At 66.7% G+C, this 56,889-nt stretch carries 56 protein-coding genes and 1 riboswitch (2 of these 57 cut by a window edge); of the genes, 19 read left to right on the top strand and 37 right to left on the bottom strand.

Annotation, left to right across the window (positions count from 1 at the left end):
* Both JQT59_RS27630 and JQT59_RS27625 read left to right on the top strand, forming a co-directional pair.
* Positions 1–290 carry the 3' end of a hypothetical protein gene (locus JQT59_RS27630; protein ID WP_213572765.1) on the top strand. Its footprint begins 628 nt before the window's first position, so only the last 290 of its 918 coding nucleotides appear in the window; its start codon lies off the left edge, out of view; it ends in the stop codon at positions 288–290.
* Positions 291–299: 9 nt separating this feature from the next.
* Positions 300–1,151: an aminotransferase class IV gene (locus JQT59_RS27625; RefSeq protein WP_213572764.1), complete on the top strand. Its 852-nt coding sequence runs from the start codon at positions 300–302 to the stop codon at positions 1,149–1,151.
* Between the two features lie 17 nt (positions 1,152–1,168).
* Here the strand turns inward: JQT59_RS27625 and JQT59_RS27620 are convergent, their stop codons facing one another.
* The 8 genes from JQT59_RS27620 to JQT59_RS27585 form a co-directional block, all read right to left on the bottom strand.
* Positions 1,169–1,900 carry a dienelactone hydrolase family protein gene (locus JQT59_RS27620; protein ID WP_213572763.1) on the bottom strand — a complete coding sequence of 244 codons (732 nt, stop codon included), beginning with the start codon at positions 1,898–1,900 and terminating at the stop codon, positions 1,169–1,171.
* Positions 1,901–2,203: 303 nt separating this feature from the next.
* Positions 2,204–3,715, bottom strand: coding sequence for an ATP-dependent DNA ligase (locus JQT59_RS27615; protein ID WP_213572762.1), 1,512 nt, complete (start codon positions 3,713–3,715; stop codon positions 2,204–2,206).
* Positions 3,716–3,827: 112 nt separating this feature from the next.
* A complete protein-coding gene (locus JQT59_RS27610) occupies positions 3,828–5,243 on the bottom strand; it encodes a phytoene desaturase family protein (RefSeq protein ID WP_213572761.1) in 1,416 nt (471 codons plus the stop codon).
* Between the two features lie 182 nt (positions 5,244–5,425).
* Positions 5,426–6,682, bottom strand: coding sequence for an APC family permease (locus JQT59_RS27605; protein ID WP_213572760.1), 1,257 nt, complete (start codon positions 6,680–6,682; stop codon positions 5,426–5,428).
* 81 nt (positions 6,683–6,763) lie between these two features.
* Positions 6,764–7,048, bottom strand: coding sequence for a YciI family protein (locus JQT59_RS27600; RefSeq protein ID WP_213572759.1), 285 nt, complete (start codon positions 7,046–7,048; stop codon positions 6,764–6,766).
* Between the two features lie 49 nt (positions 7,049–7,097).
* A complete protein-coding gene (locus JQT59_RS27595) occupies positions 7,098–7,883 on the bottom strand; it encodes a DUF427 domain-containing protein (protein ID WP_213572758.1) in 786 nt (261 codons plus the stop codon).
* 80 nt (positions 7,884–7,963) lie between these two features.
* The gene (locus JQT59_RS27590) at positions 7,964–8,197 is read right to left on the bottom strand and encodes a hypothetical protein (RefSeq protein ID WP_249353861.1); all 234 of its coding nucleotides are present in this window, start codon (positions 8,195–8,197) and stop codon (positions 7,964–7,966) included.
* A 143-nt stretch (positions 8,198–8,340) separates the two neighbouring features.
* Positions 8,341–9,018: a DUF998 domain-containing protein gene (locus JQT59_RS27585; protein WP_249353859.1), complete on the bottom strand. Its 678-nt coding sequence runs from the start codon at positions 9,016–9,018 to the stop codon at positions 8,341–8,343.
* Positions 9,019–9,182: 164 nt separating this feature from the next.
* Here JQT59_RS27585 and JQT59_RS27580 point away from each other — a divergent pair, with 164 nt between their 5' ends.
* The 4 genes from JQT59_RS27580 (at position 9,183) to JQT59_RS27565 (ending at position 14,646) form a co-directional block, all read left to right on the top strand.
* A complete protein-coding gene (locus JQT59_RS27580) occupies positions 9,183–12,062 on the top strand; it encodes an FAD-binding and (Fe-S)-binding domain-containing protein (RefSeq protein WP_213572756.1) in 2,880 nt (959 codons plus the stop codon).
* A 99-nt stretch (positions 12,063–12,161) separates the two neighbouring features.
* Positions 12,162–13,757 (top strand): FAD-dependent oxidoreductase, encoded by a 1,596-nt coding sequence (locus JQT59_RS27575; protein WP_213572755.1) that lies wholly within the window; start codon positions 12,162–12,164, stop codon positions 13,755–13,757.
* Positions 13,754–14,092, top strand: a complete 339-nt coding sequence (locus JQT59_RS27570) for a 4Fe-4S dicluster domain-containing protein (RefSeq protein WP_213572754.1) — start codon at positions 13,754–13,756, stop codon at positions 14,090–14,092. Before JQT59_RS27575 ends, JQT59_RS27570 begins: the two co-directional genes overlap by 4 nt.
* Before the next feature lie 137 nt (positions 14,093–14,229).
* Positions 14,230–14,646: a pyridoxamine 5'-phosphate oxidase family protein gene (locus JQT59_RS27565; protein WP_397517765.1), complete on the top strand. Its 417-nt coding sequence runs from the start codon at positions 14,230–14,232 to the stop codon at positions 14,644–14,646.
* Between the two features lie 23 nt (positions 14,647–14,669).
* Here JQT59_RS27565 and JQT59_RS27560 read toward each other — a convergent pair whose 3' ends face one another.
* Entirely contained in the window at positions 14,670–14,822 is a 153-nt protein-coding gene (locus JQT59_RS27560) for a hypothetical protein (RefSeq protein ID WP_162603204.1), read from the bottom strand.
* Positions 14,823–15,157: 335 nt separating this feature from the next.
* Here JQT59_RS27560 and JQT59_RS27555 point away from each other — a divergent pair, with 335 nt between their 5' ends.
* Complete coding sequence (locus JQT59_RS27555; protein ID WP_213572752.1) at positions 15,158–15,805, top strand: restriction endonuclease; 648 nt, start codon at positions 15,158–15,160, stop codon at positions 15,803–15,805.
* Between the two features lie 5 nt (positions 15,806–15,810).
* On the opposite strand, the gene JQT59_RS27550 is transcribed toward JQT59_RS27555, so the two are convergent.
* Together JQT59_RS27550 and JQT59_RS27545 are read right to left on the bottom strand one after the other, a co-directional pair.
* Positions 15,811–16,269 carry a 6,7-dimethyl-8-ribityllumazine synthase gene (locus JQT59_RS27550; protein WP_159921032.1) on the bottom strand — a complete coding sequence of 153 codons (459 nt, stop codon included), beginning with the start codon at positions 16,267–16,269 and terminating at the stop codon, positions 15,811–15,813.
* Positions 16,270–16,292: 23 nt separating this feature from the next.
* The gene (locus JQT59_RS27545) at positions 16,293–16,805 is read right to left on the bottom strand and encodes an Lrp/AsnC family transcriptional regulator (protein WP_109328528.1); all 513 of its coding nucleotides are present in this window, start codon (positions 16,803–16,805) and stop codon (positions 16,293–16,295) included.
* Positions 16,806–16,943: 138 nt separating this feature from the next.
* On the opposite strand from JQT59_RS27545, the gene JQT59_RS27540 reads away from it, so the two are divergent.
* From JQT59_RS27540 to JQT59_RS27525, 4 genes are all read left to right on the top strand, one after another.
* Positions 16,944–20,453: an indolepyruvate ferredoxin oxidoreductase family protein gene (locus tag JQT59_RS27540; RefSeq protein WP_349306987.1), complete on the top strand. Its 3,510-nt coding sequence runs from the start codon at positions 16,944–16,946 to the stop codon at positions 20,451–20,453.
* A gap of 6 nt (positions 20,454–20,459) precedes the next feature.
* Positions 20,460–21,554: a Glu/Leu/Phe/Val family dehydrogenase gene (locus JQT59_RS27535; RefSeq protein ID WP_213572750.1), complete on the top strand. Its 1,095-nt coding sequence runs from the start codon at positions 20,460–20,462 to the stop codon at positions 21,552–21,554.
* 82 nt (positions 21,555–21,636) lie between these two features.
* The gene (locus tag JQT59_RS27530; protein WP_213572749.1) at positions 21,637–22,761 is read left to right on the top strand and encodes a methyltransferase; all 1,125 of its coding nucleotides are present in this window, start codon (positions 21,637–21,639) and stop codon (positions 22,759–22,761) included.
* 93 nt (positions 22,762–22,854) lie between these two features.
* The gene (locus tag JQT59_RS27525; RefSeq protein ID WP_249353857.1) at positions 22,855–24,123 is read left to right on the top strand and encodes an MFS transporter; all 1,269 of its coding nucleotides are present in this window, start codon (positions 22,855–22,857) and stop codon (positions 24,121–24,123) included.
* Here JQT59_RS27525 and JQT59_RS27520 read toward each other — a convergent pair.
* The 6 genes from JQT59_RS27520 to JQT59_RS27500 form a co-directional block, all read right to left on the bottom strand.
* Positions 24,098–25,123 carry an ABC transporter substrate-binding protein gene (locus tag JQT59_RS27520; protein ID WP_213572748.1) on the bottom strand — a complete coding sequence of 342 codons (1,026 nt, stop codon included), beginning with the start codon at positions 25,121–25,123 and terminating at the stop codon, positions 24,098–24,100. The two genes, JQT59_RS27525 and JQT59_RS27520, sit on opposite strands and share 26 nt — an antisense overlap.
* A 163-nt stretch (positions 25,124–25,286) precedes the next feature.
* On the bottom strand, positions 25,287–25,421 hold the full coding sequence (locus tag JQT59_RS37780; protein ID WP_257792473.1) for a hypothetical protein: 135 nt from the start codon (positions 25,419–25,421) through the stop codon (positions 25,287–25,289).
* Between the two features lie 95 nt (positions 25,422–25,516).
* Positions 25,517–26,908 carry a T3SS (YopN, CesT) and YbjN peptide-binding chaperone 1 gene (locus tag JQT59_RS27515; RefSeq protein ID WP_213572747.1) on the bottom strand — a complete coding sequence of 464 codons (1,392 nt, stop codon included), beginning with the start codon at positions 26,906–26,908 and terminating at the stop codon, positions 25,517–25,519.
* 70 nt (positions 26,909–26,978) lie between these two features.
* Positions 26,979–27,665, bottom strand: coding sequence for an ESX secretion-associated protein EspG (locus tag JQT59_RS27510; RefSeq protein ID WP_249353855.1), 687 nt, complete (start codon positions 27,663–27,665; stop codon positions 26,979–26,981).
* Positions 27,666–27,682: 17 nt separating this feature from the next.
* On the bottom strand, positions 27,683–28,678 hold the full coding sequence (locus JQT59_RS27505; RefSeq protein ID WP_213572745.1) for a hypothetical protein: 996 nt from the start codon (positions 28,676–28,678) through the stop codon (positions 27,683–27,685).
* A 125-nt stretch (positions 28,679–28,803) separates the two neighbouring features.
* Complete coding sequence (locus JQT59_RS27500; RefSeq protein ID WP_213572744.1) at positions 28,804–29,367, bottom strand: hypothetical protein; 564 nt, start codon at positions 29,365–29,367, stop codon at positions 28,804–28,806.
* 172 nt (positions 29,368–29,539) lie between these two features.
* On the opposite strand from JQT59_RS27500, the gene JQT59_RS37775 reads away from it, so the two are divergent.
* On the top strand, positions 29,540–29,662 hold the full coding sequence (locus JQT59_RS37775; RefSeq protein ID WP_283254021.1) for a hypothetical protein: 123 nt from the start codon (positions 29,540–29,542) through the stop codon (positions 29,660–29,662).
* A gap of 3 nt (positions 29,663–29,665) precedes the next feature.
* Here JQT59_RS37775 and JQT59_RS27495 read toward each other — a convergent pair whose 3' ends face one another.
* Entirely contained in the window at positions 29,666–30,691 is a 1,026-nt protein-coding gene (locus tag JQT59_RS27495) for an alpha/beta hydrolase (protein WP_213572743.1), read from the bottom strand.
* A gap of 166 nt (positions 30,692–30,857) precedes the next feature.
* Between JQT59_RS27495 and JQT59_RS27490 the strand changes: the two genes are divergently transcribed.
* On the top strand, positions 30,858–32,231 hold the full coding sequence (locus tag JQT59_RS27490) for a WS/DGAT/MGAT family O-acyltransferase (protein WP_249354670.1): 1,374 nt from the start codon (positions 30,858–30,860) through the stop codon (positions 32,229–32,231).
* 33 nt (positions 32,232–32,264) lie between these two features.
* Here the strand turns inward: JQT59_RS27490 and JQT59_RS27485 are convergent, their stop codons facing one another.
* From JQT59_RS27485 to JQT59_RS27470, 4 genes are all read right to left on the bottom strand, one after another.
* Positions 32,265–33,077 carry an ABC transporter ATP-binding protein gene (locus JQT59_RS27485; protein WP_159921050.1) on the bottom strand — a complete coding sequence of 271 codons (813 nt, stop codon included), beginning with the start codon at positions 33,075–33,077 and terminating at the stop codon, positions 32,265–32,267.
* Complete coding sequence (locus JQT59_RS27480; protein ID WP_213572741.1) at positions 33,070–33,891, bottom strand: ABC transporter permease; 822 nt, start codon at positions 33,889–33,891, stop codon at positions 33,070–33,072. Before JQT59_RS27480 ends, JQT59_RS27485 begins: the two co-directional genes overlap by 8 nt.
* Positions 33,869–34,897: an ABC transporter substrate-binding protein gene (locus JQT59_RS27475; protein WP_213578130.1), complete on the bottom strand. Its 1,029-nt coding sequence runs from the start codon at positions 34,895–34,897 to the stop codon at positions 33,869–33,871. The genes JQT59_RS27480 and JQT59_RS27475 overlap by 23 nt, the downstream gene beginning before the upstream one ends.
* Positions 34,894–35,616, bottom strand: coding sequence for a TenA family protein (locus JQT59_RS27470; protein WP_159921054.1), 723 nt, complete (start codon positions 35,614–35,616; stop codon positions 34,894–34,896). Before JQT59_RS27470 ends, JQT59_RS27475 begins: the two co-directional genes overlap by 4 nt.
* Positions 35,610–35,705: riboswitch (TPP riboswitch) on the bottom strand. Its footprint overlaps the gene before it by 7 nt.
* A 110-nt stretch (positions 35,706–35,815) precedes the next feature.
* Here JQT59_RS27470 and JQT59_RS27465 point away from each other — a divergent pair.
* Positions 35,816–37,369, top strand: coding sequence for a carboxylesterase/lipase family protein (locus JQT59_RS27465; RefSeq protein ID WP_213578129.1), 1,554 nt, complete (start codon positions 35,816–35,818; stop codon positions 37,367–37,369).
* Here JQT59_RS27465 and JQT59_RS27460 read toward each other — a convergent pair.
* The 6 genes from JQT59_RS27460 to JQT59_RS27435 form a co-directional block, all read right to left on the bottom strand.
* On the bottom strand, positions 37,362–38,603 hold the full coding sequence (locus JQT59_RS27460) for an MFS transporter (protein WP_213572740.1): 1,242 nt from the start codon (positions 38,601–38,603) through the stop codon (positions 37,362–37,364). The two genes, JQT59_RS27465 and JQT59_RS27460, sit on opposite strands and share 8 nt — an antisense overlap.
* Positions 38,604–38,687: 84 nt before the next feature.
* Complete coding sequence (locus JQT59_RS27455) at positions 38,688–39,212, bottom strand: DUF3558 domain-containing protein (RefSeq protein ID WP_213572739.1); 525 nt, start codon at positions 39,210–39,212, stop codon at positions 38,688–38,690.
* On the bottom strand, positions 39,209–39,751 hold the full coding sequence (locus JQT59_RS27450) for a DUF3558 domain-containing protein (RefSeq protein ID WP_213572738.1): 543 nt from the start codon (positions 39,749–39,751) through the stop codon (positions 39,209–39,211). The genes JQT59_RS27455 and JQT59_RS27450 overlap by 4 nt, the downstream gene beginning before the upstream one ends.
* Positions 39,735–40,010: a GNAT family N-acetyltransferase gene (locus JQT59_RS27445; RefSeq protein ID WP_213572737.1), complete on the bottom strand. Its 276-nt coding sequence runs from the start codon at positions 40,008–40,010 to the stop codon at positions 39,735–39,737. Before JQT59_RS27445 ends, JQT59_RS27450 begins: the two co-directional genes overlap by 17 nt.
* Before the next feature lie 56 nt (positions 40,011–40,066).
* Entirely contained in the window at positions 40,067–41,239 is a 1,173-nt protein-coding gene (locus JQT59_RS27440; RefSeq protein ID WP_249353851.1) for a glycoside hydrolase family 183 protein, read from the bottom strand.
* Positions 41,240–41,349: 110 nt separating this feature from the next.
* Positions 41,350–42,723: an FAD-binding oxidoreductase gene (locus JQT59_RS27435; protein ID WP_213572736.1), complete on the bottom strand. Its 1,374-nt coding sequence runs from the start codon at positions 42,721–42,723 to the stop codon at positions 41,350–41,352.
* Between the two features lie 512 nt (positions 42,724–43,235).
* Here JQT59_RS27435 and JQT59_RS27430 point away from each other — a divergent pair.
* On the top strand, positions 43,236–43,565 hold the full coding sequence (locus JQT59_RS27430; RefSeq protein WP_109328568.1) for a hypothetical protein: 330 nt from the start codon (positions 43,236–43,238) through the stop codon (positions 43,563–43,565).
* A gap of 41 nt (positions 43,566–43,606) precedes the next feature.
* Here the strand turns inward: JQT59_RS27430 and JQT59_RS27425 are convergent, their stop codons facing one another.
* Both JQT59_RS27425 and JQT59_RS27420 read right to left on the bottom strand, forming a co-directional pair.
* Entirely contained in the window at positions 43,607–44,287 is a 681-nt protein-coding gene (locus JQT59_RS27425; protein ID WP_213572735.1) for a Type 1 glutamine amidotransferase-like domain-containing protein, read from the bottom strand.
* A 5-nt stretch (positions 44,288–44,292) separates the two neighbouring features.
* Positions 44,293–45,111: a maleylpyruvate isomerase family mycothiol-dependent enzyme gene (locus JQT59_RS27420; RefSeq protein WP_213572734.1), complete on the bottom strand. Its 819-nt coding sequence runs from the start codon at positions 45,109–45,111 to the stop codon at positions 44,293–44,295.
* Between the two features lie 161 nt (positions 45,112–45,272).
* Between JQT59_RS27420 and JQT59_RS27415 the strand changes: the two genes are divergently transcribed.
* Positions 45,273–46,826 carry an AMP-binding protein gene (locus tag JQT59_RS27415; protein WP_213572733.1) on the top strand — a complete coding sequence of 518 codons (1,554 nt, stop codon included), beginning with the start codon at positions 45,273–45,275 and terminating at the stop codon, positions 46,824–46,826.
* A gap of 16 nt (positions 46,827–46,842) precedes the next feature.
* On the opposite strand, the gene JQT59_RS27410 is transcribed toward JQT59_RS27415, so the two are convergent.
* Positions 46,843–48,216 (bottom strand): APC family permease, encoded by a 1,374-nt coding sequence (locus tag JQT59_RS27410; protein ID WP_249353849.1) that lies wholly within the window; start codon positions 48,214–48,216, stop codon positions 46,843–46,845.
* A 236-nt stretch (positions 48,217–48,452) separates the two neighbouring features.
* On the bottom strand, positions 48,453–48,848 hold the full coding sequence (locus tag JQT59_RS27405; protein ID WP_159921074.1) for a DUF488 domain-containing protein: 396 nt from the start codon (positions 48,846–48,848) through the stop codon (positions 48,453–48,455).
* A 269-nt stretch (positions 48,849–49,117) separates the two neighbouring features.
* On the opposite strand from JQT59_RS27405, the gene JQT59_RS27400 reads away from it, so the two are divergent.
* The 3 genes from JQT59_RS27400 to JQT59_RS27390 are packed head-to-tail and all read left to right on the top strand — an operon-like array spanning position 49,118 to position 51,987.
* Positions 49,118–50,230, top strand: a complete 1,113-nt coding sequence (locus JQT59_RS27400) for a Re/Si-specific NAD(P)(+) transhydrogenase subunit alpha (RefSeq protein WP_213572732.1) — start codon at positions 49,118–49,120, stop codon at positions 50,228–50,230.
* Entirely contained in the window at positions 50,231–50,563 is a 333-nt protein-coding gene (locus JQT59_RS27395; protein WP_109328582.1) for an NAD(P) transhydrogenase subunit alpha part 2, read from the top strand.
* The gene (locus tag JQT59_RS27390) at positions 50,563–51,987 is read left to right on the top strand and encodes an NAD(P)(+) transhydrogenase (Re/Si-specific) subunit beta (protein ID WP_213572731.1); all 1,425 of its coding nucleotides are present in this window, start codon (positions 50,563–50,565) and stop codon (positions 51,985–51,987) included. The genes JQT59_RS27395 and JQT59_RS27390 overlap by 1 nt, the downstream gene beginning before the upstream one ends.
* A 68-nt stretch (positions 51,988–52,055) precedes the next feature.
* Here JQT59_RS27390 and JQT59_RS27385 read toward each other — a convergent pair whose 3' ends face one another.
* The 5 genes in view from JQT59_RS27385 to pdhA are tightly spaced (at most 56 nt apart) and all read right to left on the bottom strand, a layout consistent with a single transcriptional unit that may run on beyond the window.
* Positions 52,056–52,673 (bottom strand): hypothetical protein, encoded by a 618-nt coding sequence (locus tag JQT59_RS27385; RefSeq protein WP_213572730.1) that lies wholly within the window; start codon positions 52,671–52,673, stop codon positions 52,056–52,058.
* 32 nt (positions 52,674–52,705) lie between these two features.
* Positions 52,706–53,932 (bottom strand): MFS transporter, encoded by a 1,227-nt coding sequence (locus JQT59_RS27380; RefSeq protein ID WP_213572729.1) that lies wholly within the window; start codon positions 53,930–53,932, stop codon positions 52,706–52,708.
* 19 nt (positions 53,933–53,951) lie between these two features.
* Positions 53,952–55,178 carry a dihydrolipoamide acetyltransferase family protein gene (locus JQT59_RS27375; protein ID WP_213572728.1) on the bottom strand — a complete coding sequence of 409 codons (1,227 nt, stop codon included), beginning with the start codon at positions 55,176–55,178 and terminating at the stop codon, positions 53,952–53,954.
* 56 nt (positions 55,179–55,234) lie between these two features.
* Positions 55,235–56,218: an alpha-ketoacid dehydrogenase subunit beta gene (locus JQT59_RS27370; RefSeq protein ID WP_213572727.1), complete on the bottom strand. Its 984-nt coding sequence runs from the start codon at positions 56,216–56,218 to the stop codon at positions 55,235–55,237.
* Positions 56,215–56,889: the 3' portion of a pyruvate dehydrogenase (acetyl-transferring) E1 component subunit alpha gene (pdhA, locus tag JQT59_RS27365; RefSeq protein WP_213572726.1), read on the bottom strand. 423 nt of this gene lie beyond the right edge of the window; only the last 675 of its 1,098 coding nucleotides appear in the window; the start codon falls outside the window, past its right edge; it ends in the stop codon at positions 56,215–56,217. The genes JQT59_RS27370 and pdhA overlap by 4 nt, the downstream gene beginning before the upstream one ends.

The following is a 56,889-nucleotide window of genomic DNA, read 5'->3' as shown; positions in this document are numbered from 1 at the left end:
TGAACGGATCGCTGAGTTATGCCGACGACGAACGCGGTGTGTTCACGATGCTCGTTCAGGGGCTAGACCGTGATCGAATTCCGCGTGGGCTCAATCTGTATATCACCGACTATTACCAGTTGTACCAGTTCGCCGATCGGCTGGGTTTCGAGGACATCTGCCTGGGCCGCGGCGCAATCGAGAGCAAGGTTCGGGTGGGCGCAAATCATATTGTCGACCTGGACAACTGGCTGATTCCGGTCAACACACGCCAGAGACAAGCGATGCACGACTATGCGATATCGGGGTAGGGAAACCAGATGATCAGCGACATGTCCTGGGCGGACGGTAACTTCGTCCGATACGACGATATGACTCTGTCACCCGCGACTCATTCATTGTCCTATGGGTCCTCGGTGTTCGAAGGTATCCGTAGCTACGGCGGGAACATCTTCAAGCTCGACGATCACTTGGACCGGCTGCGGCGGTCTGCTGACGTGTTCGGGCATACGGTGCCGTATTCGAATGCAGATCTGGCCGATGCGTGCTACGAGTTGCTGAGAGTGAACGAGCTGAGCGACGCATACCTGAAGTGCCTGGTTTTCTACGACGATTCGGATGTCAGCTTCAGGGCGCAAGGATGCTCCAGTCGGGTAGTCGTTTTTGCGCTACCCTTTTCTGCGAATTCTGCACCAGCGAATTATCGGCTTGCGACGGCAACGTGGAGGCGTGCGCCGGCATCGTGCCACCCCTATCAGGCGAAGACATCGTCGACTTACGCGTTGAGCTACTTGAGCTACCATCAAAAGGCCGATGGTTATGACGACGTCATCTTCCTCTCGACCACCGACACGGTGTGTGAGTCGAGTGGTTCGAATGTGTTCTTCATCAAAGGAGGCGCTTTGCTCACACCCACCACGGAATTGGCGCTCGCCGGAATTACCAGAAAGGTGATCATCGACGAGCTGTCTCCGCGGTTGGGCGTATCTGTCACGGAGCGCAATATTTCCTACGCCGAGCTCGCATCGTTCGACGGAGCATTTTTGTGCGGAACCGCGATGGAGATCACGAAGATTACCTGCATCGACGAGATCCATTACGAGACGGCTCCATTGGCGGATGCGCTCGCAACCGAGTATCAGCGCCTGACGAACAAGAAGTCGGCGCTGTGAAACCCGGGCTCCCGACCTCAGGTCAGGTGCCGGGCGAAGAACCGGTTGCCGGCGTCTCCCTCGAACTGTGGGACGCCGGTGTGCCCGCCCATATTGGCGTGCAGCGTCTTCTCGTTGGAGCCGAAGGCGTCGAACAGGTCCAAGGCCTGCTGCCGGTCGTTTCCTTCGTCGTCCCACTGCAGCAGGACCTGCAGCGGAATGGTGACCTGCCGCGCCTCCTCGAACATGGCGTGGGGCACGAAACTCCCGGCGAACAGGAGGGCGGCCGAGATGCGTGGTTCCACCACCGCCAACCGGATGCCGATGGCGATCACCCCTCCCGAGTACCCGACCGGGCCGCTGATCTCGGGCAGCTCGAGGAGAGCGTCCAGGGCGGCCCGCCATTCCGGGACCGCCTTGTCGACCAGCGGGAGGACGAGCCGGTCGACGATCTCGTCACTGACCGGATCACCGGCCTCGAGCGCCCGGCGCAGGTCGACGCGGGCCTGCTCGGCCACGGCGGAGCGGTTCCGGTCACCGCTCCCGGGCAGCTCGATGGTGGCCGCGGCGTATCCCGCCGCCGCGGCGTGCCGGGCCCGGCCCACCAGTCTCGGGTACATCATGTGCAATCCGCCGGGATGACCGACCAGGATCAGCGGCGCCGGTGCGGATACGGATCCGGGCGTCCACAAGATGCCAGGGATCTCGCCGAGGGAAAATGCGCGTTCGAGGACGCCGTCGTCGAGGCGCTGTTCGGAGGTGAAGTGCATGGTGGTGCCCTTTCGGGAGTGCTCGTGAATGGCGCTCCCGGACGACCTATCGTCCGACCGTGACCCCGGAGGGGAGCACCCATGTCGATACTGCGTTCACGGGTACCACCTCCTCGTTCTCTAGCACGGCCTCCGAAAGGTAGCAGTGGCCGCCGTGGTCCGCCAACCGGTTTTTGCTGCCGCGCGCTGTTCCTCCCGACCACCGGGACGACGTCTACCCGCACCGATCGGAGTCCCGAGCGCGCACTCGCACGTCGCCCTGCTGATCGGCACCACACTCGACGAAGTCAGCCTCGGTCTCGTTCAGCCCGGGAGTAGTGCGCGCACGGCGTCGATGGTGTCGGCGTCGGCGGGGTCCTTGTCGGGCCGGTACCGCAGAACCCGGGCGAATCGGAGCGCGACGCCGCCGCGGTAGCGGGAGCTGACCTGCACGCCGTCGAGTTCGATCTCGACGACGATCCTCGGATGCAGGAACACGGTATGGGAGTCGCGGGCGCGTTCATGTCGCGGGAATTCGTCCGTCTGCCACTGCAACAACGCGTCGGTGAGGCCTTTGAACGTTTTCCCCACCATGATCGGATCACCGCCGTCGGGGTCGCGGGCCCCGAGATGCAGATTGGAGAGGTAGCCGGTACGCCGGCCGTAACCCCATTCGGCGCCCAGGACCACCAGGTCCAGGGTGTGCTCTGGTTTGACCTTCTGCCACGCCCGACCGCGGCGCCCCGCCGCGTAGGGGGCCGACAGTGACTTCACCATGACGCCTTCGTGCCCCGCGGCGAGGGCCTCGTCGAAATGTGTTGCCGCTGCGTTGGCGTCGGGCCGGCGCAGTCCTGGGATGCGATGCTGCGGGGCGACGGTTTCGAGGGCGTCGAGGCGCTGCTCGAGTGGGGCGTCGAGCAGGTCGATTCCGTCGAGATGCAGGCAGTCGAAGAAGTACGGGTGCAGCAGTAGCTCGCGGGCACTTTCGGCGCCGAAGCGGCTCATCGTTTCCTGGAAGGGGCGGGGACGACCGGAGTCGGTCAACGCCAGTGTCTCACCGTCGAACACCGCGGACTCGCAGGGGAGGCCGGCGACGAGTTCCACCAGTTCGGGGACACTGCCGGTGATCTCACGCAGCGTGCGGGTGAAGATGTGGACTTCATCGAGGTTGCGGTGCACCTGAATTCGCGCACCGTCGAGCTTGAACTCGACGCTGACGTCACCGCCGAGTTCCGTCCAGGCGTCCGCGAGGGATTCGGCGGGAGAGGCCAGCATCGGCCGGATCGGTCGACCCACCTCGAGGCGGAACGCGCCGAGCGCCTCCACTCCGCCGGCGAGCGCCGCGGTCGCAGTGGCCGGCAGCCGCCCCGACAGCATGAAGGCGCGGCGAACCGGCTCGACGGGCAGAGCGGCCGCGGCGGCGATGGCGTCGGTCATGATTCCTTCGAGTGCGCCCTGTCGAAGATCTCCTGTCAGCAGCCGAACGAGGAAGTCGCGTTCGCCCGGCGTCGTTCGGGTAAATAGGTCGGTGAGCAGAGTGCGTCGTCGTTCCGTCGAGCCCGATCCGGAAGTCCCGGCCAGCTCGGTGAGCAGTCCGTCGACATCGGCGACGGTCACGGTGGAGTGATCCGCGGGCGTGGCGGGGAGGTCGGCGAGCATCCGCCAGCCGATGCCGATCCGGCCCTGCCGCAGTTCCCCGGAGAGCCAGGCCACCACGGGCTCGACCTCTTCGGGTTCGAGGTCGGCGAGCAGTGTGCGCAGCGCCTCGATCTTCACCTTGCGGGACCGGGTGGCCCCCACAGCACGCGACGTGTCCACGATCCGCGAAACCAGCATTCCCCGACGGTAGCTGGATCGATGCTGCGGTGCACGGTCAGCAGTTGGGCCGTCCGGACGTAATTCTCGCAGTTGAGGAAAAGCCGCGGAGGGTCTCCCTCGGTCACCACCATCAGCTCTCGAGATACTTCAGCGCCGACTGGGCGGCGTTGAAGCCGCACATGCCGTGGACTCCTGCCCCCGGCGCGGTCGCGGAGGAGCACAGGTACACCCCCGGGATTCCGGTGGAATACGGGTCGAGGCCGATGCGGGGCCGCATCGCGATCTGCAGTGCGGTGTTGGCGCCCACTCCGATGTCGCCGCCGATGTAGTTGGCGTTGTGCTGTTCCATCTGCGCCACCGAGCGCACGTGCTGCCCCACGATGCGGTCTCGGAATCCTGGTGCGAACCGCTCGATCTGGTCGATGATCGCCTGCGTGGCGTCGCCCGAATAGCCATGGGGCACATGTCCATACGCCCAGACCGGGTTGATATTCCCAGCGGAGCGGGACGGGTCCGCCAGGTACTGCTGCCCAAGGAGCACCGTCGGCCTCGCGGGCATGACACCACGCGCGATCTGTCCTTCGGCCTCAGCGACCTCTTCGAACGTTCCGCCGAGATGCAGCGTCCCCGCGGCGCGGCAGTGCTCGTTGGTCCACGGAACATGGCCGTCGACGGCGAAATCGACCTTGAAGGCCGCCGGCCCGTATTTGTACCGGCGGTAGGCGCGGGCGACCCTGCCCGGCAACCGATCACCCGCTATTCGCAGCACGGCACGCGGCGCCACGTCGAGCATCACGAGGTCCGGTGAGCCCAGCGAATCGAGGGAGTCGACGTACACCCCGGTCTCGATGGTGCCGCCGAGCCGGCCGAGCAGCGACGCCATCGCGTCGGTGATCGACCGGGAACCGCCCTCCGCGACCGGCCACCCGTACGCATGGCCGGCGGCGGTGAGCATCAGACCCACGGAACTGCTCATCGGGGTGTGCAGAGAACTGAACGCGTGGGCCGCCACCCCGCCGAACAGGGCCCGTGTCTCCGGTCGCTTCCACCGGCGGGCCGTCAGTGCCGCCGGGGCGAGCGCGTTGACGCCGAACTTGGCGAGCTGCAGAGGATGCGCGGGCCAGTGCGCGATCGGACGGAACACGTCGCCGGTCAGCTCGTCGAACGACGTCGACAGCCGGCCGAACATCCGCTGCCAGGCCTTGCCGTCCTCGCCCATGTTCGCGGCGGTGCGGTCGATGTCGCGCCAGAGCACCCCAGCCGATCCGGAGTCGAGGGGGTGGACCAGGTCGATCTCCGGCCACAGCCACCGAAGTCCGTAGTCGCCCAGCCCGAGCGACTGCAGAAAGGGCGAAGCCACCCCGGTGGGGTGGAACGCCGAGCAGTCGTCGTGGATGAGGCCGGGGAGGGTGAGTTCGGAGGAGCGGGTGCCGCCACCGATCGTGTCCTTGGCCTCGAGCACCCGCACCGACACGCCCTGCCTGGCCAGGTGGATGGCGGCAGCGAGCCCGTTGGGCCCGCTGCCGACCACTACCGCAGTTGTCACGAGGTAGTCCTCACTTCAGTGCCATCGCCATCGGCGCCTCGGTCACCACTTCGTGTGCGCGTTGCGAGGCATCCCGTAACGACCATTCAACCTCGAGGGGGATAGGCCCGTCAGGCAACCAGGGCTGCGCGTCCACGGCATCCTTGACCAGGTACGACCCCGTTGAAGGGACAACGTTCCGTTCAGCGTCGAGATCGGGACACGACGGCGCGCACCCAGTACACGGCAACGCCGACACCGAGGACGACGATGCCCCACACCACCGAGGGAAGGGGAAGGAACGCGGCGAGGATCAGACATCCGGCCGCACCCGTCGCCGCGACGAGCCGGGACCGTAGCTGCGCAGACAACGTCCACGCAGAGGCGTTCGCGATCAGGTAGTAGACCAGCACGGCGAACGACGAGAACCCGATGACTCCCCGCAGATCCGCTGTCGCGGCGAGGACAGCCACGACGGTTCCCACGGCCAGCTCGGCGCGGTGCGGTACCGAGTAGCGAGGGTGGACGGCGTCGAGGACCCGGGGGAGGTTTCCGTCGCGGGCCATCGCGAACGTGGTGCGGGACACGCCGAGGATCAGCGAGAGCAAGGAACCGAGTGCGGCGACGACGGCGGCCACCCGCACGACAGGTTCGGCACCAGCGAATCCGGCGGCAGCGACCGCCTCGGCCAGCGGGTCGGTCGCGGCGGCCAGCCGGTCCGGACCGAGGACGGTCAACACCGCGACCGCGACCAGGAGATACACGAGCAGGGTGACTGCGAGCGCAAGGGGGATGGCCCGGGAGATGGTCCGGCGCGGGTCCCGAACCTCCTCACCCAGGGTGGCAATACGTGCGTACCCGGCGAAGGCGAAGAATAACAAGCCGGCCGCTTGCAGAACGCCGGTGACGCCGTAACCCCGGGTCAGTACCGGGCCGTCGAAACCCGTGTCGGTTGCGTTGAGGCACAGCAACACGACCAAGGCCAGGACGGCGAGGACGAAGAACACGATTCCGCGGGTGGCCCACGCCGATTTCTGAACACCCAGATAGTTGACCGCGGTGATCACCGCGACGGCGACGACCGCGATGACGTGCTCGTAACCCGGCCAGGCGTAGGCGCCGACGGTCAGGGCCATGGCCGCACAGGAAGCAGTCTTCCCGACGACGAAACCCCAGCCGGCCAGGTATCCGAAGAAGGGGCCGAGCCGTTCGCGGCCGTAGACGTACGTCCCCCCGGACTGGGGGTAGAGCGCTGCCAGGCGCGCCGAGGAGTTGGCGTTGCAGTAGGCGATCACCGCTGCGACCGCCAACCCGAAGAGCAACGCGCCGCCCGCCGCGGCAGCAGCCGGAGCGAGCGCCGCGAAGATGCCGGCCCCGATCATCGACCCGAGGCCGATCATCACCGAGTCGAATACACCCAGTCGGCGTTTGAGCTGCGGCGCCGATAGCGGCTCGGTCATGCGGTCCCTTCCGGCGGTCGACGATGGTCGGTCGCCGACGCTACCGCGCCCCGTCCGAAACCGCCGACCACGCCGATCGGGTCACTCGCTGAATTCGCCCATCACCGGATGCCATTCGCTGACTCGCATGTTCTCCACGAGTTTCGCCTGAACGAAAGGATCCTGCTGGAACAGTCGAGTGACCGTTTCTTCGTCGGGCCCATCGGCGATGATGAAGGCGCCCGTGCCGTCGGCGAGGGGACCGGTCGAACGCACCACCTTCCGCCGGATCATTTCCGCGATCCAGCCGCGATGATCGCCCCGGTGATCGTCACGCCGCGACGACGTCTCCGGGTTGTAGGTGTATTCCACGACGAACAGAGACATGCTGTTCTCACTTCCTCGGGAGACTCCCGGTGTCTTCAGTCTGCAACACTCACTCGTCGAGCGGGACCCCGTCGACGACGATTCGGGTGGCATCGCCCGGGAGAAACGACACATGGTCGTCGATGCCCGACGCCTCGGCCGTCGTGAACGGGTAGTACCAGGCAGCGTCGTCGACAGGCTCGTCGGTGCCCGACCCCGCGAACGACAGGTACGACGCGGTGCCCTTGTACGGGCAGGACGTGCGGGTGGGGGAGTCGGTGAAAAACTCGCCGCGCACGTCGATCCGGGGAACGTAGTAGCGGACGGGTAGTGAAGTCTCGAACAGAAGTTGCGGCCGGACACTGTCGGCGACCAGAGTGTCGCCGATGTAAACCTCGACATGCCGGGACGAGGGTAGGACGTCGACCCGCACATACGGGTCGCGGGCGTGCACGAACACCTGCTGGTCCTCCTCGTACCAGGCGTCCATCTTGTTCCAGTAGAACGAGACGTACGTGCTCAGATCCAGCGAGTCGTCGAGGGGCGCGTCGTATCCCCACAGCGCCTGCTCGGCGCGGCGGTCGCTCACCACCAGGTCCCAATACCGGGCCGTTCCCTTCCACGGGCATTGAGTCGTCGTGGCCACGGGCTCGAGGAACTCGGTCCGCACATCGTCTCGGGGAATGTAGTAGACGGGCGGCAGCCCCTTCTCGAACAGGTACACCGCGCGCGTCGTGTCGGCGATCGGCTGTCCGGCGAAAAACACCCGAATGCGCCTGTGGCTCTGTTCGATCGAAATTCGGCCGTTCGCTGCGGACTGCTGGACCGCGGCGGCATGAGTGAGAGCGGTAGACATCGGCGCCTCCATGGAAGGCCCCGCGGCCGTGCGCCTTTGTGGTAACCGGAGCTACCAAAAATTCGCACGGACAAGGAGCGTCAGCGGGTGATCGTGTTGATTACGTCGAACACGGCGGGCGGCGGGATCTCCTGCGGCAACTTCGGGCGGATCACCTCGTCGAAGAACTTGTCGTGGTCGGCCTGGGACTCCCAGATCTCGGACACCGTCATGCCGTCACCCTCAGCGAATGCGTAGTGGGCGATGAAACCGCTGGCATTCCGGAGCGCATCGGTGGTGGGCGTGGCAACCGCGGAGTACTGATCGGCCGTCATCCCTGAAGCGTGGTGTCGTACTACAACAGACATTGGTTTGTCCTCTCGATGACTGAAGCCGTACCTGCCGGTCACACGGGACGGGAGAGCACGGTAGATACAACCCTTCTCGGTCGAAAACGGGCGGTCAAGGCTCGACACGCCTAGGGTCGAGGGCACGGGTGTCGACGCCCCGGGCTCACCATTAGCGCTGCGACTCCGGCGCTGACCACCCAGAGGGTGAAGGGGTACAACGCAAGCCGTTCGGTGGCGCCGAACGACGTGCCGGGGACGGCGATGGCGATGGTGCCGAGCATTCCCGCGAGGCAGCACGACCCCGTCCAGACGGCGAATCCGCGCCACCGCTCGAACAGCGCCACAGCGAGGAAGGCGAGGGCTGCGTTGCGGGCCACGAATGTGGGGGTGGCGACGATCTGGTGCAGGCCGGCGTCCACGTTGATGGGCACCAGTCCGGTCAGTGCCGCGCTCAGTGCGGCCAGCACGAGTAGGGCCAGGGCGGTCACCCGCAGCCGCCCAGCGGGGAGGAATCCGCGCAATCCGACGGCACCGACGACGATCAGCACACCGGTCATGACGAAAGCACCGTTCATCAGCGCGTGAAGGGGCGAGCAAATTCGGGCGACCGCCAGTTGGGATGCGGATCCGTCGCATCCCGTGGCGCCGAGCTTGCTGATCGAGTCGGTAGTCGCCTCGTACCGTCTCGGCCACGCTGCTGCGGTGACCACCTCCGCGACGAAGTACAGCGACATCAGTACCCACGCTGCGCCGCCTACGCGCACGGCACGGGCATCGTGTGCTGAGCTGATGTTCAGAACGCTCACCTCTTGTGAACCGTCGCGTTGTGCGCGGCCTCGACCCACGCTACAGACGCTTGCCCAGTATCGTGTGATTGTTGACAATCCCAGGGCGTGACTCGACCATGTAGCCATGGCCTTGCCGACTACGCTTCCCGGACGGGACTTCGAGACGGAGGGGCAGGACGCGCGTGGCTGAGCTGACCCGTCTTGCCACCAGCCTCCGCGCTGACCTGGCGGCGCGGGGCATCGACCTCGACACCGGGTCCCGACGGCGGGCCGAGTACTCCTTCGATGCCTCGAACTACCGCGTGCCGCCGCTGGCCGTGGCGTTTCCACGCACCGTGGACGATGTGGTGTCGATCGTCCGGGCATGCACCGACCGTGCGATACCCATCACCAGTCGCGGCGGCGGTACCTCGCTCGCCGGCAACGCCATCGGCAGGGGAGTGGTCCTCGACTTCTCCCGGCACATGGCCGCCGTCCACTCTGTGGATGCCGTCGCGCGGACCGCCGTCGTCGAACCCGGGATCGTTCTCACGGACCTGCAGAAGGAGGTCCAGCTGGCGACGGACGGGGCTTTCACCTTCGCCCCCGACCCGTCGAGTAAGTCCCGCGCCACCGTCGGTGGTGCGATCGGGAACGACGCCTGCGGCAACCACTCCGTGCGGTACGGGCGCACATCGGATCACGTGATCGCGCTCGACCTCGTCACCGCCGGGGGACATCGGTTGACCGCGACCCGGAACGGTGTCCGCGCCACCGACCCCGACGACGCGTCCGCCGTGGCCGAAGCAGAACGGATCGGGACCGGGCTGCGGGACCTGGCCGACAGTCACCTCGCCGAGTTCCGGCTCGAGCTCGGTCGGATCCCGCGGCAGGTGTCCGGATTTCATCTCGCGAACCTGTTGCCGGAGAACGGATTCGACGTCGCTCGCGCCCTGGTCGGGAGCGAGGGGACGTGTGCGGTGATCGTGGCCGCCACCGTGGCGCTGGTGCCGGTGCCCCCGGCGGCGATGCTGTTGTGCCTCGGCTACCGCGACCTGGTGGACGCGGCGCGAGACAATGCGATGCTCCTCGCGTACGCACCGGCGGCGATCGAGGGCATCGACTCGGCGATCGTCGACACCATGCGACACCTCCGCGGCGCCGACTCCGTCGTGGGACTTCCCGAAGGCTCGGCGTGGCTGTACGTCGATCTCGACGGGGACGATTCCGCCGAGGTCGAGCGGCGCGGCGCCGAACTGGTGTCCAAGCTGCGGGCGGCGGGACGGCTCGTCGAAGCCCGAGTGGTCGCGGATCCCGCCGAACGCGCGTCGCTGTGGCGAGTGCGTGAGGACGGCGCCGGACTGTCTGCGCGGCTCGTCGAGGGCGGTGAGTCGTGGACCGGATGGGAAGATTCCGCAGTCGCTCCCGAGCAACTCGCCGACTACCTGGTGGACATCAAGGCGCTTCTCGCCGAGTTCCACCTCACCGGAGTGATGTACGGCCACTTCGGTGCCGGATGCATGCATATTCGCATCAACTTCGATCAGCGCACCGAGGAAGGCCGGGACGTCATGTCGCGGTTCATCCACCGGGCGGCGGAACTGTGTGTCCGGTTCGGCGGTTCGATGTCGGGCGAGCACGGCGACGGACGCGCACGCTCGTCGCTGCTACCGCTCATGTACTCGCCGACCGTGATGTCGGCGTTCGCCCAGTTCAAACAGCTCTGGGATCCGGCCGCGCTGCTCAATCCGGGCAGCATCGTCGATCCGGAACCGTTGCTCGGAAGTCTCGCGCTCGACGGCGTCGACCCGCGACCCTGGCAGACCAGCTTCGACCTCACACCCACCAGTGAGGTGCCCGTCGCCCCATTCGTCCATGCGGTGCAGGGCTGTATCGGCGTGGGCCGCTGCCGCGCGTCGACGGGCGGCGTGATGTGCCCCAGCTTCCGGGCGACCGGCGACGAGAAGGACTCCACCCGCGGCCGGGCGCGTGCCCTCCAGGAGATGGTGCGCAACTCGCCGACGATCGCAGACGGCTGGGCCTCCGAGGACGTCAAGGAATCCCTGGACCTGTGCCTGTCCTGTAAGGCGTGCTCCACCGACTGCCCGGTGGGTGTCGACATGGCCACCTACAAAGCCGAATTCCTCGACCACCACTACCGCGGCCGGCTCCGTCCCCTCTCGCACTACTCGCTCGGCTGGTTGCCGGTGTGGCTTCGGGCCGCGGAACGGTCGGCTCCCGTCGTCAACACACTCACCACCGGACGGCTCGCGAAGATCGCTGCCCGCCTGGGCGGTATCACCCCCCACCGAGAATTACCGGAGTTCGCTTCGCGCAAGCAGATTCGACGTGAGGTCGGGAGCACGTCGGGAAATTCGACCGCGGATGTCGTGCTGCTCGCCGACACCTTCACGCGGGGTTTCCGGCCGCAGGTAGTCGGCGCGGCCGCGCGGGTGCTCGAGCAGGCGGGGCTCAGCTCCCAGTGTCGCAGCGACGCATGCTGCGGCCTGACCTGGATTTCGACCGGCCAACTCGATCGTGCCAAGAAGACCCTGACCAAGGCGGCGAAGCTGCTCGACGACGGCACAGACCGTCCCATCGTCGTCCTCGAACCCAGTTGTGCTGCGGCACTGCGCAAAGATCTGCCCGAACTCGTCCACACCGACGCCGCACGACGGGTCGCGGCCAGAGTGCAGAGCTTCGCCGGTGCGGTGCTCGACCGCGTCGTGGCGGGGTGGCAACCGAGCGCCGTGCTTCCGGAAGACGTCACCGTGCAGACCCATTGCCATGAGTACGCGGTGTTCGGTGCGGCCACCCAGCGCAAAGCTCTGCAAGCAGTAGGCGTGGCGCGGGTGCGGGAAGCGACCGGATGTTGCGGCGTGGCGGGGAACTTCGGATTCGAGGACGAGCACTACGACGTCAGCATGCAGGTGGCCGAACAAGCCCTCGCCCCGGCCCTACGCGCGACCCCCGACGAGGCCGCAGTCCTCACCGACGGATTCAGCTGCCACATGCAGGTGCGCCAACTCGAACCGTCGAGATCGTCGATGCACCTCGCTGAACTCCTCGACCCGGGGCGCTAGGCGGCCCTGTTCGGTTCACGCTGATTCTGACGATGGCGGCGGCCGCGGTCGTGGTGAAGCGTGGAGGGGCAGATGTCCGCGCCGACAGGAGTGTCCTTCATGACCGAACTTCTCGACCTGAGTACCGACGTTCTCGTCATCGGCGGTGGGCCCGCCGGTGCGTGGGCGGCTCTGCGCGCCGCCCAGTCCGGCGCCGACGTCGTCCTCGTCGACAAGGGGTACTGCGGGACGAGCGGTGCGACGGCACCCTCGGGAACCGGGGTCTGGTACGTGCAGCCCGACCCGGCCGAGCGCGCCAAGGCGAAGGCCAGCCGCGAGACGCTCGGCGGTCACCTCGCCGACCATCAGTGGATGGACCGTGTCCTGCACCAGACGTACGTCAACATGCACCTTCTCGGCGAGGAGGGAAGGTACCCGTTCCCCGTCGACCCCGACACGGGACAGCAGATCCGCACCGGACTGCAGGGACCCGAGTACATGCGCCGGATGCGGGCGTGGATCAAGAGGGCAGGCGTCCGGATCCTCGACCACTCACCGGCGCTCGAACTCCTTGTCGACGCCGACGGCGTGGTACGCGGCGCGGCGGGATACCAGCGTCAGGATCACCGCGACTATCGCGTCGCTGCCGGCGCGGTCGTGATCGCCAGCGGGGGGTGCGCATTCCTGTCCCGCGCGCTCGGCACCAACGTCGACACCGGGGACGGTGCGCTGATGGCGGCGGAGGTGGGGGCCACGTTCTCCGGGATGGAATTCTCCAATGCCTACGCCATCGTGCCCGCCAACTCGACCATCACCAAGACCGCCTACTACGGCTACGCCACCTTCTTCCGCGCCGACGGAAGCGTCCTCGAGGGTGCCGGCTCGACCAAGGGTCGCTCGGTGATAGCGCGCACGTTGCTGTCCGAGCCGGTCTACGCGCAGCTCGACCGCGCCGACGACGTGGTGCAGCGACAGATGCGACTGGGTCAGCCCAACTTCTTCTTGCAGTTCGATCGTCGCGGCATCAACCCGTTCGCCGACCGCTTCGAGGTGAGCATGCTCGCCGAAGGCACCGTGCGAGGAACCGGCGGCATCGAGGTGGTCGACAACAGCTGCGCCACCACGGTTCCCGGATTGTTCGCGGCCGGCGACGCCGCCACCCGTGAACGCATCTGCGGAGGATTCACCGGTGGCGGCAGCCACAACTCGGCATGGGCGATGTCGTCGGGCAGTTGGGCCGGGACGGGTGCCGCCGGCTTCGCTCGTTCGGTGGGCCGGATTCGCGCGTCCGAGCTCCGCGCGGTGGGCCGAGCCGGGCTGCGGCCGACGTCGCGATCCGAAGTGGACGCCCCGGCCGTCGTGGCGGCCGCGCAAGCGGAACTGCTCCCGTACGAGAAGAATTTGCTGCGTGACGGAGGACGCGTTCAGGGTGCCCTCGACGAACTGGAGTCGTTGTGGACGGTGGTGTCTTCGGGCCTCGGCGCCGACTCCGGTGACCAACGGGTCCGGGCCAGGCAGGCGGCGGCGATCACTGCAGTCGGCCGCTGGATGTACCACTCGGCGCTGGCACGCACCGAAACGCGGGGCATGAGCAAGCGAGCCGATTTCCCCGACCTCGACCTGTCCCAGCACCATCACATCCTCACCGGCGGCCTGGACGAAGTGTGGACCGCGGCCGGAGCGCTCAAAGGTGCAGAATTGCAGGTGGCTTCGTGATCGAGGTGGTGCTGGCCGAGGCGTGCATCGGCTGCGACAAGTGCGTCGACGCATGCCCCACCAACGTCTTCGACCGCACCGAGTCGGGGGTTCCGGTGATCGCCCGCCAATCCGACTGCCAGACGTGCTTCATGTGCGAGGCGTACTGCCCCGTCGACGCCCTCTACGTCGATCCTCGGTCCACGCCGCTGCCGGACGGTCAGCACATCGCCGACGAGCACATCGGCCGCTACCGGGAAAAGCTCGGATGGGGAAAGGGGCGAATCGCCGGATCGCTCACGGCGATCGGCCCCGCCCTGCCGCACGGCGCGCCGCCGCCGAGGCTCCGCCCGTGAGTGGTTGAGGAGTCCAGGGACTCGTTTACCGCTCACAGCGAGGAATACCGTCGTATCGTCGCGAGTTGGTGTTGTTGCCTGCACCGGCGAATCCGAGCGAATCGAGTAGATCGGAGCACGACGTGTCCGAGATGACCATGAGCAAAGCCGATCGTGAAAAGTTCCTCGCGGCACTCCATGTGGGCGTGATCGCGGTCGATAGGGAAGGTCGTGCGCCTCTCGCCGTTCCCATCTGGTATGGCTACGAACCCGGCGGTGAGGTCTATGTGTGGACCGGGCGGGGATCGCTGAAAGAACGCCTGATCCGGGCGGCGGGTCGATACAGTCTCGTCGCCCAGGACGAGGCGCCGCCGTATCGGTATGTCAGCGTGGAAGGTCCCGCGAGATTCGACGAGTCACCGACTGCCGATGACATCCGTGGCCTCGCCACCCGGTACCTCCCCGCCGACGAGGTCGACGCCTTCGTGGAGCAGTCCTTCGACGCAGCCAGTGCCGTCCTCATTCGCATGCGGCCCGAACACTGGCTGAGTGTCGACTACGGCAAGGGTTCCTGACACCCGAACGCGCAGAGCAGCGCTCAGAAATCGACATTATCGTCGGGGCCCTCGCCCGTGAGCGCGTCGACGACGGCAGCAAGGTCGGTGGTCGAGACCGCGCCGGCCGGTTCGCTGCGTCGGTCCTCGAGGCGGACCGGGCGCGACTGCTCGACGTGTGGTCGTGCATCCGTCATGGGAAACAACTCCTTCTGCGAGTGCCCGAGCGGCCCGGGAGGAACCGTCTCGACCCCCATCCTCCACCTGCCGTATTGCTCAGTAGTTACCAGCTAATTACTGGACGCTGCGTCCTGGGTGACGGAACACCGCCGGTCATGCCACCAGCTCATTCTCACCACTCCTGGTTCTCACGCTGTCTACCTCCACGATCCGCGACTTCGGTGGAAACCGCTGCACCGCCCACCAACTCGTAGGTCTGGCTGTGACGTTCGCCCGCAGATAGCTGATTTGGGCGAACGTCCGGGTACCGTCGACAGGAAGGACTGTTTTCGAGTTGTGGGGGAGGAATGGCATGGCACGCATACGCACGGCGGCAGAAGCAGAGGTCAACGCAGCCGAGCAGATGCAGCGACTCGGATACCACGACGCCACCGCGCTGCTCGGTGGTGTGGACGGCGGTATCGACGTGTATTCGGCGCGGGCCTATGCGCAGGTGAAATGGCGCGGCGGACGCGCAGACCGGGCGGATCTGCAGAATCTGTACGGCGCTCGCGGCACGAGCTCCGGCCGCGACCTTCTGTACTTTGCGGCCGCCGGATACACCGACGACGCCGTCGAGTACGCCGAGGCACTAGGTATCGCCCTGTTTCGCTGCGAGGCCGACGGCGAGACACCGCCGGTGGGCAGCCACGCTCCGAAGTTGATTACCGCCGCGCGTCACTCGGCGGTTGCGGTGGCGTCGGCACCATCGCAGGCGCCGGCACCTGGCAAGGCGTCGCCCGTGCTCTCCGTCGCCCGCACTGTCTGGGCGCGGGTCGCGGCATTCCTCGGTACACACTGGCGCCTGATCGGCGCGATCGTGTGCACGCTGGTCCTGCTGATCGCCCCCTTCGGCGAGGGAGACGTCGGACTGCGCGTCTTCGCCACAATCGCGAGTGTGGTCGGCGCCCCGGTGTTCTGGTTGCTCTACCTTCAGCACCGACAGGTGCCGGGCAGGTAGCAGGGCTATTCGGTGGGCAGTGCCTTCAGAGACCTGACGGTGGCGACGCAGGCGCGCGCGGCCTCGGCGCCCTTCTTGACGAAGTGCTCCCCGAAGAAGGTGAGGTGCTCCTCGTGCTCGTGGAAGTGGTGCGGGGTGAGCACCACCGAGAACACCGGCACATCGGTGTCGAGCTGCACCCGCATGAGGCCGTCGATCACGGCGGTGGCGACGAATTCGTGCCGGTAGATTCCGCCGTCGACCACGAGCGCAGCCGCCACGACGGCGTCGTATCGTCCGATGAGCGCGAGGCGGCGAGCGTGGAGCGGAATCTCGAAGGCGCCCGGCACCTCGAAGAAGTCCAGCTGGTCCTTCGAGTACCCGAGCGTGGCCACCTCGTCGGTGAAGCCGTCGCGGGCGCGATCGACGATGTTGCGGTGCCACGTGGCCTGGATGAACGCGATCCGTCCCTGACTCTCACTCATGGTCTGAAACTACTGCACCGGTCCTAGCGTTGCGAACGCGGCAGGGCCGTGGATCGACCCCAACCGGACTCACCGGTGAGGTGCTCGAGCAACGGCTGGATCCGATACGGCAGCGGGCTGGTCAGGGCAATCGTGGTGGTGGAGTGGGTGATCCCGGGGAGATTGGCGATCTTCTCGAGCAGCTTCTGCAGTTCGGCGTGCGTCGACGTGGCCACGCGCACCAGCAGGTCCTCGCGGCCGGTGGTCGCATGAATCTCGATGACTTCCGGCAGGTCGACGAGCCGGTTGCCGACCGCGGTGAGTTTGCCCTGCTCGAGTTCGAGTCCGACGAAGGCCTGGATCGGAATGCCCACCTGAGCCAGGTCGAGGTTGGGGCGGAATCCGGTGAGCAGTCCGCTGGTCTCCATCCGCTTCATCCGGGACTGGACGGTGTTGCGGGCGACGCCCAGCGAATTGGCGAGTTCGGCCACGCTCATGCGTGAGTCCTTGCCGAGCAGTCCGAGCAACTGCACGTCGAGCTTGTCGATGCTGAGCACTTTGGGCACCTCCGGGAAGTGACGACCGTCACCGGTTGCGTGAACTGATCAGTTGAACCGATTTGCGTTGACCAAATCTTAGACCAGATACAGGATCAAGCTCACGAAATGCTCAACGCGACGGATCGGGAATCGCAGATGACTCAGCTAGACGACGCTCGTACCAGTGCAGCATCCTTTGATCTCGCCGACCGATACCGGGCCGACTCGGGCCCGGTGTTGATGACCGGTGTCCAGGCCATCGCCCGCCAGTTGGTGGAGCAGCACGAACGCGACCGCCGCGCGGGACTGAACGTCGCAACGTTCGTCTCCGGCTACCAGGGCAGCCCCCTCGCCGGCCTCGACCGCACCATCGCTGCGATCCCCACGTTGAGCACCGATCACGACGTCAAGTTCGTGCCCGGGATGAACGAGGAACTGGCCGCGACGTCGGTCTGGGGCAGCCAGGTGGACCTTCCCGCCGGCGAGCGAACCCACGACGGTGTCGTCGGCGTCTGGTACGGCAAGGGCCCCGGTCTCGACCGCGCCAGCGACTCCATCCGGCACGCCGCCATGTACGGCGCCAACGCCCGCGGCGGTGTCCTCGTCCTGGTCGGCGACGACCCCAACGCCAAGTCCTCCACCATCCCCTGCGCCAGCGAGCGGTCGATGGCCGCGATGGGAATGCCGGTGTTCTTCCCGCGCAACGCCGAGGAGGTCATCGCCTTCGGCCTCTACGGGGTGGCGCTGTCGCGGATCTCCGGCTGCTGGTCGGGCATGAAGATCGTCGCCGACGTGGCCGACGGACTCTGGACCCTCGACCGCAACTTCGCCGACCTCGACATCGTGCTCCCCGAGATCGAGTGGAACGGCAGGCCGTGGTCGTATCAGCAGCGTGTGCTGGCGTCCCCGCCCGACAGTGTCTACGCCGAGGCCGACCTCTACGGGCCGCGCTGGGCGATGGTCGAGGCGTTCAACGCCGCCAACGACATCGACCGGATCGAGGTGAACCCGCGCAGCGCGTGGCTAGGCATCGCCGCCGTCGGCACCGCCTACGACTCGCTGCGCCAGGCCCTGCTCGACCTCGGGCTCGGCGACTCCCAGCTCGAGGACGCCGGCATCCGCATCCTCCGCGTCGGCATGCCCTACCCGCTCGGCGCCGACAAGGTTCGCGAACTCGCCGACGGCGTCGAGCAGGTCCTCGTGGTCGAGGAGAAGATGCCGTTCGTCGAGTCGCAGCTCAAGGACATCCTCTACGGCGCCGCGAGCGCTCCTGCCGTGCTGGGCAAGAAGAACGCGCAGGGCAAGAACCTGATCCCCGTCGACGGTGAACTCACCGCCGCCCGCCTCACCGGGCCGCTGCGCCGCGTCCTGAAAGATCGGGTCGCGCTGACGCCGGCCCCGCCGCCGCGTCTCGAGCTGACCGTTCTCCCGACGTCGCGCACCCCGTACTTCTGCTCCGGCTGCCCGCACAACCGGTCCACCGCGGTGCCCGAGGGTTCGATCGCGGGCGGCGGCATCGGCTGTCACACCCTGGTCACCATGTCGGGTCGCACCGACAGCTCCGTCACGATGCTCACGCAGATGGGCGGCGAGGGCGCGCAGTGGATCGGGCAGGCCCCGTTCACCGATGTCCCGCACATGTTCCAGAACGTCGGCGACGGCACGTACTTCCACTCCGGTCAGCTCGCCGTGCAGGCGTGCGTCGCCGCCGGCGTCAACATCACCTACAAGGTGCTCTACAACTCCGCCGTCGCGATGACCGGCGCGCAGGACGCCGAGGCCGGGCTGACCGTCCCGCAGCTGACCCACAAGCTGGCGTCCGAGGGCGTCAAGCAGATCATCGTGTGCGCCGAGGACCCCAAACGGCACAAGGGAGCCCGCTTCGCGGCCAACACACTGCTGTGGGACCGCACCCGTCTCGACGAGGCGCAGCGCGTCCTGCGGGACATCGAGGGCGTCACCGTGCTGATCTTCGATCAGCAGTGCGCCGCCGAGGCCCGCCGCAAGCGCAAGCGCGGCAAGCTGCCCACCCGCCGTACCCGCGTCGTCATCAACGAGGCGGTCTGCGAGGGCTGCGGTGACTGCGGCGTGAAGTCCAACTGCCTGTCCGTGCAGCCCGTCGACACCGAATTCGGTCGCAAGACAAAGATCGACCAGACCAGCTGCAACACTGACTACTCCTGCCTCGAGGGCGACTGCCCGTCGTTCGTGACGGTCGAGCTGCCCGAGGAAGACGCGCCGAAGACCTTGCGCGAGATCCCGGTTCCGCCGGAGGTCGGCGATCCCGATCCCGCCGTGTGGACCGGAACGCACAATCTGTTCATGGCCGGTGTCGGTGGTACGGGCATCGTCACCGTCAACCAGGTGCTGGGCATGGCCGCGTTGCGTGCCGGGCTGCACGTCGAGGGACTGGACCAGACCGGTCTCAGCCAGAAGGCCGGACCCGTCACGTCGCACCTGCGGCTCAGTGATCAGAAGACGCGTTCGGGGAGCTCGGCGCCGTCCAACCGGATCAGCCCCGCGACCGCCGACTGCGTCCTCGCGTTCGACCTGCTGACCGCGGCCGACGCCAAGTACGCCGGATACGGCAGCTCCGAGCGCACCATCACCGTCGCATCGACCAGCCAGACCCCGACCGGCGACATGGTCTACGACCCCGCTGTCCGCTACCCGGACGAGGACAAGCTGCTCGAGCGTCTCGACGTCTCGGCCCGCGAGCTCACCGCGATCGACGGGCTCGCCGCCGCCACCGCATTGTTCGGCAGCACCGCCGCCGCCAACTTCCTGCTGGTCGGCGCGGCCTACCAGGCCGGCGGACTTCCCGTTCCGGCCCGCTTCATCGAGGAAGCCCTCGAAATCAACGGGGTGGCCGTCGAGTCCAACAAGGCCGCCTTCCACTGGGGACGCGTCGCCGTCGCCGACCGGGAAGCCTTCCTCGCCGCCACGAGCTCGGCCGCCGTGCCGCAGCGAAGCGACACCGCCGTTCCGACGCACCTGTTCGCCGGGTCCACCCTCGGCGGTACGACGCGCGAGCTCACCGAACGTCGCGCAGCCAATCTTGTTGCCTTCCAGGGTGACCGGGTCGCCGCCCGCTACATCGCCCTGGTGCAACAGGCGTGGGACGCCGAGCGCGAGCTGGGCGACCGCACGGAGTTCAGCGAGTCCGTCGCCGCCGGGTTGCACAAGCTCACCGCCTACAAGGACGAGTACGAAGTGGCCCGGATGCTCACCGACCAGGCCTTCCTCGACGCCGCAGCGGGTGAGGTGCCCGGTGCCGGCAAGCTGACCTACAAGCTGCATCCGCCCGTCCTCAAGGCGATGGGCCGCAAGAACAAGATCGGACTCGGGCCACGCTCCCACGTCGCCCTCAAAGCCCTCGCCAAGGCGAAGTTCCTGCGCGGCACCGCCTTCGACCCGTTCGGCTACGCCAAGGTTCGCCGGCTCGAGCGTCAACTGCTCGCGCATTTCGAGTCGACGGTCAGCGAACTGATCGCCGATCTCACCGCCGAGAACTACGACACCGCCGCTCAGATCGCCGCAGCACCCGACCTGGTGCGGGGCTACGAAGACGTGAAACTCCGCAATGTCGCCGTCTACCTCCAGCGTCTCGCCGAACTCGGCGTCGACACCTCGACCATCACGATCACCACTCCGGAAAGGTCCTGAGAAAAGATGACTCTCACCGTCGAACGTACAGATACTGCGCTGCCCGAGAAGGCTGGTGTCTTCGGACGCACCGACTTTCCCGCCGACTCGGCGCACGAGCAGGTCACGTTCTTCCAGGATCCCGCCACCGGCCTGAAGGCGATTGTCGCGATTCACGACACCACACTCGGACCTGCCCTCGGGGGCACCCGCTTCTACCCGTACGCCGACGAGGCCGCCGCGCTCGAGGACGTGCTGCGGCTGTCGCGGGGCATGACCTACAAGTCGGCGATCGCCGGAGTGGACCTCGGCGGCGGCAAGGCCGTCATCATCGGCGACCCGGCCACCGGCAAGTCGGAGGCGCTGCTCGAGGCGTACGCCCGCTTCGTGCAGACGCTCGGCGGCCGGTACATCACCGCCGGTGACGTGGGTACCAACTCCGACGACCTCGACGTCATGGGCCGCGCCACCGACTACGTCGTCGGACGCAACACATCCGCCGGCGGGTCCGGCGACAGCGCGCCGATGACCGCGCTCGGTGTCTTCCAGGCCATGAAGGCCGGCGCCCAGGCCACGTGGGGGACCCCCAGCCTTGCCGGGCGCACCGTCGGCGTCGAGGGCACCGGCAAGGTCGGCTACCAGCTGATCAAGTTGCTGCTCGCCGACGGCGCCTCGGTGGTCGCCACCGACGTCAACGCCGCCGCCCTCGACCGGGTGGTCCGCGACTTCTCCGAGGTGAAGGTGGCGTCGAGCGTCATCGATCAGAACCTCGACGTGTACGCGCCGTGCGCGATGGGCGCCACCCTGACCGACACCTCCGTCGCCGCGATCACGGCCGAGGTGATCTGCGGTGCCGCCAACAACCAGCTCGCCCACCCCCCGGTCGAGCACGACCTCGGCGAACGCGGCATCACCTGGGTGCCCGACTACGTCGCCAACGGCGGCGGCATCATCCAGGTGGCCGGCGAACGCATCGGCACCCCGGCAACCGACGTCCGCGCGCAGGTCGAGAAGATCTTCGACACCGTCGTAGAGATCCTCGACACGGCCCGACGGAACGGCATCCTCGCCGGCGCCGCAGCCGACGCCGTCGCTGAGGCCCGGATCGCTGCAGCCAGGTAGGCGGCTCCGCCGCCCGTGAGTGGTTAACGAGTCCCTGCACTCGTTAACCACTCACGGGCGCGAAGCGCCTACGCTCTCCCTCATGGAAAACGAGTTCGTCCGCTGGACCGAGGACGGCACCGAGCATTCGGCGGTGTGGCGGTCTACCAGCGGTGCGAGGCCGCCGAAGAAGATCCGGGTGGCAGACGACACCATGACAGCCGACGAGGCCTACCGTCTCGCTTGCGAGGGGACCGCGCTGTTGTGGCGCGGCGACTTTCACAACGCCCGGCAACTGTCCGTCGCAGTCGCGAAGCGTACCGACCGCAAACCGCGCAAGGCCTCGGACGACCCCGCGACCGCATTTCACTTGCACCGGCAGACGCAGTCGAGGCGGGCGGGAATTCTCGGCATGCTGCTGGTCCCGTTCGACGCCGATCAGTCCGTTCCGTTGCGACGGGCTCCCGACGTGCGGCAGGCCGTGCTGGAGGCCTACGGGCCGAGCGATCAGCCCACGGTCACCACTCTGCGCGACCTGCTCGGCGCGATCGGTGCACACGAATGGCAGAAGAAGGGCGTCGACATTCCGGCCCTGGGTGCCAGAATTCATCCCGGATACGGCGTGTTTTCCCCGATCCGCGGCGAATATGTCGACCTGGTAGCGGACACCCCGCTGCCGTCGCTCGAGAAGGCATTCGACATCGGCACCGGAACGGGTGTGCTCGCGGCCGTTCTCGCCCACCGCGGCGTGAAGAAAATACTTGCCACAGAGGTTGATTCGAAGGCCCTCGCCTCCGCCCGGGCCAATCTGGAGCGACTCGGATACTCGGACCGCGTGCAGCTGGTGGAGACGGACTTGTTCCCTGAAGGTCGGGCACCCCTGGTGGTGTGCAATCCGCCGTGGATCCCCGCCAAACCCACCTCGCCCATCGAGTACGCAATCTACGACCCCGACAGCGCGATGCTCCGCGGCTTCCTCGGGGGTCTGACCGAGCACCTCGAACCCGGGGGAGAGGGCTGGCTCGTGCTCTCCGACATCGCCGAGCATCTGGGACTGCGCAGCCGGGACCAACTTCTGGCCCTCTTCGACGAAGCCGGACTTACCGTCGCCGGACGCCGCGACGTGACACCGCGGCACGGAAAGGTTGCCGACCGCACCGACCCACTGCACGCCGCGCGCGCTCGGGAAGTGACGTCGCTGTGGCGGCTGGTGCCCTCGACGCGATAGGCCGGGACGTGGCGCACCGAGAAATACCCGTGCGCCATAGGGTGGTGAGTTGTGCCGCCGCCTTCTCCTTCTTCGCCTACCCGCTTCCAGGGTGTGTTTCCTCGGGCACGGGCGTTGCCGCCGCCGGTGAAACTGCTGTTGTCGTCGATGGTCCTGTTCAACGTCGGCTTCTACCTGGTGGTCCCGTTTCTCGCCGTCCATCTGTCCGACGATCTCGGCTTCGCGGGCTGGGCCGTCGGGCTCGTCCTCGGTCTGCGGATGTTCAGCCAGCAGGGCATGTTCTTTCTGGGCGGCAGCGTGGCCGATCGGTTCGGCGTCCGCCCGGCCGTGCTCGTGGGGATCGCGATTCGGGTGGTCGGCTTCCTGGTGCTCGGGTTCTCGGACACGATGATCGCGGTGGTTGTGGGCGTGCTGCTGATCGGTGTCGCCGCCGCCCTGTTCGCCCCGGCCGTCGAGTCGGCCAATGCCGTGTACGGCAGAAAGCTGCAAGAGCAGGGCGTCATGCGGCGCACGGATCTCTTCGCGATGGAACAGATGTGCAGCCGCACGGGGACGGTGATCGGGCCCGCCCTGGGGGCCGTGCTATTGGCATTCCCGTTCTCGTGGACCGCGGTCACGGCGGCGATGCTGTTTGCGGCGATGTGGGTGGGTTTCTACCGTTGGCTGCCCGCCGACGACGACGCCGCCGTGGCAGTGCGGGAGGCAACCACGCTGCGGTTCGTGTGGCGAAGTGTGCTGACCAACAAGAGCTTTCTGGTGTTCGCCGGGCTGTGCAGCTTCCAGTTGCTGGCCTACAGCCAGCTGTATTTGATGCTGCCGGACCAACTCGAGCGGGGGCTCGGCTCGCAGGCCGCCCTCGGCTGGTTCTACGTCGGAGCCGCCGTGTTCGTGATCGTCGGTCAGACTCCGACGGTGGCCTGTGCCCACCGCATCGGGCACCGGGCGGCAATCCTCGGCGGGCTGACCCTGATCGCCGTGTCATTCCTCGCTCCGGTCGCCGGTGCCGGACAGGCGGCTGCGCCGCTGATCCAGATCGTCCTGTTGGCAGTGTGGGTGGTCGTACTGCACCTGGGACAGATGCTGATGATTCCTCCGATGCGCGACACGATCGGCGCCCTCGCCGGCGAGACCAACCTGGGTGCACACTTCGGGATGCTCAACACGATCGGCGGGGTGCTCTGCCTGCTCGGGTCGCTGGCGGTGGGGGCGATCTTCGACCTCGTCGATCTCGGTCGTGTCCCAGCGGCCACCTCCTGGGTGGCGGTGTCCGCTGCCGTGTTCGCCGCCACCGCCGCCCTCGCCGTGTGGACGGCCCGCGCCGGAGCCGTGCGCGCGATTATGCCCCGACGGGTGTCCGGTTGATCTTGTCGACGAACTGGTCGAGAACGAACGGGATGGTCAACGGGTTCGGCATCGACACGGCATCGCTCACGACGGGATCGAGTCCGACGAGCCCACCGGATCGCACGACCTCGAGATTGGTGAACGCCGGCAGGGACGTGAGCCGCTCGCGAGCCGCGTCGTAGTTGTCGACGAGCAGCACGTCGCCGTCCAAGAGGTCGAGGTTTTCGGGGGAGACGTCGAAATAGAGCGCGTTGTCGAAGCGGGTGCTCAATGCGGCGGGCAGCACGAAGCCGAGCTGGGTGAGCAACTGGCTGCGAGCAGCGGAGGGGCTGAAGGCACGCAGCGACCCGTCACCACGGACCGTCACCAGGACGGCCGACTTGCCGGCGAAGTGAGGGTTGGCGGCGCGCGCGCGAACGACGGCTTCCTCCACCTCACGGACCTGCTCGGCGGCGCGTTCGGGCAGCCCGACCGCGGCACCGATCCGCTGGGTCACCTCCTGCCACGGCAGCACCCAGTCGGTCTGATCGGCCGCGTGGAGCACGGTCGGGGCGATAGCGCTGAGCTGCTGATACGTGCTCTCGTTGATCGCGTTGTTCACCGCCACGATGAGGTCGGGAGCCGATGCGGCAATCGTTTCGACGTCGAATGAGCTGGTGGCGTTGGCCAGCGCTATCGGGTCGGCCCCGCCCAGGCTCGCGTCGGCCCACTGGCCGATACCGTCGTCGACAGAACCCTTCCAGACCGGGACGAGGACGGGAATCACGCCGAGGGACAGCAGAACGTCGGCGTCACCGATGCCGACAGCAGCGACCCGCGTCGGTGCCTGGGTGAGGGTCGTGGATCCGTGCACGTGGTCGATGGTGACCGGAAAGGCCCCCGGCTCTGCGCCAGAGGCGTTTTCACCGGCTGCGGCGGGCGACGAATCGCTGTCCGAGCCGCATGCTGACACGGCAAGACCTGCGACGGTCGCGAACGTCAGGGACAACACGGCACGTCGACTGAGGGTGGAAGGCATGAGGCAGGGTCCTTTCGAGCACTTTGGGTACCCTAATATAGGCGACGGGCCGGGCGGCCGGTTGGGCGAGCACTCGGGCCCCAATGGCGACTAGTGCGGGCTGGGGACAGCACAGTGCGCCGTCACGGTAGTCGGAACTACCACAACGGCGCACTAATAAGGTTCAGCGCTTCTTGACGTGCGAGACGATCTCGGGATCGACCTGCCCGTTCGACTTCGACTTCTTGTCGGCGCGCTTTTCTTTCAACGACTTGCCGGACTTCTTGGACATGGAATTGCGGGGCGATTTGTCGGCCATGGACTCATCCCTGAACAGCGGAACCTGGACGGTGCCGATAGTGCCGACACTACGCCACATTTCGCGTAGACCGGACCAATCACAGAAGAGGGCCGTCAGGACGACGGGTCGTCGAACAGAGTCTGCTCTTCCGGGTTGTTGAACAGACCCATCTGCTCGGGCCGCGGCTTCGTTTCGGAAGCTGGATGAGGGGGCGGAAGGACGATCGTGCGCAGAGCGTCACGCAGATCCCCGACTACCCGCTCCCAGCCGTCGGCATGCGAATCGGACGTCTCGGCCATCGCCGTCTCGGCGTGCTGACGGAATTCGTCGGCGTCCCGGCGGAGCTGCGCGACCCACTCGGTACCGGTGTTGAGCAGCGACACGATGAGGTCGCGGTCGTGACCACAGACGTCGGCGACGACCGCGGCATCGGTACCGCCGTCGCCCTCGGGGTCGAGGTGGAACAACGTGAGCAGTTCGTTGGGCAGTTCGGCGGCCGTCATGCGGCTTTCGACGATGATGGCCGGCTCCTCATCGGGGTCGTCGTCCCGGCGGAAGAACAGCTGTCCGCCGAACCGCGCCGCGAAGTCACCGTCGACGGTCCTCAGGAAGTCGGAGAACACCTTGCAGCTGTCGGTGAGGTGCTGCGGGACGAACGGATTGCCCGACACCTCGAGGAACGCCGACAACCGATCGTCCACCAGTACGAACTTGATCCGCGACCACGTCCGGTTGAGGTCCGCGGTGACCTCGGCTGCCCGGGTGCGGTCGCTGATGTCGTGGATGAGCGGCGCGAAGAGCTGAACATCCACCGAGTCGGCGAGCGGGCCGATGAAGAGGATGGTGTTGCCGACCCGAATCGGAACGTCACCGTCGGGGTCCCGCTCGGGTAACAGGCCGAGCATCGGGACCAGGGACAGCGTGATCAGCTCGTGGAGATGCTCCGCGTCGCGTGGAACGACTGCTGCGGCGGGATCGAGCTGGGTGACCAGGGGCGGACGCACCGCGACGGGATCGAATGCTGCGGCCGGGTCGGTGCTGGACGTTTCGGTGCTCAGGAACGCCGGATGCGTCACTCCCCACACGTCCCGGAACGCGGCGACGGTCATCGCGGCGAGCTGATCGGACCACGACTGCTTCTTGTCGACGAAGAACGCGGGCGACCCGTCGTCCGCCTCGTCGTCCGGACCGCGGGTCGGTCGATTCCAGCCCAACTCGGTGAGGTAGGACTGTTCGGCGTCCGACAACATGCGGTCGGGGTGCAGATAGTGGTTGGACGGCACCTCGCAGCGCACCGTGTCGCCGTCCCAGACGACGAATTGGATGCAGGGCATCAGTCCACGAGATTCGTCGAGCTCCTCGAAGCCCGATTCGAGTACCAGAAGGTCCTCGTCGCGCATCGCTGCCAGGTAGTCGGCGAGGCGACGCTGGAACTCGGCCCAATCGCGATTTACGCTGACGTCCAGATCGAAGTCCTGCATGTCTGCTCCGTCCGGCTCGGCCACGGGTCACCTACTTTCGCCCTACACGGTAGTCGCGAACGCCGACACCGCAGCGCGGGAGGGGACGAAACGCTCAGACGGGGTGCCCGGCGTCGATACGTCCCGTCAGCCGGTCGACTGCGGCGAGGAGGTCCCAGGACGTGCCCGGCTCCACCGCCACCGTCGTATCACCCCACACCAGGTAGCGACCGTCGCCGTCGATGTCGCGCCAGGCGAGACCGCCCACCGGTTGCGAGGAGCGCCGCCCACCCCGGATCACCACGATGGTGCCCTGGCTCGTCGATGACTGCTCGAGGAGCTTCGTGACCGCACGGGCCCGCAGGGACCGCTCTGCTGGTCCGGTCATCTCCGCGCGGGTGACCACGGTGCCGGGGGCGTGCCCGGCGTCGACGTCCGGAAGCTGGGCAATCAGCTGGCGGGCGAGGTCGTAGGGCTCGCAGCGGCGGAGCACCACTTCGGCGCCGGCATGCTGATGGGCGGCGATCGCATGCCCCCGGGCCGTGGCCCCGAGCAGTCGGATCGGGGTGTTGCTGCACTCGCCCAGAGAACCCGAAATCTCGATCCGCAGTTCCGGCTCGGCGAGCACCACGAGCGCGGCCGTGAGGTGGTCGTGTTCGGGACCGGACAATTCGTCCCTGACTCTGCTCTGCTCGGCTGCATACTCCGCGGCGTCGGCTTGTCGGCTCCCACCACGGAAGGGAAACGGGAGACGATCCTGTCCGGTCTTCGCCCACAGCGCCGGGAATTGCCCGGCGCTCAACGTCCACTGCGTCACGCTCAGCGGCCGATCACAGCCGGGGATACGTGGGGCAGTGTGCCGATGACCGGACTCCCAGGATCGATGTTCTCGAGATACGTGTGCTCCTCTGCGGGCGCCTGCTCACCGGTGCCCCTCGACTGGGACTTCGCAGCCGGCTTCTGGGCAGGCGCGGCTGCCGACGCCTGGTGGGCAGCGACCACCCGGTTGGCGTACTGAGCGACCCCGCCACCGACGGCGCCGGCCAGGGCCGCACCCGCCACGGACCCCGAGCCCGAGCCCGTTCCGGCGGGCACATCGTGCTGTCGGGGTGCGTCGGTGAAATCGTCGTGAGGGCTTTCACCTCGTCGGTGCTCATTAGGAGAGTCCTCCGGGCGAGTATCTTCTGCCACCTGCGGATCGCTGGGGATCCCGTGTATTCCGTTGGGGCCGTAGTCGAATCCGACGGGCTGGCCAGTGGCGGCGGCGTGCGTCGAAGTAATCTCGCCTGCGTCGGGCGTTCGAGCATCCAGGGTGGGGAGCTGTCCGCCCGCAGTCTGGTTTGCCGACGAGTAGACAGAGCCCATCGCCGCTTTCGCCGCGTCCTCCGCAGCCACGGATTCGGCTTCACCGCTCCAATTCCACGGCATCACCCGCGTCCAGTCTGTGGCGTACCCGACCGGTTCGCCGACAGCTGCCCGGACCGCCTCGGCCCCGGCAATCGCCTCCCGCAGCGCCGCCCCGACGTCGCGGAAGCCTTCACTCGCCGGGTGCGCGCCAACGACGTAGGAGTCGATCGCGGAGGCGGCAGCCCCGGCAGCGGGTCCCCGCCACCCACTCGCGAGCGCACTACGGGTGGCGTCATGAAAAGCGGTGATCGAGTCCTGGAATCGGCGGCCGATCTCGTCCCAGGCGGCCGCCACCGCCTCGGACGTCGCCGGCGACATCGCCTCGACGGCGCCTCTGATCGCGCGGTGGTCCCACTGCTCCGACTGGAAGTTCTCGCCACTCGCCCGGTGGTCGTACTCGTCACTCATGTGAAGCCCTCCCATGCCGGCCACTCTCGGTCCCCGAATGGATCCCCCCGATCCGGCGGGAAGCAACCTTACAGGCGGCTCGACGCGTCACACCATCACGAATCTTCGCGACGGTCCGGCGACATTCAGCGCTGCGGACGGGTGGTCACCGGAGGAATGGTGATCACCGGACGGGTCGTCGTGGTGGTGGTCGGGGCCGGTTGGGCGGGTACTCCCGCTGCGGCCCGTGCGTCGGGCGCCTCGGTGGTGGTGATCACCGGTGCGCGCGTCACCGGGGGCTGGGTGACCGGGGGCTGGGTGACGGGCGCCCGGGCGACCGGAGGCTGGATGACGGGGGCAACCTGGACGGTGGGGCGAGGAACGATCGTCGCAACGGGGGCCGGCGGCAGGGGCGCCGCTGCGGACGGCAACGTTGTGGTGGGGGCGGGCTCGGTGGTGACCGGGATCGCTCGCGGTGTGGTGAGGTCCGCCATCTGCCACGTCGGAGTCGGTGGCACGAAAACCTGGTAGGTCGCGGGCTCGGCGCTGTAAGCACCGGCGGCCTGCAATCCCTCCGAGGACAGCGGGGGTGGCGCCACATACGCATTACTGCTGTCGAACACCCCGCCCGCAGCGCCCACCATGAGGCCCGAGACCGCGGATACAGCGGCAATCGCAAGTGCCCCGATCGCTACGGTTCTGTCGTCCATTCGCTACCTGTCGTCGGCGTCCAAATGCGTCCACCATAGAGGGTGGCCTGCTCGAACGCCGCACGTGTACGCCCGCCGAGCGCATCCGGAAGGTTCGCTCGAAAGTTGCCGGGTTCGGCGCACGCTGACGAGAACTCTTGTTCGGTACAGCCCCCACGATCACGATCGATCGGTGTCCATATCGCTCCGACCGGGGGTAATGATGTCGCTACTCGACAAGTTCTTCCGCCGCACGCCGCTGTCCGCACGAGCCGGGGTGGCTGTCGCTGCGTCCGCCATCCTCTTCGCGTCGTGACGGCTAACTCACCCGTGAGTACTTGTTGACAGCGGGGTGTGCAGAAGTGCTCACGGGTGTGGACTCACGGATGAAGCGGCCGATCTCCCGAATCGCCTTTCTGCCCTCGGGGAGCAGCCCCGCAGCGGCCTGGAAGACGTGCACCTGGCGTTCCCAGATCTGCAGTTCGCACGGGACGCCCGCCTGGGAGAGTCGTTGCGACATCAACTCCGCGTCGACGTACACCATTTCCTGTGAACCGGTCTGGATCAGCGCGGGCGGCATCGCAGCGAGGTCGCCGTCCACGGGGGAGGTGGACGGTTGGTGCCCGCCGCGGGTATCGAGGCGTTCGATGAGTGTCGACAGTGCGCCGACCGCGCGCCGGGGGAACACCGCGCACAGGTCGGCGTTGGGGTGCGCCAGCTTGTTGACCGGATCCAGGTCGGTCAGTGGCGACAGCGCGACATCCGCGGCGGGGCGGGGAAGTCCCTGCCGTAATGCTTCGAGCGTCACCATGAATGTCAGGAAACCGCCCGCGGAGTCGCCGGCAATGACGATCCGATCGGCGGTGTAGCCGTGCGCGAGAAGCCAGCGGTAGCCGTCGACCCCGTCGTCCACCGCCGCGCGGATGGGATTCTGCGGGATCATCCGGTAAGCCACGTTCAAGGTGGACGCCTGGGATTCGGTCGAGATACGAGACACCATCTGCCGGTGCGAATTGATTCCGCAACACAGGAAGGCGCCGCCGTGCAGGTACAAGATGGCCCGGTTGCCGTTCTCGCCGGCGGGGCGGATCCATTCGGCGCGGCAGTGGGGAAGTCGGATCGGCCTCCGCTGGGTCCCACGGACGGGGCCGAGGGAGTACCCGAGATAGTCGACCACCCCGGTGGGCCACGGCAGGTCGGGGTAGCGGGCCCAGCCGTCGAGGAACGGCCGGACGGTGCGCCGGAGGGTGTGCGCGAGGGCAGCAGACTGCACGCTCGTCCCCACGAAGTCGCGCCGGGTCAGCGGTAGCGGCGAGGGGCAGAACTCCGCAGATGCAGTGCTCATGGCCTGCCTCCTTCGGTCCGCGGTCGTTCGGTGACGCCCGTGGTTGGGGTCACCGTTCTTGCGCCGCACGATCTATATCGGAGTTGTGCGCACGGACGCTACGCCCGACGTACCATCCACAGGAAAGTCGTAATGGAATAGTGACCGAGCGGGGGTGAACGTCCAGGTGGGGATAATGCCGGTTACCGATTCGATATTCCTGTTAGGCGAATCGAGGGAGCATCCGATGCATGTCGGGTCGCTCGAATTGTTTACTCCGCCCGACGATGCCGGGCCCGACTACGTGAAGACGATGCTCGACACGATGCTGTCGCACAAGACCGTCGACTCCACGTTCCGGAAGAAGCCGCAAGGTCCCGTCGGCAGCGTCGGCAACCTGTGGTGGGCGGACGAGGGCGACAACGTGGATCTCGAATACCACGTTCGGCATTCGGCGCTGCCGGCACCGTGTCGGGTTCGGGAGCTGCTGACGCTCACCTCCCGGCTGCACGGCACACTTCTCGACCGTCACCGCCCCTTGTGGGAGATGTACGTGATCGAGGGGCTCAGCGACGGCCGGTTCGCCATCTACACCAAGTTGCATCATTCGCTGATGGATGGCGTATCCGGGCTCCGGTTGCTGCAGCGCACGCTGACCACGGACCCCACGGTGCGTGATGCACCGCCGCCGTGGAACTTGCCGCGTGGGGAGAAGAAACCGGACAGCGGCGGTGGTCTGGACCTCGGATCGGTGTTCGGCGCCCTCCGCCGCACGGTCGGTGAGGTGGCCGGTCTCGCCCCGGCATCCCTGCGCATCGCCCGTACCGCGCTGGGGCAACACGATATGAAGTTCCCGTACGAGGCGCCCAGGACCATGCTCAATGTCCCGATCGGGGGCGCGCGGCGTTTCGCCGCCCAGTCGTGGTCGCTCGAGCGCGTCAACGCCGTGCGTAAGTCGGCGGGGGTGAGTGTCAACGACGTCGTGCTCGCCATGTGCGCCGGAGCGTTGCGCCACTACCTGACCGAACAGGACGGATTGCCGGACGCGCCGCTCATCGCCATGGTTCCCGTCTCCTTGCGTGACGAGAAGAAGGTGGACGCCGGAGGCAACTCCGTGGGGGTCACGTTGTGCAATCTGGCGACAGACATCGAGGACCCGGCCGATCGGTTGTCGGCCATCTCGGCGTCCATGTCCCAGGGAAAAGAGTTGTTCAGCAGTCTCACCCCGATGCAGGCGCTGGCGTGGTCGGCGGTCAACATGTCGCCGATCGCCCTGACTCCGATTCCGGGCGTGGTGCGCCTCACGCCGCCGCCGTTCAATGTGATCATCTCGAACGTTCCCGGACCACCGAAGACGATGTACTTCAACGGATCCCGTCTCGACGGGCTTTATCCGACGTCGGTGGTGCTGGACGGGCAGGCCCTCAACATCACCCTCACCAACAACGGTGGCAATCTCGACTTCGGGGTGGTGGGATGCCGGCGATCGGTTCCGAGTTTGCAGCGGATCCTCATCCACCTCGAAACGGCGCTCGCGGAACTCGAGAAGGCGCTGTTGTGACGTGACGTTGCTCGAGCGGGGGGCGCGGCGTGGTCAGCCTCGCCGCGACTCCTGCTCGACCAGCGCGCGCTTCGACTCCTCGTGCAAGACCTCGAGAAGTTCGTGTTCGACGTCCGCGAACTCCGGCGACGTCATCATCGACAGCTCCCGGGGGCGGGGCAGATCCACGGTCACCTCACGCCGGACGGTGGCCGGTCGTGCCGATAGCACGACCACCCGGTCCGACAAGTACACGGCTTCACGAATGTCGTGGGTGATCATCAGCACCGTCCACCGATAGCGCTGCCACACCTCCTGCAACCAGGCCTGCATCTCGGTGCGGGTCAAAGAATCCAGGGCACCGAACGGTTCGTCGAGGAGGAGAACTGGGCGCTCCTGAACGACGGTGCGGAGCATCGCAGCGCGTTGCCGCATCCCGCCCGACAACTGGCTGGGTCGCGCGTCCTCGAACCCGGCGAGGCCGAACACGGGGAAGAGGGCGCGGGCGCGTTCGCGTGCGTCACGTCGGGGCATGCCCTGCACCTCGAGACCGAGGGTGGTGTTGTCGAGAACGGTGCGCCACGGGAACAGAAGGTCCTTCTGCGGCATGTATGCACACTGGGCCGAACCGCCACCGGCCGCGGGCACCGGCGTGCCGCCGATCGTGACGGTGCCGGAGTCGGGTCGGTCGAGGCCGGCGAGCATCGCGAACGCTGTGCTTTTCCCACACCCGCTCGGTCCGATGACCGACACGAACTCGCCCGGTTCGACGGTGAACGACACCGTGTCGAGTACGGGCCGGACGCCGCCGCGGACGGGGAAGGCCTTGGACAACCCGCACAGTTCGACCCGCGCGTCGTCAGTCATTACGGCTCCTCTCGGCGGCGATCCACGGCGCGACGGCACGTTCGACCGCGAAGGTGAGCAGGTAGAGGCTGACGCTGATCACCGCGGTCACGAGCACCGCGGCCAACACCAGGTCGGTCCGGAACGAGTTCTTCTGTGTGGCCATGTAAATGCCCAGACCCGAGGTAGCGCCGACGTATTCGGCGAACACCGCTCCTACGACGGCGTAGGTGATGCCGATCCGCAGGGCCGTGAAAAAGCGCGGAATTGCCGAGGGCAGCCGGACGTAGCGGAACTCCTGCCACCGGGACGCGCCCATACTGCGCAGCAGTGATCCGGCCTCCCGATCGGCCGCCGCGAACCCTTCGATCAGGCCGATCGTCATCGGGAAGAAGGTGGCGAGCGCGATGACGAGAATCTTGGGCAGCAAGCCGAAGCCGAACCAGATGATCATCAGTGGTGCGATGGCGATGATGGGCAGTGTCTGCGACACCACGAACAGCGGCACGAACGCGCGCCGCAGCCACGGCGAGAAATCGACCAGAACCGCGAGCGCCCAGGCACACAGCAGAGACACCGCGAAGCCGATGATGGTGACCTGAAGGGTGGCGGAGGCATGTCCGGCGATGACGTCGCGGGCACGCCACCCCTGCGCGACCACACGGAGCGGCGACGGCAGCACCTGCGGACGGATTCCGCTGACACTGACATAAATCTGCCAGGCGACCACCAGCGCCACGACGACCACGAGCGCAGGGAGTCCCCGCCGCAGGACCGAGGACGTCCCCGGCCCCGCGGAGCGCGAACTCGTCTCAGGGTGTGTCGAGGTACTCATTGGTGAAATATGTCGACCAGTCGGGCTCGGCGGTCAGCGGCGCTCCGTCGGGTCCCGTCAGCAAGCCGTGTTCGAACAGGAATCCCGAGTACCCTGCCCACTTCTCCGTGGTCTGTGTACCGACGGTCCCGGCGGAATCTTTCATGTACTGGGACGAGAGCATCTGCTGGCTTTCCCGCACCAGCGACTCGTCCGGGAACGCACCGGGATTGGCGTCGATCAGCATCTGCGCGGCCTGATCGGGCTGGTCGGCCGCGAACTGGTAGCCCCGCTGCAGGGCCTGGACGAACTTCCGTGCCTCCTCGGGGTGCTCGGCCATCCATCCCTCGTTGCCCTCGATCACGAGTGCATACGCGTCGGGAAATCCGAAGTCCGTGTAGTGGAAGTACCGCATCGGCGTTCCCTGGTGCTCGGCCTCGATGCCTTCCCACGCAAAGAACGACACGGTGAAGTCGGCGGTGCCGGAGTAGACCGCCTCGTACGCGGACGTGCCGAGGGTGACGGTGGTGAATTCACCCTTGCCGCCATCGTTGCGGATGATCTGTTTCAGCGTCGCTTCGCCGTCGGGGTCGGCGAAGCCCGCGTAGATCTTGCCGTCCAAGTCCCGAGGGCGGGTGATGTCGGGGCGGTCCGCCCTGACCGCGATGCCCGTGGCCCAGTGCTGCAGAGGTGCGAGCACGGACTTCGTCTGGGCACCCGCAGCCTTGGAGAAGGTCGCCGAACTCTGGAAACTCACACCGAACTCGGCATTGCCGGCGTCGACGAGCGTGTCAGGGGACGTGTCGTTGTACGGCAGAACCTCCACGTCGAGTCCGGCGTCGGCGAAATAGCCCTGTTCGAGGGCGACGAACAAACCGGTGTGATTGGTGTTCGGCGTCCAGTCGAGGGCGAATCTGATGGTGTCGTCCGACGACCCGTTGTCGGCGCACCCGGCCAGTACGGAGAGTGCGGACACGAGGACGACGGCTGCAGCGGCGGCGCGCTTCGTGCGCGCGAAGAACGTCACGACTTCGGCCACTTCTGCTCGTTCAGGGCGGTATCCCAGAACAGGAGTTCGTACCGGCTGGCGACGACGAACGCCTCGATCATGGCCTCACGCTGCGCTTCGGTGGCGGCATCGGCGGCAGCGTCCACCAGTTCGCGGGCGGTGGCCACGGCAGCGTGGAACTCCTCGGCATCGTAGGTGGTCACCCACTGCGCGTACGGATGCGATGGGTCCGCGGAAAGCACCTCGCGGGCGCTGGCGGCGAGTCGTCGTCCCACGTCGGCGTAGATCCAGAAGCAGGGCAGTACCGCAGCCGCGGCAACCGGATACGGCTCGGTGGCGGCGACGGCGGTCAGATAGGAGACGTACCCGAGGCAGGCCTGCGAATGCTGCGGCTGAGCGTCCGACGCGGGCAACTTTCCGCCGCTCAGCAGATTCTGGTGCAAGCTGGCCTCGACGGTGGCTGCCGTGGCGGCGGAGTTGGCCCAGAATCCGGCCGCGACGGGGTCCGGAGCGTGCGCGGCCACCAGTGACAGCGCTTTCGCATAACCGGTCAGGTACAGAAAGTCCTGTTCGATGTACGTGCGGAACACGTCCAGCGGAAGAGTGCCGTCACCGAGCCGGCGGAGAAATTCGAGCTCGTCGATCGCGTCCCGCAACACCGTGGTCCGGTCCCACAAGAGGTCCGTGAATCGGGTGTGCCGGCCCACGACGGCGGCATCATGGACAGAGCTGTTCACTACAATGACATCCCTTCGTCAGCATTACCTGAGCAGGTTCCCGGGTGTGATCTCAGCCCCGCCCGTGCGGAGCACCCCGTGTCAGAACAAGCCGACCCTAGCACCGCCCGCCGGGAGAGCGGAAAAGCCCCGTTCACTCGGACGCCTCTGCGCATCGTTGGTACCTTGGCCGGAGATTCCCGGTGAGGGGGTGTCAGTCGTGGAAGTCGAGAAGTCCGGCGACACGCTGGTCGTCCGCGCCCGCGACGGAGCGGTGTGCGGGCACGCCGACGGCGACGTCTACGCATGGAAGGGCATCCCGTTCGCGGCAGCCCCCGTCGGCGCCCTGCGTTTCCGGGCGCCGGCCCCGCCGTCGCCCTGGAACGGTGTGCGCGACTGCGCCATCTTCGGGCCCATGGCGCCGCAGGGGAACGGCACCGCCGTGCCGATAGACGCGGGACTCGAGATGGACGAGGACTGCCTCTCGATCAACGTGTGGGCCCCGGAACCGGACGGCACACCGCGGCCGGTGATGGTGTGGATCCACGGGGGTGCGTACTGCCTGGGAACGGCGGCGCAGAGCATCTACGACGGGCGCATCCTGTCCACAGTCGGTGACCTGGTGGTGGTGTCGTTCAACTACCGGGTGGGTGCGCTCGGCTTCCTCGACCTGTCGTCGTTCTCCACGGCCGGGCACGTGTTCGAGACGAACATCGGACTGCGCGACCAGGTCGCGGCACTGGCATGGGTGCGCGAGAACATTTCGGCCTTCGGCGGGGATCCGGACGAGGTGACCGTGTTCGGCGAATCGTCCGGCGCCGGATCGATCACCACACTGATGACCTGTCCGAGCGCGGAAGGACTGTTCCACCGTGCGATCGCGCAGAGCCCACCGGCCACCTCCGTCTACGGGAGCGAGCGCGCCGCCACGGTGGCCCGGCAATTCCTCGACATCCTCGGGCTGGCGCCGGAGGAGTCCGCCACTCTGCTTCGCCTTCCGTACGACCAGATCATCGAAGCCAGCGACACGCTGGTCAACGAGGTGCCGACCAAGATTCCGGGCACACTCGCCATGGCGCCTGTCGTCGACCGCGACTTCCTGCCGCGGTACCCGGTGGCCGCATTCCAGAAGGGGTACTCCCACCGGATCCCGCTCATCATCGGTTCCAACAAGGACGAGTCCTCGCTGTTCAAGCTGATGAAGTCGCCGTTGCTGCCGGTCACGTCCGATTCGGTGCAGGAGATGCTCCGGGCCATCGCCGCCGATCATCCCGACCTCCCCGCCAACCGGCTCGCCGACATCCTGGCCGCCTACCCGGACCACGGAAAATCTCGGGGTGCGCTGGCGATGTCCCGAGATGCCGCGTTCCGGATGCCCGCCCTGTGGGTGGCGGACGCACACAGTCGCCACTCACCGACGTGGATGTACCGGTTCGATGCGGCCACCCCGATCCTCAAGGCTGCGCGCATCGGGGCGGGGCACGCCACCGAGCTGCCGTACGTGTTCGGCAACTTCGGCACCCTGAACGTCGATCCCACGTTCTGGTTGGGCGGGCGCAAGACGGCACTGGAGGTGTCCGGCCGCGTCCAGCGCCGATGGCTCGCGTTCGTCCGGCACGGCGTTCCGGCGGCGTTGGACGGGTCGAAACACTGGGCTCCCTACGACGAGAACACTCGCGCAACGCTGCTGATCGACAGCTCCGACACCCTCGTACAGGACCCGGACCGCGAGATGCGCCTGGCCTGGGGCAACGAGGTGATGGGCTTCAGCTGACGGTCTCCGGGGCGTCCAGTTCCTTCAGGACCGGAAACGCGCAACAGGCGATACCGAGGACGAGCACCGGGACGGCGAGCACGAAGAACGTCGGCTGAATGCCCCAGGCGTCGATCATCGGCCCGGCAAGCAGATAGCCCAGCGGACCGGCAGCGTACGCCGTGGACGTCATGACCCCCGTAATCCGTCCGCGCATGTGCTCGGGGCTACGAGTTTGCATGGCGTAGTTGGCAATCGGGCCGACCGGTCCGAAGACGAGGCCCTGCAGCAAGGCCAGCGCGAGGATCGCCCACAGGGGCGGGAGGAACGCCATGGCCACCATGGCCGCGCCCAGGACGATCACTGCGACGAGCATGATCACCCGTCTGGACACGAAGGGGGAGAGCGGCCCGTACGCCAGGGCGCCCACGACTCCACCGACGCTCAGTGCCATCAGCACCGAACCTAGCTGTGCGGGTTTGTCGAGTTCGGTGAAGTACACCGGGAACACGACGGACTCGACAGGCAGGTACAGCGCCACCACCGCCATGTCGACCAAGGCGATCGTGCGCAGAAGGCGGTTGTGCCACACGAACTTCAAACCCTCGACGGTGCCGCGCCAGAGGGAGGTCGGCGCCGACGAGGCGTCCGGCCGGCCGGCATTCTCGAGCCGGAGGAAGGTGATGGTGACGACGGACAAGACGAAGCCGAGGGCGGTCACCCACAACGTGTTCTCGGCCCCGACCGTGGCGATCAGGACCCCGCCGATACCCGGTCCGACCAGGTAGGCCACGTTGTAATTGGCCTCGTAGAGGCTGTTCATCCGGTCGAGCGACCACCCGGCCGACGTCGTTGCTGCAGGCAGCATCGATTCCCTCGCGGCGATGCCTGCCGGGTCGAACGCGGCGCCGACTGCCGCGAGGACGGCTATGACCAGGACCGACAGGCCCGCCGTGTTCGCTACGATCGGGATGGCGGCAGCCGAGAGTGCGGAGAGGCAATCGGAGATGATAGAGGTGCGGCGCCGACCGAACAGGTCGACGACCGTTCCCGCGAACAGACTCGACACCAGAAGGGGAAGAGTGGCCGCGCCGGCGACCACCGCGGCGTCGGAGGCGCGGCCGGTTCGCTCCAGCACCAACCACGGCAACACGACGATCGCGATACCGTTCCCGGTGGCGGAGAACAGGGTTGCCAGATTGAGCAGCACCAGAGGGCCGAGCCGGCGAGGCACTGCCGTCTCGGTGGCGGTCACGGCTGAGTCCTCTGGTCGGAGCGAAAAGGTGTTTACTCGACGCTAACAGCGCCGCCGAGACCGCCGCGACCCATTTTGCACTCGTCACTGATTGCGCTGCAGCGTCAATTCCGCGAGGGTCCGAGCCCCCGCACAAGGATCGCCCGTACCCGAACGGTTCTGCACCCACCAGGTGATCACCCCGGAGTAGGCGGCGGTGATTCCGCACGTTGCACTGTCACCGGGCCGCCGGGCGGTGAAGGCCGACGCACCTGCGACGGAGGTGGTGTCCACCTGGTAGCCGAGCCGATCGGCGACATCACGCTCGCGCTGCAGCGAGTTGTTCTCGAACCAGCCGAACGTTACGTCGAGGGAACCGGCATGCGACAACACCGTCCACATGCAGACAGCCCCGTAGAAGTACTGGTCGATTCCGTCACCGCTGAGCACCTCCGCGATCTTCTCGTTCGGGACCGCCTCACACTCGCGCAGCAGCTTGTCGAATCGGTCGGAGCCACCGACGCTCATGCCTGCACCTTCAGGGAGGGGAGTGCCGGTGATCGAGTTACCGCACCCGGTCAGCAGGAGCACTACCGCGACAACGGCGGCGAATGTGCGGTCGGCGCTCATTTCGCCTTCTTCAGAGTGAGGTCGACGAGAGCGGTAGGAGCTGCGCACGGATCGGACGGTGTGACGCCGACACCGTACCGGACCAGCCAATGCACGAAATCCGCCCCCGTCGCCACCGCCACCTCACAGAATCCCTCGTTCTGTGAGGAAAACCCCCGATGCCCGGCGATGTCGAGGTCGTGGACCTCGTGCCCGATTCCCTGCGCCACCGACCGTTCCCGGTCGATCGGGCTGCCGCGGTACCAGGTGAACATCACATATCGGGCTCCGCCGTCGGCCTCCCAGCGGCATTTGATTCCATTGCGGGACACGGGCGTGAGCCCGGACATCCCCGCCCGCTCGTAGACCTCGCCGTCGGTGAGTGAGCCGCACTCGCCAACGAAGGCTCCCGGCTGGGCGGCCGTCGACGTCCGCGGAAGGGTGTCCGGCATGCCGGCATCGTCACCGTTTCCTGATGCGCAGCCGACCAGTGTGAGGGCGGCGGCAGCGGCACACAGGCCGCGGACGGCCAGACGGTCCGACTCAGACGAACTCCGCATAGCTCGGATTCTCGGCGATGTAATGCTCGACGTACGAGCAGGACGGAACCACGGAGAAGCCACGGTCCTTCGTGTCGTCCAGGGCAGCTTTGACCAGTTGAGCGGCCAGTCCCTGTCCCCGGAACTGCGGGTAGGTGACGGTGTGGTGGAAGTCGCGGACACCGTTCCTCTCGGCGTAATCGGCGTACCCGGCGAGCTGACCGTCGAGGAAGATCTCGAACCGGGACTCGGATACGTCGTGCTCTACCTTGACCGCCACAACCACTCCTCTGTTCGCATCGAGCGTGCAATGCTGCGCACACTCGCAGATTACCGTCAGTCGGCGAGGTTGGTGCGCAGGAGCATGACGTTGTAGTCGGACCAGGTGGTGGCGAGGAAGTACAGATCCGACCCCTTCGACCACGGATGCATGTAGGCGCCGTACAGCTCGGGCACGTCGCGGCTGCTCACCAACACTTCCGGTGCACTCCAGCCGGATTCGAGCCGATCGGACCGCCGCATGACCACCGAGTTGCCGGCGTCCGTGTACATCGCGACGAACTGGCCGAGGTACTCGTTGAACTGCACGGACAGCTCGCTGACGGGCCCTGGGATCACGGGTGCGGCAAGGGCGGCATTCGCCTTCACCCATGCCTTGCCGTCCCAGTACTCGTACGCGGTGAGGTTTCGAATCTCCGCTTCCGGCACGCGTGACAGCCGAGCGTCACCCGAACGGCCGGACGGCGTGCCGAAGGCGTAGACGAAACCGTCGTGTTTGACGTAGGAGCCCATCTGGAAGTTCTCGGCACCGGTGCCGGGCACATTCGGACGCAGGGTCAGCGGATCCGTGACCCAGTTCTCGCCGTTGTCGACGGAATACGCGATTCCCGACGCGTTGGTGTCCCATTCGCCGGGAGCGCCCCAGCTCCGCACGGACATGTAATTGATGTACTGCACGGGACCCACCGAGATGCCGGTGGTGGGGATGACAGTTTGCTCGACGCCCGGAATCTTCTTGCTCTGGATGATCTCCTTGGAGTGATTCGGGCGGTCGACGGGCGAGTTCTCGATACTCATGCCGTTGGCGAGATCGCGGTCGCTGCTGCGAAGCAGAATGTTGCTGCGCCAGTCGCCGACGAGCCCGCACAGGGGATTGTCGCTGAGGCCGACCGTATCGCCGAAGGCGGTGAGAACTTGGCCGGCTCCGTTGTCCCACATGATGCCGAGGTCGGTTCCGAGGACGCTGAATCGGAAGATCGTGTCGTTGGGACTGCGGGGCCCGGTGATGTGTGCGACGGCCTGCGTGTGGCCGCGTAGTTCGGGAAGGCGGCCGTCGCTGCCGTTCAGCCATGGAATCGGATTGATATCGTTGTTCGAGCTCGAACCCAGGCTGCCTGATCCGAGGCACGGCGCCGCCGTCGCAACGGAGGGGGACCACGCGAACAATGTGCAGGTAGACGCCAATAGAGCGGGCATGGCCAGTGAAACGACACGGCGGAGCTTGGTCACGGGCGCACCTCTCTGCGACATTTCGAGCAGGTCCGGTCACGCTAGCAACACCTCAGCTGTCACACCAGCCCCTTGCATAACCATTTGGGTACCGTGACGGCCGCGGAAACCTACAGAATGGCGCCCGGGTTGAGGATTCCCAGAGGATCGAGCGCCTGCTTCACCCGGGCCGTCACATCCATGACGTCCTTACCCACTTGGTCGGGAAGCCACGCCTTCTTCAGCCTTCCCACCCCGTGTTCACCGGTGATGGTTCCCCCGAGGGAAATGGCGAGATCCATGATCTCGCCGAATGCGAGCCTGGCACGTTCCGCCATCGCGGCATCCGCGGGATCGAACACGATGAGTGGATGCGTATTGCCGTCGCCGGCATGAGCAATGACGGCGATCAGCACATTTCGTGTCCGTGCGATGGACGCAATACCTTCGACCAGCGCGGGCAGCTTCGGCAGTGGGACTCCGACGTCCTCGAGGAGCAGGCTTCCGAGTCGCTCTACTGCGGGAATGGCGAATCGCCTTGCCGCTGCAAAGGCTTCGCCCTCCTCGGGATCGTCGGTGGTGAACACCTCTGACGCGCCGCTCGCGGTGCAGGCGTCGGCCATGAGCGAGATCTCCTCCGAGGCAATCGCCCCCGGTGCATCCGAGCGGGCGATGAGCATGGCTTCTGCAGTCCGGTCCAGGCCCATCTTCAGTGCATCCTCGACGGCGCCGATCGTCGTGCGGTCCATGAACTCCAACATCGACGGGCGCAGCGAGCGCGTGATGGCCAGCACGGTGTCGGCGGCCGCCTGCACCGACGCGAACGTCGCGACCAAGGTGCACGACGGCGGTTGCGCCGGGATCAGTCTGAGGGTCACCTCGGTGACGACTCCGAGCGTGCCCTCACTGCCGACGAAAAGTTTGGTCAGCGACAGTCCGGCGACATCCTTGAGGCGGGGCCCGCCCAACCGCACCGCCGTTCCGTCGGCGAGCACCACTTGCAGGCCGAGCACGTAGTCGGTGGTGACCCCGTACTTCACGCAGCACAGCCCGCCGGCGTTGGTTGCCACGTTGCCGCCGATGGTGCACATCTCGAACGACGAGGGATCGGGCGGATACCACAACCCATGTTCCGCGGCCGCCGCCTTGACCTCGGCGTTGAGCAGGCCGGGCTGGGCGACGGCGATACGGGTGACGGGGTCGACGTCGATTCGGCGCATCCGCTCGGTACTGACGACGACGCTGTCCCGTACCGCGGTGGCACCTCCGCTGAGGCCCGATCCGGCCCCGCGGGGGATGACCGGGACCCGATGTCTGCCGGCCCAGCGCAGCACCGCCTGGACCTCCTCGGTGCGCGTCGGCCGTGCAACGGCGGCGGGCAGGACAGCGTCCGGGTCGCGTGCCCAGTCGTGGCTGTAGGACGCGAGAAGGTCCGGATCGGTGAGCAGGCATCCATGGGGGAGGGCGGCGTCGAGTTCCGCGAGAACGTCCGGTGCGATCGTCATGTTGTGCTCCTCGCGGGCGGGGGCGGCGTACCCGACGGTAGCGCCGCCCGGACTGGCCTGCACCCGATTTGGTCGATCGTCCAACTGAACCGATTCGGAGGCTTCGCTTCAGATATCGCCTCAACCTGGACGTTCAGTACAGGTCGGGGCGCGTCTCGACCGCTCAACTTGTTACCGACGCGTACGAGTCCCACTATGTGAGATCGGGGGTGTTAATTTTTTTGCCTTGGACGACGGAGGGGTATAGAACCCTCCCGCGCGGGAAACCTGCAGGTAGTCGCGCCTCGGGGCGAATTCGGACTTGGGAGTTTTCGATGTAACTCAGGTCACATTCGTCACTCTGTTACCGGATCGTATCGAGGGGGCAATGCAAAAAAGCACTTTCCCGGGTTAGCGTTCTGCATCGTCAAACACCGGCGAGGCGTTACACCCAAACGGAGAATCTCACGAAATGTGAGCCAGATCGCAACTTGGGGCCGGTTTTGCCGCACCGACCCGGAAGGACCCGCACGATGCACGCACTCCACCGAGACCCCAGCAGCTACATTTCCGCGATGTTCTCGTACGAGTTCATCGACGGTGGTATCGACTACGACTCCATCGAACAGATTCACCGCGGGGAATTCGATGAGTGGGTCTTCGCCCTGGCCGGCTCGGGATTGTTCACGAACGACGAAGTTCGCGCGATGGTCACCGAGTGGAGTCTGAATCCCAAGGTTCTCCTCAACACGCTGCTCGCCGACGCCGACGAGGTCACCGCCAAGCGCTGCGAGGTCACCTGGGCAGCACTCGACCGCGTCGCTCCTTTCGCGCCGTCGATGCCGGTCGCCGTCTTCGGCTGACGTTTCCCGGGGTCTCCGCAACTGGCACGCGCGGTGCTTCGTCACATGAGCTCGGTGGACTGTCCGTCCACCACGATTACCTGTTCGTCCGTCAAGGTGCGGTACTCGATTCCTGCGAGCCGCAAGGCGGCGACGGTACGCCGGACAGCGGCCGCGTCCTCCAGGGGCACCGTCTCTTCGCCGCCTGAGGGCGTCGCAGGCGGGTGATGCGGCACGATCGCGAACGGCACCACCCCGAGGCCGTCCCAGATCGGCTGCATGCCGCAGGTCTCGAAAACCTCCGACGGGTCATCGGAGGAGTCGAGACCGCGCAACGTCGGTGTCATGACGCAGGCGCCCGCGCTGTATCCGGCGTAGACGAGCGAATCGTTTCTCAGCAGGTCGCGAAGAACATCGTCCGCACCACTACGCGCCATCTGGGCACGCAGGACGAACGTGTTTCCGCCCCGCACCCAGAGCATGCCGAATCCCGCCAGCCGGTCTCTCAGCCCGCTCGTGCCGCCGTTCTGCGTTCCGATGTAGTCGCGAAGATCGACTTCCTCCGGCGAGAACCCCAGGCGCCGCAGCGGCGCCACATCACTGACCACCGCTGAGGCGCGGGCGGACGGTGGCCAGGCGTCGGCTGCTGCCGCGATCACGCCCACTCGTCCCGGCTTTCCGACGAGCGACATCAGCGGTGCGGGGTCGGCTCCGAACCGGTAGGACGACAGGAACAAGCGCATCGCGGTCAGATCGTAAAAGTGAGATTGTCGACGATCTGCTTGCCGACGGTGGTGTCACCGCCGAGGGTGATGGCGTCGCGGTGATCCGCGGCCTTCACCCGGCCCCCGGCAAGACGGGTGAACAGCCGGGAGTCGAGTGTGATCGTCGTGGTGGCGTCGGCCGGCAACGCGTCCACCACCGCTGCGCGCCCGTCGACGGCGACGTGGATTTCTCTCGCGAGCGGACCAGTCAACTCGAGGGTGATGCGCGAGCCCGACGGCGCCTTGCCACGCTTTCCGACGAGGAACCCGACCGCTCCCATGATCTCCTCGAACGCGGTGTCACCGCGGACGCCGCCCTCGTCCCCGGCCACACCCAGCGCGTCGCGGATGTCGAGTTCGTGCATCCAGCAATCGAACACGCGGACCCGCATGAACCGGAGATAGGGTGCTGGGCCGACCGGTGTGGCGGTCTCGGCGTCGAACATCTCATCCGTCATCTGCGCCAGTTCGGAGCGCCTGCGCTCGGTGATGTCCCGGAAGCGATCGAGCATCTCGGTGCCGGGCCGCCCGCGCAGTCCCTCCACCCACCGTTCGTTGAACGCTCCGATCTCGTTGCGCACATGCGCGAATCCGTGGACATCGACGGTGGTATGCGGTGCCGGTATCCCCGCGAGCATCGATTCGGTACCGATCAGGTGGGCCGCGACGTCGTGCACGGTCCACCCGGGCAGGGGGGTGGGCGTGAACCAGTCGTCACCCGTCACCGAGGACAGCAACTGGTCGAGCACGTCCCATTCTTCGAACAGCGCGTCGAGTATCCGTTCCTTCTGTAGGGCAGTCACGTCTGATGGCCCTCCTCTCGCTTCAACTGTAGGACCTTGCCGGGTAGTGGCCCGGTGTTTTGGCCACGGGAAAGTCTGCGGCCGGTGAGCGTGAACGGGCCCCGTCCCCGGATGCCTGTGGTAGACCGATGATGAGAATCTCCATTAACAAAGGAGCATGGATGTTTCCCGGAAATTTTGTCGCCACCACCCCGGACAAGCCGGCCGTCGTCCGGCCGTCGACGGGGGAGCAGCTCACCTACCGCCAGCTGGATGAGCGGTCCATCCGGTTGGCGCGACACCTGCGTGGGCTCGGCCTGAAGGTCGGGGATCATCTGGCTCTGGTGTCGAGCAACGACCTCCGTGTTCTGGAGGTCTATTGGGCGGCCTTGCGATCTGGCCTCTACATCACCGTGGTGAACTGGCACCTCACGGCGGACGAAGCCGGCTACGTCGTGAACGACTGCGGAGCCGCCGTTCTCATCGCCTCGGCTGATGCGGCACGGGCGATTCCCGCCGACCCGGCCCAGTTGCCCGGCGTCCGGCACCGGCTCGTCTACGGCGGTGAACTGGACGGCTTCGACAGCTACGACGCGGCGGTGGCGGCGCAGTCCGGCGAACCACTGGAGACGCAACCTCGTGGGCGGGACATGCTCTACTCGTCGGGCACCACCGGCAGGCCGAAGGGAATCAAACCCGCACTGCCGGAAGGTGAAGTCGACTCGACGACGGACCCGTACACGGCGGTGTTCGCGCCCATGTACGGATTCGACGCGGACACCGTCTACCTGTGCCCCGCGCCGCTGTATCACGCGGCGCCCCTCCGCTTCTGCGGCACCATCACGTCCGTCGGCGGAACCATCATCCTCATGGACAGGTTCGACGCAGAGGAGGCGCTGCGCCTGATCGAGAAGTACGAGGTGACGCACAGTCAGTGGGTTCCCACCATGTTCGTGCGAATGCTCAAGTTGCCGAAAGAAGTTCGCGAGAAGTTCGACGTGTCGAGTCTGAAGGTGGCGATTCATGCGGCAGCCCCCTGCCCGCCGGAGGTGAAGCGTGCGATGATCGACTGGTGGGGCCCGGTGATCCACGAGTACTACGCCTCCACCGAAGGTGCCGGCGCCACGTTCATCGACAGTGCGCAGGCACTCGCCAAGCCGGGATCCGTCGGGCACGACGGGGTGATGGGCATCGTGCACATTTGCGACGACACCGGTGCGGAGCTGCCCACCGGTGAGATCGGAACGGTGTACTGGGAGCGCGAGGAGCGGCCGTTCGAATACCACAACGATCCGGCCAAGACCGAATCCGCAACCCATCCCAGTCATCCGACGTGGACCACCAGCGGTGACATCGGATACCTCGACGACGATCGGTTTCTGTACCTCACGGACCGGGCGGCCTTCATGATCATCTCCGGCGGGGTGAACATCTACCCGCAGGAGTCCGAAAACATTCTCACCATGCATCCCAAGGTCTTCGACGTCGCGGTGATCGGTGTGCCCGACGAGGAAATGGGCGAACAGGTCAAGGCTGTGGTCCAACTCGTCGACGATGTGGAGCCATCGGAGGCGGTCGCCCGTGAACTACTGGACTACGTGCGGGGCCGGGTGACGCACTTCAAGGCGCCTCGGAGCATCGATTTCTCGGACGACCTGCCGCGCACGCCCACGGGCAAACTCGTCAAGCACAAGCTGCGGGCACGGTATCTCGCGGGCGCGAAGACAATTGGCTGATCAGAGAGTCCCCGCGTTACTGCGCGCGGGGACTCTCGGCGTCCGTTCTCGTGGAACGACGGCGGGAGACCGCGTACAACACGACTCCGACGGCAAGGAGTAGCGCCGCACGCAGCCAGGTGGCCGCGCTCTGCTGGGTGAGCAACGCCACGCACGTGACGAGGGCGAGGATCGGGAATATCGTCGGGGCCCGGAAGTGGCGGTGCTCCACCGCATCACGACGCAACACCAGGACCGCGATGTTGGTGCTGATGAAGACGACGAGCAGCAGCAGAACCACCGTCTCCGCCAAGGCCGACAGCGAACCGGTGACGCACAGAGCCATGGCGACGGCAGTGGTCGCCACAATCGCCACCCAGGGAGTCCGTCGCCGCGGGAGGACCCGTGCGAACGGACGCGGAAGCAGTCCCTCGGACGCCATTCCATACGTGAGCCTGCTCGCCATGATCATCGTCAGCAGTGCGCCGTTCGCGACGGCGACGAGCGCGATCAGACTGAACAGGCGAGATGGAACGCCGACGTCGGCGGCGGAGACCACTGCCAGCAGCGGACCGGACGATGCGGCGAGTTCGCCGGGTGGTAGGACCACCGAGACCGCCAGTCCGACGAGGACATAGACGGCGCCCGCAGTCAGCAACGCTCCGAACAACGCCCGCGGGTACACCGTGCGCACGTTGGTCACCTCTTCGGCGACGTTCGCGGACGTCTCGAACCCGACGAACGAGTAGTAGGCAAGCAGTGCGGCGGCCAGCACCGCGAGCGCCGGCGAACGGCTTTCGTCGAATTCGACCACCCGGCTCAGGGTGCCGTCACCACGTCCGAGCACGATGCCGGCCAGAACCACTACCAGGACCAGGCCGGTGACCTCCACCACCGTCATGACGACATTGGCGCGCATCGACTCCTTGATTCCCCGGGCGTTGAGCAGTCCGACGAGGAGAAGGAACACGAGGGCCGCCGGGACGGTCGGCACATCCACGAACGCGGCGAGGTAGTCGCCGGAGAATGCGAGTGCGAGCCCCGCTGCGCTCGTGACTCCGGCGGCGAGCATCGAGAACCCGACGAGGAACGAGATCAGCGGTGTCCAATACGCCCGCTGGGCGAACACCGCCGCCCCACCGGCGCGCGGATACTTGGTGACCAGTTCGGCATACGAGGTCGCCGTCAGCAACGCCATCACCAGTGCCAGCAGCAACGGCACCCAGACTGCGCCGCCCACCTCGCCGGCGATGACCCCCACCAACGCGTAGATTCCGGCACCCAGCACGTCGCCGAGGATGAAGACGAAGAGGAGCGGACCCGTGATCGCGCGGGCGAGAGGGGTCCCGTGTCCGTCCTCGTCGAGGTGCTCGGCATCTCCCTCGTCTACTGGCCGGGCGGCGCGTCGCATAGTTCATCCCGTCTGCCACGGTGACGTGCCGCCACCTCGGATGCAGTCATGTACCCACGAGACACGGTCCCAAACTGAGGACAGTTACGCGGTCCGTTCGCACCCGCACCGCGGACACCGCGGTGCCGTCCGGTCCGTCAGGAACAGTCCGCAGTCGGGGCAGACACGGTCGAGCCAGCACACGGAGTCGCCGCCCAGATCCTCGTCCGTAAGGTCGCCGGGGTCCGCCTCGCCCGTCACAGCTGACCGCGCAGATAGTCGGCAAGGACTTCCGCATGACTGTGGGTGACGTCCTTGGTGGCGGTCAGGAGAACGATGGGTCGTCCGTGCGCGAGCTCCCGAACCCTCGCGACGGCCTTGCGTCCCGGCGGGGAGTCCAGCTCGGACACGTACCGTTCCCGGAACTCGCCGAATGCGGCGACGTCGTGTGAGTACCAATGGCGAAGCTCGGTCGAGGGTGCGAGATCGCGTGCCCAGTCGTCGAAGTGAAACGCATCCTTACGGAGGCCGCGCGGCCAGAGGCGGTCGACGAAGAGTCGGAGTCCGTCGCCGTCGGTGGGGTGGTCGTAGACCCGTTCCACCACCACTGGTGAGTCGACGTCCGTCTCCGGACGTCCCTGTCGTTTGTGCATCACCGAACCTCCGCTTCTGTGCGGGTTTCTCTCCTCACCCTACGACGCGTCCGTGTGTGACTGGCCTCACAAACTAGAGGAAAGGTGGGTGAGAACGGCTGTTCGGACTCGATTCAGACAGACTTCGGCCGGCTTCTCTGTTCACTACGTCACGCGGTCTCTGGCTATCATCAGCTGAAATCAGTCGAGGCTGGGGACATATTCCGCTCATCAACGGTTGGTTGCCGCTCGTCGCGGCATGCAGACCATCTACCGCAGGAAGTCGATAAATGGATACATCGCAGAGCGCGGCGCAGCCGCGCCCGACGGTTGGCGTTCCTCGTGAGTCGAACGAGGGCGAACGTCGGGTGGCCTTGGTGCCGAAGATCGTGGCCGCATTGACGGGTAAGGGTGTCGATGTGGTGGTCGAGTCGGGTGCCGGTCTGGGCGCCTTGATCCCGGACGAATTGTATGTCGGGGCGGGCGCGAAGATCGGCGATCCGTGGTCGGCGGACGTGATTGTGAAGGTCGCGCCGCCATCGGACGAGGAAGTGGGCCGGCTGCATGCCGGGCAGACGTTGATCGGGTTCCTCGCCCCCCGCAATCAGGACAACCAGGTCGCCGCGCTGAAGTCGGCGGGGGTGCAGGCGTTCGCGGTCGAGGCGATCCCGCGGATTTCCCGCGCCCAGGTGATGGACGCGCTCTCCTCGCAGGCGAACGTGGCCGGATACAAGGCGGTGCTGCTCGCGGCGTCGGAGTCGACCCGGTTCTTCCCGATGCTCACCACCGCGGCCGGCACCGTCAAACCCGCGACCGTGCTGGTACTCGGGGTCGGTGTCGCCGGTCTGCAGGCCCTCGCCACGGCGAAGCGGCTCGGTGGCCGGGCCACCGGCTACGACGTGCGCCCGGAGGTGGCCGATCAGGTTCGCTCCGTCGGGGCGCAGTGGCTCGATCTGGGGATCGACGCCGCCGGTGAAGGCGGCTACGCCCGCGAACTCACCGAACAGGAGCGCGCGCAGCAGCAGCAGGCGCTCGAGGACGCGATCAAGGGCTTCGACGTCGTCATCACCACCGCCCTGGTGCCGGGACGTCCGGCCCCGCGCCTGGTGACCGCCGCCGCGGTGGAGGGCATGAAACCCGGCTCCGTGGTGGTCGACCTGGCCGGGGAGACCGGCGGTAATTGCGAGCTCACCGAACCCGGTCAGACCGTGGTCAAGCACGGGGTGACGATCTGCTCGCCGCTCAATCTGCCCGCATCGATGCCCGAGCACGCCTCGGAGCTGTACTCGAAGAACATCTCCGCGCTGCTCGAGTTGATGTTGGTCGAAGGCCGGTTGGCCCCCGATTTCTCGGACGAGGTCCTTGCCGCGTCCTGCGTCACCCGTGAGGAGGGTGTGTCCTAGATGTATACCGAATTGTTGGCGAACATCGCGATCCTGGTGTTGTCCGGGTTCGTGGGGTTCGCGGTGATCTCGAAGGTCCCGAACACGTTGCATACCCCGCTGATGTCGGGGACGAACGCGATCCACGGGATCGTGGTGTTGGGTGCGTTGGTGGTGTTGGGCAAGGTCGACAATCCGCCGTGGGGTCTGCAGGTGATCTTGTTCGTGGCGTTGGTGTTCGGAACGATCAACGTGGTCGGTGGTTTCGTGGTGACCGACCGGATGCTGGGCATGTTCAAGTCCAAGCCCGCTTCTCCCGCCGCTGCTGTTGCTGAGAAGGGTGGGGACAAGTAATGGGATATGTGGTCAACGTGTTGTACATCGTGGCGTTCTCGATGTTCATCTACGGTCTGATGGGTTTGACCGGGCCGAAGACCGCGGTCCGCGGTAACCAGATCGCCGCGGTCGGCATGGGTGTCGCGGTGGTCGCCACCCTGATCGCGATCCGGGACACCTCCAACTGGGTGCTCATCGTCGCCGGTCTCGTGATCGGTGTGGTGTTGGGTGTGCCGCCGGCGTTGCGGACGAAGATGACGGCGATGCCGCAGCTGGTGGCGTTGTTCAACGGGGTCGGCGGCGGCACCGTTGCCCTGATCGCCTACGCCGAATTCCTCGACTCGGACGGGTTCACCGCCTTCGCGCACGGTGAGTCGCCGACCGTGCACATCGTGATCGCCTCGCTGTTCGCGGCGATCATCGGATCGATCTCCTTCTGGGGATCGGTGATCGCGTTCCTCAAGCTGCAGGAAACCCTGCCCGGCCGCCCAATCGGCATCGGCCGGTTGCAGCAGCCGCTGAACGCGTTGTTGCTGATCGGCGCCGTCGCCCTCGCGGTGATCATCGGGATCAAGGCGATCGACCCGACCGGACCCACCAGCCAGTGGTGGATCGTCGGAGTCCTCGTCCTCGCCGCGATCTTGGGGTTGATGGTGGTGCTGCCGATCGGGGGCGCCGACATGCCCGTCGTCATCTCGCTGCTCAACGCGCTCACCGGCCTGTCCGCCGCGGCCGCCGGTCTGGCCCTGAACAACCAGGCGATGATCGTGGCCGGCATGATCGTCGGCGCGTCGGGTTCGATCCTGACGAACCTGATGGCGAAGGCGATGAACCGGTCCATCCCGGCGATCGTGGCCGGCGGGTTCGGTGGCGGCGGGGCTGCCGCGGTCGCCGACGACGGCACGGTGAAGACGGCGAAGTCCACCTCGGCAGCGGACGCGGCGATCCAGATGGCCTACGCCAATCAGGTGATCGTGGTCCCCGGCTACGGGTTGGCCGTCGCGCAGGCCCAGCACGCGGTCAAGGACATGGCCAAACTCCTCGAGTCGAAGGGCGTCGAGGTCAAGTACGCCATTCACCCGGTCGCCGGGCGGATGCCCGGGCACATGAACGTGCTGCTCGCGGAGGCCGATGTCGAGTACGACGCGATGAAGGAAATGGACGACATCAACGACGAGTTCGCGCGCACCGATGTCACCCTGGTGATCGGGGCGAACGATGTCACCAACCCGGCCGCCCGCAACGACCCGTCCTCGCCGATCCACGGGATGCCCATCCTGAATGTGGATCAGTCGAAGTCGGTGATCGTGCTCAAGCGGTCGATGAACTCCGGGTTCGCCGGTATCGACAACCCGTTGTTCTTCGCCGACACCACCTCCATGCTCTTCGGCGACGCGAAGAAATCCGTCGCCGACGTCACCGAGGAACTCAAAGCCCTGTAGGCGGCTCCGCCGCTCGTGAGTGGTTAACGAGTCCCTGCACTCGTTAACCACTCACGGGCGCGAAGCGCCTACCGGTGGCGGGAGAAGACAATAGCCGCGGTGTCGGGCCGAAGCGCCTCACGCTCCGCGGCGACGGGGGAGTACAGCATCAGTATCGACGCCAGCGCCCACCAGATCGACGCCACGACAAGGCTCGCGACGAGCCCGTAGACGCTGATCGGTTCGACAAGGGCTGCGGCCCCCGCGACGCCGAGGATCAGGGCGAAGCCCAGTCCAGCGACCACGGGCCGGAATCGGGGCGCCGACACGAGGATCGCCGAGCCGTACAGGGCGGCGACGGCGACGACATGGCCGCTGGGCAGCAGAACGGTGGGCGCATCCGACGCCCATGCCCGGACTGCGGCGCTGGTGAGGTTCGCGCCGAGACAGAGCAACAGGATCGCACCCATTCCATACGACAGTTTCCGCACCGTCGCGACCACGGCGAGGACGACGGTCGCGACCAGTACGGAGTTGACGTCGACGACGTTGATCACCTGGTCCGCGATGGACCGTAACGGCTCCGGGAACGAGAGCGCTGTCGAGGCGGGTTTGGCGAGATACAGCGCGCACAGCAACACCACACCTGCCGCCGATAGGGCAAGACGGTGAACGCTGCGGCGCAGCGTGCTGTTCGATTCGGTCACGGTATCCAGCATGCCAATCCACGCTGAACGAACTATGAGAGTGCACTGTGATCCCGGTGTACGGAGTGGGGTGTTCGCCGGACCGCACCGGCACACGCTGCGGCGATCAACACACACCCCAGCGGCACCACCATCGCCGTTGTGAGGGGAATCACCTGAGTGATCCAGCCGATGGTGGCCGGGCCTGCGAGGAATCCCACATATCCGAGTCCGACGACGCGGGACATGTTGGTGCCCGCGGAGCCTGAGCCGAGGGTTCCGGCGGCGGTGAAGATCTGGGGGACTCCACCGGACAGTCCCAGGCCGAACAGCGCCCAACCGAAGATCGTGAGCGGGAGTGCGCCGGACACCAGCACGAGCGCCATTCCGCCGCCGGCGAGCAGTGCGCCGTAGCGGACGACGGCGACGGGCCCCAGTGCACCACTGACCCGGTCGGCGGTGAACCGTCCTACCGTCATCATCACCGAGAAGGCACCGAAGGCGAGGGCGGCGACCGAGTCGGAGGTGGCGAGGTGCTCCTTGACTTGCAGTGCGCTCCAGTCGTTGGCGGCGCCTTCGGCGAGCATGAGCACGAACGCGATGCCGCCGAGCCCCAGGACTCGCGCCGACAGTCGTCCGTGTGCCTTCTCGGCGGATCCGTCCGTCGTCGCGGTGCGCGGCCGATCCTGCATGAGCCACCGCGCGCTCGCGCCGACGACCGCGATCCCGACGCCCCCGGCGACCAGGAGTGCCGCGGCGGGTGTCCAGTCGGCGGCGAGTGTCGCGGCGCCGACGAGCGATCCCGCGACCCCGCCGATGGAGAAGAGAGCGTGGAAGGCGGACATGATGGGCCGCCGATAGCGCTGTTCCACCTCGACGGCCTGCGAGTTCATCGACACGTCGAGGGCCCCGTTGGCGAACCCGAAGACGAGAAGTGCGAGACCCAGCTGCCACGCCTCGGTGGCCAGTCCGGGACCGATCGTGGCGACCGACAGTGTGAGCCCGGCGGCGATCACGGTCCGCCTGCTTCCGAACCGGTCGGCGAGGGGTCCGGTGAGTTGCATGCCGAAGATGGCGCCGATCGCGAGAAGGAGGAGCAGCGATCCGAGCGTGGAGTGGCTGATGCCGGTACGGTCCTCGATCGCGGGAATGTGCACCACCCACATCCCGAGGAGGAACCCGTTGATCCCGAAGATCGCGAAGATCGCAGCCCGGGCGGATCTGAGCGGTTCGGGTACCCGTGCGCGCTTGTTCACCGCGGGCGGTTGAGAAGTACTCACGGGGCCAACGTACCCAGCCTCAGAGTTGTGCGAGCAGCGCGACCGGGTCGTGCAGCATCGCGGCGACAGAGGACAGGAACTTCGACCCCTGTTCGCCGTCGACGACGCGGTGATCGAAGGACACACTCAGCGTGGTGACCCAGCGGACGGCGAGCTCGCCCTCGTGTACCCACGGCCGCTGGGAGACACTGCCCAGGCACACGATCGCGGATTCGCCGGGGTTGATGATGGGTGTGCCTGTGTCGACACCGAAGACACCGACGTTGGTGAGCGAGATGGTGCCGCCGGTGAGTTGAGCGGGATCGGCTTTACCGCTGCGCGCGATGGCGGTCAGTTCGGTGATCGCCCGGCAGAGTTCGAGCAGGCTCAGCGACTGCGCTTCTCTCACGTGGGGGACGACGAGACCACGCGGAGTGGCCACGGCGATACCGAGGTCGACGTAATGCTTGGTGACGATCTCCTGTTGCTCTTCGTCCCAGGAGGCGTTGAGATCGGGGTGCTCACGTAGGGCAACGATCATCGCCTTCGCGGCGATGCTGAGGGGAGTCACCGACAGCCCCTCGAATTCCCGCCGGCCACGAAGATGTTCGAGGAGTTCGACCGAACGCGTGACGTCGAGGGTCACGAATTCGGTGACGTGGGGCGCGGTGAACGCACTGCGGACCATGGCGGCGGCCGTCTGCTTCCGCACGCCCCGCACAGGGGTGCGAGTCTCTCGCTCGCTCGGCCCGGCCGCCACGCGCGGTGCGGCGGAACCGGCGTACTCCTCGACGTCGTGCCGGGTGACGGCCCCGGACGGACCCGTGCCCGGGACAACGGTGAGGTCGATCCCGCGCTCGCGTGCTGCCAGCCGGGCGGCCGGCGAGGCGTCGGGACGTACGCGTTCGGGCGGTGCCGTGCCCTCCGGCGACGCGGGCGCGCGTGGGCGTGCACGCCTGCTCTGCGCGGCGGCCTCGGGTCCGTACCCGACCAGCACTGGAGTCCGGGTAGGTGGCGTGTCCGACACCGAGTCGGTCGCGATCCTGATGAGCGGTGTGCCCACCGGCACGGTGGCCCCGGCGGGAATCAACAGCTCCTCCACGACACCTGCGTAGGGCGACGGTAGTTCGACCAAGGCTTTGGCGGTCTCGACCTCGGCGATGACTTGATTCAGTTCGACGTTCTGGCCGACCTCGACGGACCACGACACCAACTCGGCCTCGGTCAACCCCTCGCCGAGGTCGGGCAGGCGGAATTCCTGCGCCAACGGACACTCCTCTCCTTCGGGCCTCTCTTTCGGGCCTCTCTTTCGGGCGGAGCCGGTCAGGCCGCGAGGCTGCGGTCCACGGCGTCGAGCAGGCGATCGGCGTCGGGGAGGTGGTGGCGTTCCAACTTTGCCGGGGGATAGGGAATGTCGAAGCCGCCTACGCGCAGAACCGGCGCCTCGAGCTGGTAGAAGCATCGCTCCGATATCCGGGCGGCCACCTCGGCGCCGAGGCCGAGGAACGTCGACGCCTCGTGTGCCACGACGAGTCGGCCGGTTTTGCGGACCGATCGTTCGACGGTGGGGAAATCGATCGGGGAGAGGGACCGCAGGTCGATCACCTCGAGGGAGTTGCCCTCCTGCTCGGCGATCGTCGCAGCCGACAACGCCGTCGTTACGACGGAACCATAGGTGACTATCGTGGCGTCCGAGCCCTCGCGCAGTACACGCGCGCTGTGCAACGGCAGGTAGGGGGCGGCGTCCACATCGAATTCTGCTGTGTCCCAATATCGCCGCTTCGGTTCGAAGAACACCACCGGGTCGTCCGACGCGATCGACTGCTGGATCATGTGGAAGGCGTCACCGGGGTTGCTCGGGGTTACCACCCGCAGCCCGGCGGTGTGCGCGAAGTAGGCCTCGGGGGACTCCGAGTGATGTTCGACGGCCCCGATTCCACCGCCGTAGGGAATCCGGATGGTCAGGGGTGCCGTCACCTTTCCCTCCGTGCGGTAGTGGATTTTCGCGACTTGCGAGACGATTTGGTCGAAGGCCGGGTACACGAAGCCGTCGAACTGGATCTCGCACACGGGCCGGTATCCGCGCAGCGCCATACCGAAAGCCGCGCCGATGATCCCTGATTCGGCAAGCGGAGTGTCGATCACGCGGTTGTCGCCGAAATCCTTCTGCAAGGTGTCGGTGACCCGGAAGACTCCGCCGAGGCGTCCGACGTCCTCACCCATGATCACGACCTTGCGGTCCCGTTCGAGTGCACGCCGCAGACCTGCTCCCACAGCCGCACCGAGCGACATTCTTGTGGTGCTCATGACAGTGCCTCCTCGGTGTCGGTGACCGCTGCGAGGTACGCGGCGTACTCGGCGCGCTCCTCCTCGAGGAGCGGATGTTCGCTGGTGTAGACGTGATCGAACACGCTGAGCGGCGGCGGCGTGGGTGCGCCCACAGCCCCCGACCGGAGTCGCGCGGCGATCTCGTCGGCGGTGGTCCGAACCCGGGTCAGGAACGCCTCGTCGAGCAGGCCTTCCCGGTCGAGCAAGCGGTGCATGCGGTCGATCGGATCGCGGGCCTTCCATTCCGCGGTCTCCGCCGAAGATCGGTACCGCGTGGGGTCGTCGGAGGTCGTGTGGGGACCCATCCGGTAGGTGATGGCTTCGATGAAGGTGGGGCCGCTCCCCTCGCGTGCGCGCTGCGTGGCCTGGCGGGTGACGGCGAGGACGGCGAGGACATCGTTGCCATCCACCCGGACGGCCGGCATCCCGTAGCCGGCGGCACGCTGGGCGATCGGAACGGGACTCTGCAGGTGCACCGGTTCGCTGATCGCCCATTGATTGTTCTGGCAGAAGAACACGACCGGGGCATTGAAACTCATCGAGAAGCCCAGTGCCTCGGCGATATCTCCCTGGCTGGTGGCACCGTCACCGAAGTAGGCGATGGTCGCGATCTCGGCACCGTCGAGGTGGGCGCCCATTGCGTATCCGGT

Origin of the sequence: Rhodococcus sp. USK13 (assembly GCF_018343855.1) — a bacterium.
GTDB classification, from domain to species: domain Bacteria; phylum Actinomycetota; class Actinomycetes; order Mycobacteriales; family Mycobacteriaceae; genus Rhodococcus_F; species Rhodococcus_F oxybenzonivorans.
This window is presented reverse-complemented; position numbering and strand designations above follow the sequence as displayed.

Excerpts from the sequence above, each read along its gene's own strand:
- JQT59_RS27600 (WP_213572759.1), bottom strand. The coding sequence starts at position 7,048 with ATGTCTCTGTTCGTCGTGGAATACACCTACAACCCGGAGACGTCGTCG.
- JQT59_RS27415 (WP_213572733.1), top strand. The coding sequence starts at position 45,273 with ATGTTTCCCGGAAATTTTGTCGCCACCACCCCGGACAAGCCGGCCGTC.
- JQT59_RS27425 (WP_213572735.1), bottom strand. The coding sequence starts at position 44,287 with ATGCGCTTGTTCCTGTCGTCCTACCGGTTCGGAGCCGACCCCGCACCG.
- JQT59_RS27500 (WP_213572744.1), bottom strand. The coding sequence starts at position 29,367 with ATGGACGACAGAACCGTAGCGATCGGGGCACTTGCGATTGCCGCTGTA.
- JQT59_RS27590 (WP_249353861.1), bottom strand. The coding sequence starts at position 8,197 with ATGACGGCCGATCAGTACTCCGCGGTTGCCACGCCCACCACCGATGCG.
- JQT59_RS27395 (WP_109328582.1), top strand. The coding sequence starts at position 50,231 with ATGTATACCGAATTGTTGGCGAACATCGCGATCCTGGTGTTGTCCGGG.
- JQT59_RS27390 (WP_213572731.1), top strand. The coding sequence starts at position 50,563 with ATGGGATATGTGGTCAACGTGTTGTACATCGTGGCGTTCTCGATGTTC.
- JQT59_RS27450 (WP_213572738.1), bottom strand. The coding sequence starts at position 39,751 with ATGCGGAGTTCGTCTGAGTCGGACCGTCTGGCCGTCCGCGGCCTGTGT.
- JQT59_RS27480 (WP_213572741.1), bottom strand. The coding sequence starts at position 33,891 with ATGAGTACCTCGACACACCCTGAGACGAGTTCGCGCTCCGCGGGGCCG.
- JQT59_RS27410 (WP_249353849.1), bottom strand. The coding sequence starts at position 48,216 with ATGCGACGCGCCGCCCGGCCAGTAGACGAGGGAGATGCCGAGCACCTC.
- JQT59_RS27435 (WP_213572736.1), bottom strand. The coding sequence starts at position 42,723 with ATGACGATCGCACCGGACGTTCTCGCGGAACTCGACGCCGCCCTCCCC.
- JQT59_RS27520 (WP_213572748.1), bottom strand. The coding sequence starts at position 25,123 with ATGCCTTCCACCCTCAGTCGACGTGCCGTGTTGTCCCTGACGTTCGCG.
- JQT59_RS27620 (WP_213572763.1), bottom strand. The coding sequence starts at position 1,900 with ATGCACTTCACCTCCGAACAGCGCCTCGACGACGGCGTCCTCGAACGC.
- JQT59_RS27555 (WP_213572752.1), top strand. The coding sequence starts at position 15,158 with ATGGCACGCATACGCACGGCGGCAGAAGCAGAGGTCAACGCAGCCGAG.
- JQT59_RS27530 (WP_213572749.1), top strand. The coding sequence starts at position 21,637 with ATGGAAAACGAGTTCGTCCGCTGGACCGAGGACGGCACCGAGCATTCG.
- JQT59_RS27370 (WP_213572727.1), bottom strand. The coding sequence starts at position 56,218 with ATGAGCACCACAAGAATGTCGCTCGGTGCGGCTGTGGGAGCAGGTCTG.
- JQT59_RS27455 (WP_213572739.1), bottom strand. The coding sequence starts at position 39,212 with ATGAGCGCCGACCGCACATTCGCCGCCGTTGTCGCGGTAGTGCTCCTG.
- JQT59_RS27625 (WP_213572764.1), top strand. The coding sequence starts at position 300 with ATGATCAGCGACATGTCCTGGGCGGACGGTAACTTCGTCCGATACGAC.
- JQT59_RS27550 (WP_159921032.1), bottom strand. The coding sequence starts at position 16,269 with ATGAGTGAGAGTCAGGGACGGATCGCGTTCATCCAGGCCACGTGGCAC.
- JQT59_RS27595 (WP_213572758.1), bottom strand. The coding sequence starts at position 7,883 with ATGTCTACCGCTCTCACTCATGCCGCCGCGGTCCAGCAGTCCGCAGCG.
- JQT59_RS27605 (WP_213572760.1), bottom strand. The coding sequence starts at position 6,682 with ATGACCGAGCCGCTATCGGCGCCGCAGCTCAAACGCCGACTGGGTGTA.
- JQT59_RS27430 (WP_109328568.1), top strand. The coding sequence starts at position 43,236 with ATGCACGCACTCCACCGAGACCCCAGCAGCTACATTTCCGCGATGTTC.
- JQT59_RS27540 (WP_349306987.1), top strand. The coding sequence starts at position 16,944 with ATGACTCAGCTAGACGACGCTCGTACCAGTGCAGCATCCTTTGATCTC.
- JQT59_RS27535 (WP_213572750.1), top strand. The coding sequence starts at position 20,460 with ATGACTCTCACCGTCGAACGTACAGATACTGCGCTGCCCGAGAAGGCT.
- JQT59_RS27560 (WP_162603204.1), bottom strand. The coding sequence starts at position 14,822 with ATGACGGATGCACGACCACACGTCGAGCAGTCGCGCCCGGTCCGCCTC.
- JQT59_RS27575 (WP_213572755.1), top strand. The coding sequence starts at position 12,162 with ATGACCGAACTTCTCGACCTGAGTACCGACGTTCTCGTCATCGGCGGT.
- JQT59_RS27405 (WP_159921074.1), bottom strand. The coding sequence starts at position 48,848 with ATGCACAAACGACAGGGACGTCCGGAGACGGACGTCGACTCACCAGTG.
- JQT59_RS27615 (WP_213572762.1), bottom strand. The coding sequence starts at position 3,715 with ATGCTGGTTTCGCGGATCGTGGACACGTCGCGTGCTGTGGGGGCCACC.
- JQT59_RS27485 (WP_159921050.1), bottom strand. The coding sequence starts at position 33,077 with ATGACTGACGACGCGCGGGTCGAACTGTGCGGGTTGTCCAAGGCCTTC.
- JQT59_RS37780 (WP_257792473.1), bottom strand. The coding sequence starts at position 25,421 with ATGGCCGACAAATCGCCCCGCAATTCCATGTCCAAGAAGTCCGGCAAG.
- JQT59_RS27495 (WP_213572743.1), bottom strand. The coding sequence starts at position 30,691 with ATGAGCACTGCATCTGCGGAGTTCTGCCCCTCGCCGCTACCGCTGACC.
- JQT59_RS27565 (WP_397517765.1), top strand. The coding sequence starts at position 14,230 with ATGAGCAAAGCCGATCGTGAAAAGTTCCTCGCGGCACTCCATGTGGGC.
- JQT59_RS27505 (WP_213572745.1), bottom strand. The coding sequence starts at position 28,678 with ATGAGTGACGAGTACGACCACCGGGCGAGTGGCGAGAACTTCCAGTCG.
- JQT59_RS27400 (WP_213572732.1), top strand. The coding sequence starts at position 49,118 with ATGGATACATCGCAGAGCGCGGCGCAGCCGCGCCCGACGGTTGGCGTT.